The sequence below is a fragment of the Janthinobacterium sp. PSPC3-1 genome (assembly GCF_049896105.1).
In the GTDB taxonomy this organism is placed as follows: Bacteria; Pseudomonadota; Gammaproteobacteria; order Burkholderiales; family Burkholderiaceae_D; genus Janthinobacterium.
This window is the reverse complement of the sequence record NZ_JAFCTQ010000004.1, coordinates 136,250-193,920: the sequence shown is the minus strand read 5'-3', so window position 1 is coordinate 193,920 and position 57,671 is coordinate 136,250. Positions and strand designations below refer to the sequence as shown.

46 protein-coding genes and 4 tRNA genes (1 of these 50 cut by a window edge) are annotated in these 57,671 nt (G+C 64.2%); 30 read left to right on the top strand and 20 right to left on the bottom strand.

Features of this window, described 5'->3' with window-relative positions; all coding sequences use genetic code 11:
* On the top strand, window positions 1-81 hold the 3' end of the coding sequence (locus tag ACP7B7_RS07030) for a methyl-accepting chemotaxis protein (RefSeq protein WP_426076171.1). Its footprint begins 1,488 nt before the window's first position; only the last 81 of its 1,569 coding nucleotides appear in the window; its start codon lies off the left edge, out of view; its stop codon occupies window positions 79-81.
* Between the two features lie 41 nt (window positions 82-122).
* On the top strand, window positions 123-710 hold the full coding sequence (locus ACP7B7_RS07025) for a hypothetical protein (RefSeq protein WP_308922031.1): 588 nt from the start codon (window positions 123-125) through the stop codon (window positions 708-710).
* Between the two features lie 5 nt (window positions 711-715).
* Here the strand turns inward: ACP7B7_RS07025 and ACP7B7_RS07020 are convergent, their stop codons facing one another.
* The gene (locus ACP7B7_RS07020; protein ID WP_426076170.1) at window positions 716-1,405 is read right to left on the bottom strand and encodes a DUF2325 domain-containing protein; all 690 of its coding nucleotides are present in this window, start codon (window positions 1,403-1,405) and stop codon (window positions 716-718) included.
* Window positions 1,406-1,648: 243 nt separating this feature from the next.
* Here ACP7B7_RS07020 and ACP7B7_RS07015 point away from each other — a divergent pair, with 243 nt between their 5' ends.
* Window positions 1,649-1,831 carry a type II toxin-antitoxin system HicA family toxin gene (locus ACP7B7_RS07015; protein WP_426076169.1) on the top strand — a complete coding sequence of 61 codons (183 nt, stop codon included), beginning with the start codon at window positions 1,649-1,651 and terminating at the stop codon, window positions 1,829-1,831.
* An 8-nt stretch (window positions 1,832-1,839) separates the two neighbouring features.
* Complete coding sequence (locus ACP7B7_RS07010; RefSeq protein ID WP_308922034.1) at window positions 1,840-2,223, top strand: type II toxin-antitoxin system HicB family antitoxin; 384 nt, start codon at window positions 1,840-1,842, stop codon at window positions 2,221-2,223.
* A gap of 21 nt (window positions 2,224-2,244) precedes the next feature.
* Here the strand turns inward: ACP7B7_RS07010 and ACP7B7_RS07005 are convergent, their stop codons facing one another.
* Window positions 2,245-3,534, bottom strand: a complete 1,290-nt coding sequence (locus tag ACP7B7_RS07005; protein ID WP_426076168.1) for a glucoamylase family protein — start codon at window positions 3,532-3,534, stop codon at window positions 2,245-2,247.
* A gap of 135 nt (window positions 3,535-3,669) precedes the next feature.
* Here ACP7B7_RS07005 and ACP7B7_RS07000 point away from each other — a divergent pair, with 135 nt between their 5' ends.
* On the top strand, window positions 3,670-4,095 hold the full coding sequence (locus tag ACP7B7_RS07000) for a MarR family winged helix-turn-helix transcriptional regulator (RefSeq protein WP_426076167.1): 426 nt from the start codon (window positions 3,670-3,672) through the stop codon (window positions 4,093-4,095).
* Window positions 4,088-5,851 carry a chloride channel protein gene (locus ACP7B7_RS06995; RefSeq protein WP_426076166.1) on the top strand — a complete coding sequence of 588 codons (1,764 nt, stop codon included), beginning with the start codon at window positions 4,088-4,090 and terminating at the stop codon, window positions 5,849-5,851. Before ACP7B7_RS07000 ends, ACP7B7_RS06995 begins: the two co-directional genes overlap by 8 nt.
* A gap of 9 nt (window positions 5,852-5,860) precedes the next feature.
* Here ACP7B7_RS06995 and ACP7B7_RS06990 read toward each other — a convergent pair whose 3' ends face one another.
* The 7 genes from ACP7B7_RS06990 to cysS form a co-directional block, all read right to left on the bottom strand.
* The gene (locus ACP7B7_RS06990; RefSeq protein WP_426076165.1) at window positions 5,861-6,343 is read right to left on the bottom strand and encodes a VOC family protein; all 483 of its coding nucleotides are present in this window, start codon (window positions 6,341-6,343) and stop codon (window positions 5,861-5,863) included.
* 395 nt (window positions 6,344-6,738) lie between these two features.
* A tRNA-Ser gene (locus tag ACP7B7_RS06985) sits at window positions 6,739-6,831 on the bottom strand.
* 110 nt (window positions 6,832-6,941) lie between these two features.
* Window positions 6,942-8,189 (bottom strand): aspartate kinase, encoded by a 1,248-nt coding sequence (locus tag ACP7B7_RS06980; protein ID WP_426076164.1) that lies wholly within the window; start codon window positions 8,187-8,189, stop codon window positions 6,942-6,944.
* 164 nt (window positions 8,190-8,353) lie between these two features.
* Window positions 8,354-9,772 carry a tRNA lysidine(34) synthetase TilS gene (gene tilS / locus ACP7B7_RS06975; protein ID WP_426076163.1) on the bottom strand — a complete coding sequence of 473 codons (1,419 nt, stop codon included), beginning with the start codon at window positions 9,770-9,772 and terminating at the stop codon, window positions 8,354-8,356.
* A 161-nt stretch (window positions 9,773-9,933) separates the two neighbouring features.
* Window positions 9,934-10,908 carry an acetyl-CoA carboxylase carboxyltransferase subunit alpha gene (locus ACP7B7_RS06970; protein ID WP_308922041.1) on the bottom strand — a complete coding sequence of 325 codons (975 nt, stop codon included), beginning with the start codon at window positions 10,906-10,908 and terminating at the stop codon, window positions 9,934-9,936.
* 73 nt (window positions 10,909-10,981) lie between these two features.
* The gene (locus ACP7B7_RS06965; protein ID WP_308922042.1) at window positions 10,982-11,686 is read right to left on the bottom strand and encodes a DNA-3-methyladenine glycosylase family protein; all 705 of its coding nucleotides are present in this window, start codon (window positions 11,684-11,686) and stop codon (window positions 10,982-10,984) included.
* Entirely contained in the window at window positions 11,683-13,080 is a 1,398-nt protein-coding gene (gene cysS, locus ACP7B7_RS06960) for a cysteine--tRNA ligase (protein WP_426076162.1), read from the bottom strand. Before cysS ends, ACP7B7_RS06965 begins: the two co-directional genes overlap by 4 nt.
* A gap of 289 nt (window positions 13,081-13,369) precedes the next feature.
* Here cysS and ACP7B7_RS06955 point away from each other — a divergent pair, with 289 nt between their 5' ends.
* The 8 genes from ACP7B7_RS06955 (at window position 13,370) to ACP7B7_RS06920 (ending at window position 22,245) form a co-directional block, all read left to right on the top strand.
* Window positions 13,370-13,996, top strand: coding sequence for a peptidylprolyl isomerase (locus ACP7B7_RS06955; protein ID WP_426076161.1), 627 nt, complete (start codon window positions 13,370-13,372; stop codon window positions 13,994-13,996).
* Between the two features lie 78 nt (window positions 13,997-14,074).
* On the top strand, window positions 14,075-14,566 hold the full coding sequence (locus ACP7B7_RS06950) for a peptidylprolyl isomerase (RefSeq protein WP_308922045.1): 492 nt from the start codon (window positions 14,075-14,077) through the stop codon (window positions 14,564-14,566).
* A 90-nt stretch (window positions 14,567-14,656) separates the two neighbouring features.
* Entirely contained in the window at window positions 14,657-15,412 is a 756-nt protein-coding gene (locus ACP7B7_RS06945) for a UDP-2,3-diacylglucosamine diphosphatase (protein ID WP_426076160.1), read from the top strand.
* Between the two features lie 69 nt (window positions 15,413-15,481).
* A complete protein-coding gene (locus tag ACP7B7_RS06940) occupies window positions 15,482-16,201 on the top strand; it encodes a DUF72 domain-containing protein (protein WP_426076159.1) in 720 nt (239 codons plus the stop codon).
* Between the two features lie 265 nt (window positions 16,202-16,466).
* On the top strand, window positions 16,467-17,120 hold the full coding sequence (locus ACP7B7_RS06935) for a response regulator (RefSeq protein WP_426076158.1): 654 nt from the start codon (window positions 16,467-16,469) through the stop codon (window positions 17,118-17,120).
* A gap of 199 nt (window positions 17,121-17,319) precedes the next feature.
* A complete protein-coding gene (locus tag ACP7B7_RS06930; RefSeq protein WP_426076157.1) occupies window positions 17,320-18,063 on the top strand; it encodes a phosphatase PAP2 family protein in 744 nt (247 codons plus the stop codon).
* A 478-nt stretch (window positions 18,064-18,541) separates the two neighbouring features.
* Entirely contained in the window at window positions 18,542-20,713 is a 2,172-nt protein-coding gene (locus ACP7B7_RS06925) for a TonB-dependent receptor (protein ID WP_426076156.1), read from the top strand.
* Window positions 20,714-20,853: 140 nt separating this feature from the next.
* Window positions 20,854-22,245: a UDP-glucose dehydrogenase family protein gene (locus ACP7B7_RS06920; protein ID WP_426076155.1), complete on the top strand. Its 1,392-nt coding sequence runs from the start codon at window positions 20,854-20,856 to the stop codon at window positions 22,243-22,245.
* Here ACP7B7_RS06920 and ACP7B7_RS06915 read toward each other — a convergent pair.
* A complete protein-coding gene (locus ACP7B7_RS06915) occupies window positions 22,229-22,660 on the bottom strand; it encodes an EamA family transporter (RefSeq protein ID WP_426076154.1) in 432 nt (143 codons plus the stop codon). The genes ACP7B7_RS06920 and ACP7B7_RS06915 overlap by 17 nt on opposite strands.
* A gap of 312 nt (window positions 22,661-22,972) precedes the next feature.
* Here ACP7B7_RS06915 and ACP7B7_RS06910 point away from each other — a divergent pair, with 312 nt between their 5' ends.
* Window positions 22,973-23,107: a hypothetical protein gene (locus ACP7B7_RS06910; RefSeq protein WP_426076153.1), complete on the top strand. Its 135-nt coding sequence runs from the start codon at window positions 22,973-22,975 to the stop codon at window positions 23,105-23,107.
* 43 nt (window positions 23,108-23,150) lie between these two features.
* Here ACP7B7_RS06910 and ACP7B7_RS06905 read toward each other — a convergent pair whose 3' ends face one another.
* The 4 genes from ACP7B7_RS06905 to ACP7B7_RS06890 all read right to left on the bottom strand — a co-directional run bounded on the left by ACP7B7_RS06905 (window position 23,151) and on the right by ACP7B7_RS06890 (window position 27,801).
* Window positions 23,151-24,203, bottom strand: coding sequence for a bifunctional UDP-4-keto-pentose/UDP-xylose synthase (locus tag ACP7B7_RS06905; protein ID WP_426076152.1), 1,053 nt, complete (start codon window positions 24,201-24,203; stop codon window positions 23,151-23,153).
* Window positions 24,204-24,269: 66 nt separating this feature from the next.
* Complete coding sequence (locus tag ACP7B7_RS06900) at window positions 24,270-25,265, bottom strand: glycosyltransferase (protein WP_426076151.1); 996 nt, start codon at window positions 25,263-25,265, stop codon at window positions 24,270-24,272.
* The gene (locus tag ACP7B7_RS06895; protein ID WP_426076150.1) at window positions 25,262-26,929 is read right to left on the bottom strand and encodes a glycosyltransferase family 39 protein; all 1,668 of its coding nucleotides are present in this window, start codon (window positions 26,927-26,929) and stop codon (window positions 25,262-25,264) included. Before ACP7B7_RS06895 ends, ACP7B7_RS06900 begins: the two co-directional genes overlap by 4 nt.
* Before the next feature lie 452 nt (window positions 26,930-27,381).
* Complete coding sequence (locus ACP7B7_RS06890; RefSeq protein WP_426076149.1) at window positions 27,382-27,801, bottom strand: hypothetical protein; 420 nt, start codon at window positions 27,799-27,801, stop codon at window positions 27,382-27,384.
* Between the two features lie 3 nt (window positions 27,802-27,804).
* Between ACP7B7_RS06890 and ACP7B7_RS06885 the strand changes: the two genes are divergently transcribed.
* From ACP7B7_RS06885 to ACP7B7_RS06835, 11 genes are all read left to right on the top strand, one after another.
* Window positions 27,805-28,170, top strand: a complete 366-nt coding sequence (locus tag ACP7B7_RS06885) for a GntR family transcriptional regulator (RefSeq protein ID WP_426076148.1) — start codon at window positions 27,805-27,807, stop codon at window positions 28,168-28,170.
* Entirely contained in the window at window positions 28,167-29,042 is an 876-nt protein-coding gene (locus tag ACP7B7_RS06880; RefSeq protein ID WP_426076147.1) for an ABC transporter ATP-binding protein, read from the top strand. Before ACP7B7_RS06885 ends, ACP7B7_RS06880 begins: the two co-directional genes overlap by 4 nt.
* Window positions 29,039-30,031 carry a hypothetical protein gene (locus ACP7B7_RS06875; protein WP_426076146.1) on the top strand — a complete coding sequence of 331 codons (993 nt, stop codon included), beginning with the start codon at window positions 29,039-29,041 and terminating at the stop codon, window positions 30,029-30,031. The genes ACP7B7_RS06880 and ACP7B7_RS06875 overlap by 4 nt, the downstream gene beginning before the upstream one ends.
* A gap of 518 nt (window positions 30,032-30,549) precedes the next feature.
* On the top strand, window positions 30,550-30,759 hold the full coding sequence (locus tag ACP7B7_RS06870; protein ID WP_426076145.1) for a hypothetical protein: 210 nt from the start codon (window positions 30,550-30,552) through the stop codon (window positions 30,757-30,759).
* A 39-nt stretch (window positions 30,760-30,798) separates the two neighbouring features.
* Window positions 30,799-39,627 carry a hypothetical protein gene (locus tag ACP7B7_RS06865; RefSeq protein WP_426076144.1) on the top strand — a complete coding sequence of 2,943 codons (8,829 nt, stop codon included), beginning with the start codon at window positions 30,799-30,801 and terminating at the stop codon, window positions 39,625-39,627.
* Between the two features lie 87 nt (window positions 39,628-39,714).
* Window positions 39,715-41,016 carry a TolC family protein gene (locus ACP7B7_RS06860; protein WP_426076143.1) on the top strand — a complete coding sequence of 434 codons (1,302 nt, stop codon included), beginning with the start codon at window positions 39,715-39,717 and terminating at the stop codon, window positions 41,014-41,016.
* Window positions 41,017-41,038: 22 nt separating this feature from the next.
* On the top strand, window positions 41,039-43,177 hold the full coding sequence (locus tag ACP7B7_RS06855; RefSeq protein WP_426076142.1) for an ATP-binding cassette domain-containing protein: 2,139 nt from the start codon (window positions 41,039-41,041) through the stop codon (window positions 43,175-43,177).
* Complete coding sequence (locus tag ACP7B7_RS06850; protein ID WP_426076141.1) at window positions 43,174-44,355, top strand: HlyD family efflux transporter periplasmic adaptor subunit; 1,182 nt, start codon at window positions 43,174-43,176, stop codon at window positions 44,353-44,355. The genes ACP7B7_RS06855 and ACP7B7_RS06850 overlap by 4 nt, the downstream gene beginning before the upstream one ends.
* A 101-nt stretch (window positions 44,356-44,456) precedes the next feature.
* Window positions 44,457-46,793 carry a T6SS effector phospholipase Tle3 domain-containing protein gene (locus ACP7B7_RS06845; RefSeq protein ID WP_426076140.1) on the top strand — a complete coding sequence of 779 codons (2,337 nt, stop codon included), beginning with the start codon at window positions 44,457-44,459 and terminating at the stop codon, window positions 46,791-46,793.
* Complete coding sequence (locus tag ACP7B7_RS06840) at window positions 46,790-48,448, top strand: type VI lipase adapter Tla3 domain-containing protein (protein WP_426076139.1); 1,659 nt, start codon at window positions 46,790-46,792, stop codon at window positions 48,446-48,448. The genes ACP7B7_RS06845 and ACP7B7_RS06840 overlap by 4 nt, the downstream gene beginning before the upstream one ends.
* Window positions 48,449-48,658: 210 nt before the next feature.
* On the top strand, window positions 48,659-49,807 hold the full coding sequence (locus ACP7B7_RS06835) for a GGDEF domain-containing protein (RefSeq protein ID WP_308922059.1): 1,149 nt from the start codon (window positions 48,659-48,661) through the stop codon (window positions 49,805-49,807).
* 187 nt (window positions 49,808-49,994) lie between these two features.
* Here the strand turns inward: ACP7B7_RS06835 and ACP7B7_RS06830 are convergent, their stop codons facing one another.
* The 6 genes from ACP7B7_RS06830 to rnr form a co-directional block, all read right to left on the bottom strand.
* The gene (locus ACP7B7_RS06830; protein ID WP_308922060.1) at window positions 49,995-50,177 is read right to left on the bottom strand and encodes a type II toxin-antitoxin system YafQ family toxin; all 183 of its coding nucleotides are present in this window, start codon (window positions 50,175-50,177) and stop codon (window positions 49,995-49,997) included.
* Window positions 50,178-50,293: 116 nt separating this feature from the next.
* Complete coding sequence (locus ACP7B7_RS06825; RefSeq protein ID WP_308922061.1) at window positions 50,294-50,572, bottom strand: type II toxin-antitoxin system RelB/DinJ family antitoxin; 279 nt, start codon at window positions 50,570-50,572, stop codon at window positions 50,294-50,296.
* An 87-nt stretch (window positions 50,573-50,659) separates the two neighbouring features.
* Complete coding sequence (locus ACP7B7_RS06820) at window positions 50,660-51,352, bottom strand: YceH family protein (protein ID WP_308922062.1); 693 nt, start codon at window positions 51,350-51,352, stop codon at window positions 50,660-50,662.
* 16 nt (window positions 51,353-51,368) lie between these two features.
* A complete protein-coding gene (cysE, locus tag ACP7B7_RS06815; protein ID WP_426076138.1) occupies window positions 51,369-52,118 on the bottom strand; it encodes a serine O-acetyltransferase in 750 nt (249 codons plus the stop codon).
* 203 nt (window positions 52,119-52,321) lie between these two features.
* Window positions 52,322-53,065, bottom strand: coding sequence for a 23S rRNA (guanosine(2251)-2'-O)-methyltransferase RlmB (gene rlmB / locus ACP7B7_RS06810; protein ID WP_308922064.1), 744 nt, complete (start codon window positions 53,063-53,065; stop codon window positions 52,322-52,324).
* Window positions 53,066-53,080: 15 nt separating this feature from the next.
* A complete protein-coding gene (rnr, locus tag ACP7B7_RS06805; protein WP_426076137.1) occupies window positions 53,081-55,549 on the bottom strand; it encodes a ribonuclease R in 2,469 nt (822 codons plus the stop codon).
* 369 nt (window positions 55,550-55,918) lie between these two features.
* Between rnr and ACP7B7_RS06800 the strand changes: the two genes are divergently transcribed.
* The 4 genes from ACP7B7_RS06800 (at window position 55,919) to ACP7B7_RS06785 (ending at window position 57,671) form a co-directional block, all read left to right on the top strand.
* Window positions 55,919-56,003: transfer RNA gene (locus ACP7B7_RS06800), tRNA-Leu, on the top strand.
* A 196-nt stretch (window positions 56,004-56,199) separates the two neighbouring features.
* Window positions 56,200-57,285, top strand: a complete 1,086-nt coding sequence (locus tag ACP7B7_RS06795; RefSeq protein ID WP_426076136.1) for an NF038122 family metalloprotease — start codon at window positions 56,200-56,202, stop codon at window positions 57,283-57,285.
* Between the two features lie 144 nt (window positions 57,286-57,429).
* A tRNA-Leu gene (locus ACP7B7_RS06790) sits at window positions 57,430-57,514 on the top strand.
* A gap of 72 nt (window positions 57,515-57,586) precedes the next feature.
* A tRNA-Leu gene (locus tag ACP7B7_RS06785) sits at window positions 57,587-57,671 on the top strand.

Here is a 57,671-nt window from a genome sequence, read left to right as displayed (position 1 = left end):
TTGCAGGATGAAGCAAGCCGGCTGGCGCAGGTGGTCAGCCGCTTCCGGCTGGAGCGCGGCGCGGTGATGCTGCGCTCGTAAGGCCATGCGACAATGTGTTTTTAACTGATCAGAAAGCAAGCATGCCCAGCCTTTGCGTTGAACTCGATGGCGCCCGCGTTACCACCATCAGCCTGGCCGACGGGGACATCGTCAATGTTTCGGTGCGTGGCGCGCTGGACAGAAATCCGAAAGCGGCACTGGACGCGGCCGGCGGCAACTTCGGACAAGGCGGACGTGGCTACCTGACTTGGGCGGAACTTCCGGTGCCGGCCGGAGCAGTGCTGAAAGTGACCCTGCATGAGGCATGCGAAAACCCGGACGTGGGCAAGACCTTGCAGGAACTTTTCCCTGGGGAAGAGCTGTCCACGCAAACCGATTTCACGCTCAATAATGAGATGGTCGCGGAAATACGCGCCCGGCCACAGCTGCACCAGGCATTCTCGGTGCAGGCCGGCACGTCACGGGGCGAGCAGGCGATGGCGGCAAGTGACGCCCACAACACGAGTTTCACCTTCCACGTCGTCTGGGAATACACCCGCCCAGACCAGGCGCGCGTGCATCTGGCGACGCACTGCCTCGACGACATCGTGGCACGACGCCTTGGCACTTCCCACCTGCAAACCATGCTGTCATTGGGCGACAGCGCCTCGTTCGTGCTGACCGCCTGACAGCGTCATGCCTGGCTGGCCAGCGCTTCCTTGCGTATGAAATGCATGGCTTGCGGCTGGTCGACCAGCACGCACTGCTTGCCGGTGCGCTGGCAGTGGTCGTGCACGCGCCAGTAGGCGTCGTGGCTGACGCAGCCGGTCTGGCAGATCACCAGGTCGGCCGCCACCAGGCTCGCTTCGAGCGCCGCCACGTCGTCGACGCCATCATCGCCGCCCGCATGGTGCAGGAAGCGCCCGCCGGCCTGCTCGATGGCCTGCCGGGCGGCGTTGGCGCCGTCGATGGCCTGGCCCAAGTCCTGTCCGACGCAGAGCACGGATTTTTCACGCACGCCGGCCAGCAGGTCTGCTTGCAGCGCCGGCTTGTTCGACAACGAAGGCGCCGGCACCCATTGCAAGCGCAGCAGCTCGCGCATCAGGTCCTGCACCCGTACACTGAGCCACTCGACGCGGCGCGCCAGTTTGACCCGTGTCGGCAAGCCGGGTGCGGCCGCAGCCAGTTCCGCCAGTTCTTCACGCGCCAGCGCCAGCCTGGTATCGCGGATCACGATCTGCGCCTGCGCGCGCATCAGCTGCGCTTCCAGTTCGGCGATACGCGCCGCCTGTTCGGCCAGTTGGGCGCTGCAGCGCGCCTGCGCCCGTCCATACGCACTCAGCAGCACGCGGTGCTCTTGCGCGATCATGTCCCCGGTACTCACCAATTTCTCCATCATGCCTCCTTTGCCACTAGCCCCCGGCCACAGTCCATTGCATTATAAATGAGAATCATTACTATTCATGTATGAGCCGTGCTCGCGGTAGGGGTATGGTCCGGCATTGCCCCCACACCCTCGACCTCAATTGACAAACTGTCCATTTTCGATGGCTTTCAAGGCTGGCAAACCACACAAAACTTACACAAACTGTGAATACGTGTGTAGTTTTTGTGTATGATTTACACCATGGACAGCGCACACCTTATCAAACAACTCCAATCCGCTGGATGGGAACATGTGTCGACGCGCGGCAGCCATCACAAGTACCGCCATCCTGGAACCGGCAAATCCGTGATCGTTCCGCATCCAAAAAAAGACTTGCCGATAGGTACTGCCAATTCAATATTGAAACAAGCTGACTTGAAATGAGGCGATAAATGTTTTACCCACTCTATGTATGGAAGGATACCAACAGCGCCTACGGCGCTACTTTTCCCGATCTGCCAGGCGTCCATACCGCCGCCGACAAGCAAGGTGATCTTCAACATGCGGCGCAGGAGGCTGTCGAAACCATGTACGAAGACGAGGACAGTATTCCCGCCGCCTCGGCCATCGAGCAATGGACTGGCGATGCGCAGTATGCGGGGGGTTTCTGGATGCTGGTCGACATCGATTTGTCGAAGGTGAGGACGAAACCGGTACGTCTGAATATATCCCTGCCGGCAACCCTGCTGCGCGACATCGACGTGTTTGCGAAGTCACGCCACCTGAGCCGCTCGAGCTTTCTGGCGCAGGCAGCAATGAAAGCCATGGCGGAATAGCCAAGCTCGGCGCATGCGCGCTTATTGCTCCGCCAGCCACTCGCCCGCAAACCCCGCCTTCACCAGCCCATCGCGCAGATACGTGTTGCCGCGCATCAGCCGCCACGGAAAATCGTGCAGGTAGTTGTCCAGCATCAGCAGCACCGGCCCGTCGTTGATGCCGAAGCGGTAAGGCGAGACCCAGCGCGGGCCCTGCTGCGTGACGAACACGGTCGAGCGTGCATGGAATACATCATGCTGCTGCGCCAGGGCCGGCAGCACGAGTTCGGGCGCGAACGGCAGCGAGGCGGCCACCGCCCACGGCGCCAGGGTGCCGTCGTCAATACTGTACGGCGCCCCGCGGCCCGCATAGTCGCGAAAGCTGCGCCGCACGCCGTAGGACTGCTGGGTGGCGGGGCCGGGACCGTCGCTGGCGCTGATGCCCCAGCAGTGTTCGCCATAGCCGGGAAAACCGAGCGGATTGTCGATCGCGTAGCGCTGCTGCACCAGGGTCGCGCGGCGGCTGTTTTCCGCATAATCGAGACCGTGGGCGCGCATGAAATCATCCTGGATGCCGCGCAAATCGAGCCAGGCATGCGACATCTGGTGGATGAACAGCGAGCCCGCGTACAGGTAATCGATGCCGTAGACGGATTTCCATTCGAAGCTGTAGGTCCAGGCATCGTAGCTGGCCCGTTCGACGGGAAAGGTGGGCGAACCGAGCGCCAGCACGTACAGGATCAGCGCCTCGTCATAGCCGCGCCAGCATTTGCGCAAAAAACCCGTTTCCGGCTTCCAGCCATGGCGCAGCAACTGGCAGCGCGCGCGCATCCATTGCCAGTCGACCCGGCGGTACAGGAAATCGGCCAGCGCGCGGATCTCCAGTTCGTCCTTGCCGTCGCCATCGAAGTATGCGGCGGCGGCCAGCACGCCGGCGATCAACAGCGCCGTGTCGATGCTCGACAGCTCGCAATCCCAGGCGCGCCGGCCATTGTCCATGTCGAGGAAGTGATAATAAAAACCCTTGTGGCCGGTGGCGGCGGGCGAGTCGCCCTGCTCGCTCTTCGCAAAAAAACGCAAGGTGGTCAAGGTGAGTTCGACCGCGTCATCGCGTGCCAGCCAGCCGCGTTCGACGCCGACACAATAGCTGGTCAGTGCCAGGCCGACGGCGGCGATGCTGGCCGGCCAGCCCTGTTTGTCCTTGTCGCGCACCAGGCCATTGGCCGGGTTGACCTGCGTAATAAAATAGCCGAAGGCCTCGCGCTGCAGGGCCGCCAGCATGGCTTCTTCATCGATCAGGTCAGGCGGCAGGGGAAAGCTGGCCGGTTTCATGGGGGCGGGCGCGGGGCGCTTGGTGGCGACAAGGCACAGTATGGCAGTACAGGCCAGATATTGCCCACGGCCAGCCGGACCATTTATATCACGTTGTGATATATTTAGCGCCTTTCCTTTTGCCGGAACCCTGTCATGCCTCTCTCCCCTGCCGCCCTGGGCAAGTCCGATTTCACGATCCTGTCGGAATTTCGCTACCAGATGCGCCGCTTCGAGCGCTTCTCCGATGACGTGATCCAGACCCATGGCATCACGCCACTGCAATACCTGCTGCTGCTGCACATCAAGGGTTATCCCGGCCGCGACTGGGCCACCGTCGGCGAGCTGGCCGAACGCCTGCAGGCCAAGCCGCACGGCGTGGTGGCGCTGGTCACGCGCTGCGAAGCGGCCGGGCTGGTAGAGCGCCGCCACAGCAGTGCCGACCGGCGCCGGGTCGAAGTCCACTTGCTGCCCGAGGGCGAGGCCCTGCTGGCCAGGCTGGCGCAATTGCACCGCACCGAACTGCAGTCGCTGGCCGGCGTGTTTACCATTCCGACCGTGGCAGGACAACATCATGAGTAATACCGCCTACGACGCCCGGCGCGACTTCGACGGCCAGGCGCGGCTGATCCTGATTTCCAGCCTGGCCGCCGTGGTCGGCGCCCTCAGCACCGCGACCGCCTGGGTGCTGCTGCACGCCATCCATTTTTTCACCAATCTGTTTTTCTTCCAGAAATTCTCGACCGCCTTCATGTCGCCCGCCGGCCAAGGCTTGGGCGCCTGGGTGATCGCCATCCCGGTGCTGGGCGGACTGCTGATCGGCCTGATCGCGCGCTATGGCACCGAGCAGATACGCGGTCACGGCATTCCCGAGGCGATCGAGGCGATCCTGTTCAAGAAAAGCATGATGTCGCCCAAGGTGGCGGTGCTCAAGCCGCTCGCCTCGGCGATCGCCATCGGCAGCGGCGGCCCGTTCGGCGCCGAAGGCCCGATCATCATGACGGGCGGCGCGGTCGGCTCCTTGCTGGCCCAGCATTTCCACCTGAGCGCCGGCGAGCGCAAGACCTTGCTGGTGGCCGGCGCCGTGGCGGGCATGACTGCCGTGTTCGGCACGCCGGTGGCGGCGCTGCTGCTGGCGGTGGAACTGCTGCTGTTCGAACTGCGCCCGCGCAGCCTGGCGCCGGTGGCGATCGCCTGCGTGATCGCCGGCTTCCTGCGCCCCCTGCTGATCGACAGCGGTCCGCTGTTCCCGCTGCACACGGCCGTGCTGCCGCCGTCGGCGCTGCTGTCGTGCCTGGTCGCCGGCCTGCTGTGCGGCGCCATGGCGTGGCTGCTGTCGACCTCGCTGTACAAGGTGGAAGACCTGTTCCACCGCCTGCCTGTGCACTGGATGTGGTGGCCGGCCATCGGCGGCCTGGCCGTCGGCATCGGCGGCTACCTGCAGCCGCGCGCGCTGGGCGTGGGCTACGACGTGATCGCCGACCTGCTGAACAACCATCTCGCCGCCGGCGCACTGCTGGCGCTCTTGGGCGGGAAAGCCGTGATCTGGCTGCTGGCGCTGGGCTCGGGCACTTCGGGCGGCGTGCTGGCGCCGCTGCTGATGCTGGGCGCGGGCCTGGGCGCTTTGCTCGGGCCCTATTTGCCCGGCCACGAACCGGCCATCTGGCCGCTGGTGTTCATGGCCGCTACCCTGGGCGGCATGATGCGCGCGCCCATCATGGCGGTCGCCTTTGCGTTCGAGCTGACCCATGACGTCAACGCCCTGCTGCCCGTGATGGCCGCCTCGGCCGTGGCCTATGCGTTTACGGTGATCTTCATGCACCGCTCCATCCTGACCGAAAAAATCGCCCGCCGCGGTTATCATATTTATCGTGAATACGGCATCGATCCGCTGGAACGCCACAGCGTGGCCGAGGTGATGAGCCCGCAGCCAACCCGCATCAACGCCGATACCACTCTCGCCGTCGCCATGGCCAGCCACTTCGGCAGCACCCAGCGCCACCGCGCCTTTCCCGTCACGCGCGACGGCGCCCTGGTCGGCATGCTGGACCGCGCCACCCTGGAACAAGGTCTTGCGTCACACGCCGGCATGACGGTGGGCCAGTTGTTCGGCGCGAACATGCCGGTGGTGGCGCTGGCCGGTGAAACCTGCCGCACCCTGGCCACGCGCCTGGCCGTGCACGCGCTGGAACGGCTGCCGGTGGTCAGCGACGCGCACAGCCTGCGCCTGATCGGCATCGTCAGCCGCAGCGACCTGGTCAAGCCGGCGCTGGGGCTGCAGGCGGAGGAGTGGCAACGGCAGGCGGTGCGCACGGTGTGGCCGTTTGGCGCGCGCTGAAGCGGCGGCTCAGGACTGCGCGCCGCACTCGGGCTGCATGTTCTGCATCGCCGCCTTCATCTCTTCCGGCGTCACGTCCTTGACGTGGGTGGCCAGCGACCAGCTGTGGCCGAAGGGATCGGTGACGATGCCATAGCGGTCGCCCCAGAACTGGTTTTCCAGCGGCATCTTGACGGTGGCGCCGGCGGCGACCGCCTGCGCGAAGGCACGGTCCACGTCCTGCACGTACATATGCAGGGTGACAGGCGTGCCCTTGAGCTTGTTGGGACCGATGCTGCCGTAGTCGGGAAACTCGTCGACCAGCATCACGTGCGAGTCGCCGATCATGATCATGGCGTGCATGATCTTGCCGTCCGGCGTCTGCATGCGCGCAGCCTCGACGGCGTTGAAGGCTTTTTTATAGAATGCGATGGCCTCGGCGGCGCCGTCGCAGACCAGGTGCGGGGTGATGGTGTGCATGTCTTGGGGTATGGCTTGCACTTGTGCTGTCATGATGGGCTCCTAGGGTTGGGGTTGAAACGGGTGGGTTGTTTCACTCTAGCGCCGTGGAGCGGCAAGACAAGGAGAATTGGGGGGATTTTTTTGGGGTGGGTGGTGGGCGCCTGGTGCGTGCTGGCTGCCAGTGCCTGAAGTGAGGGGGAGGCGTGGGGGGGGGGGGGGGGCCCCCCCCCCCCCCGGGGGGGGGGGGGCCCGGGGGGGGGGCGGGCGGCCTGGGCCTTCCTGGGGGGGGCGGCGTGGGCCGCGGCGCGGCCAACGTCGCCGCGCGGGGCGCGGCAGATGGGCGATTCGGAGAGGGCTGGGCCGGCACGGCCCAGCCCTTCGAATCCCACCGTTCCGTCCAGACAAATAAAAAAGCCTCCCGCAGGGGAGGCTTTTTTATTTGATTCTGGCGGAGACGGTGGGATTCGAACCCACGATACAGGTATAAGCCGTATGCATCCTTAGCAGGGATGTGCCTTCGGCCACTCGGCCACGTCTCCTAGCTGATTACTCAACTATGTCGTTTCAGCTGACTGCGCTGCAGCGACGAACGTCATAATATCGATTGCACCCCCTTTGGTCAAGGGCGTGGGGCGATATTTTTACTTGTTTAGGCTTTTTCCAGCTCGAACGCCTTGTGCAGGGCGCGCACGGCCAGTTCCATGTACTTTTCGTCGATCAGGACCGAGATCTTGATTTCCGAGGTCGAGATCATCATGATGTTGATGCTCTCTTCCGACAGGGTGCGGAACATTTGCGAGGCGACGCCGACGTGGCTGCGCATGCCGACGCCGACCACCGACAATTTCGACACCTTGGCGTCGCCGGTGATGCTGGCCGCGCCCAGTTGTTCGCGGTTCGCTTCCAGCACGGCCAGGGCGCGTGCGTATTCGCCGCGCGAGACGGTGAAGGTGAAGTCCGTTTTACCGTCGACCGACTGATTCTGTATGATCATGTCGACTTCGATATTGGCGTCGGCCACCGGTCCCAGGATGTGGTAGGCCACGCCCGGACGGTCAGGCACGCCGAGCACGGTGATTTTGGCTTCGTCGCGGTTGAAGGCGATGCCGGAGATAACTGCTTGTTCCATGTTGGTGTCTTCCTCAAACGAAATCAGGGTGCCCGAATTGGCTTCTACTTCCAAAGGCAGCATCGGGTCGGTCAGCGACGACAATACGCGCGTCGGAACGCGGTAGTTGCCGGCAAATTCCACCGAACGGGTTTGCAGCACTTTGGAGCCCAGCGAAGCCAGTTCCAGCATTTCTTCAAAGGTGATGGTCTTCAGGCGGCGTGCCTCGGAGACCACGCGCGGATCGGTCGTGTAGACGCCGTCCACATCGGTAAAGATCAGGCATTCGGCCGCCTTCATGGCGGCGGCGATCGCCACGGCCGAGGTGTCGGAACCGCCGCGGCCCAGGGTCGCGATATTGTCGTTCTCGTCGACGCCCTGGAAACCGGTAATGATGACAATCTTGCCGGCATCGAGGTCGCGTTTGACTTTTTCGTCATCGATCGACTGGATGCGGGCCTTGGTAAAGGCGGAATCGGTTTTGATCGCGACTTGCCAGCCAGCATAGGATACGGCTTGTTTGCCGATCGCCAGCAGTGCCATCGACAATAGGCCGACGGACACTTGTTCGCCTGTCGAGGCGATCATGTCAAGTTCACGCGGATCGGGTTGATCCATGATTTCCCTGGCCAGTCCAATCAGGCGGTTGGTCTCGCCCGACATGGCGGATGGCACCACCACGATTTGATGCCCAGCGTCGTGCCACTTGGCAACGCGCTTGGCGACATTCTTGATACGGTCAGTCGAGCCCATCGACGTACCGCCATATTTGTGGACGATTAAAGCCATAAGAGTGAAGTTTCCGCTCAAGAAGAATAAAAAAGAGGGCTTTACTCTACATGCCGCAATGCAAAATAACAAGCTATTAAGCGCATTAGCTCATACCGATTACGCATATGGAAATAACCGATCCATGCAGTGCGCGCGCCAGCCCACACCGCATGGCAGGCCGCTCAGACGGCGGCCCAGCGCAAGCTCACGCGTGAGGCGTCCGGCAAACCGAGGCAATGGCAATCGAGGCCGATGCCGGCCGCAAACAACAATTGTTGCGCCGCACAGACAAGCGGCAGGCGCTCGCGCTCCCAGGCCGGCACGTCAAATGCCTGGTAGTGGTATTTCAGGCTCTTGGTCGGGCGGTTGTGCGCCAGCTTCAGGCGCTCGCCGCCCTGGCGGAAATCGATGGTCAACAGCTGCGCCTTGAGCCAGGCGATATCGATGCCCTGCCCGTCTTCCTCTACCGGGTCGAAATGCAGCACGCCGCCATACGCGGGAAACGCCAAGCTGGCTTCACCCTGCCAGTGAAAATCCTGGCCGGCTTTTTCCAGGCCCGGGATATTCGCGTCATCACGCTCGCGCATGCCGGCCAGGTCACCCAGTTTGGGCGTCAGGTACAGGCGGTCGCGGTGGCGCCGCACATGGCATTCCGGATGCGTCACCAGCAACTGCGCGTCGGGCCGCGCTTCGAGCAGCTGCGCCAGCATTTCCGCCAGCCATGCCGTCGACGGCATGCGCAAGTTGCGCGTGCCGAACCAGTGGCGCAGCAGGTTGTAGCAGCGGTCCTGGCTCAGTTCGCGCAATTTGCCCAGCTCGATGCAATCGCCATCGAGGCAGTTGGCCAAGTCCTGCGTGGCCAGTTCCGTCAGCAGGCGCTGCGCCGACTGCGCATGCTGGGCACTGCGCGCAAAACGTTCCTGGAAGCCGGGAAAGGCCTGCGCCAGCACCGGCATCACCTGGTGCCGCAAGGCATTCCTGGCAAAGCGCGCATCGTCGTTCGATTCGTCATGGATATGAGGAATCGCATGTTTCTCCACATACGCTTCCAGCTGCTTGCGCGATACCGGCAGCAGCGGGCGCGCCATCACCAGATCCGGATTGGCCAGCAATTCCGGTGCGCTGTTGGCGCCATCCATGCCCGACAGACCGGCCGTACCCGAACCGCGCAGCAGCTGCAGCAGCACGGTTTCGGCCTGGTCGTCCTGGTGGTGGGCCGTCAGCAGCAGGCGCACGCCGTATTGCGCGCACAAGGCGCCCAGGGCGGCGTAGCGGCGCTTGCGGGCCGCTTCTTCCGTACCTGTCTTGGGATTGATCTCGATGCTGACGCGGGCGGCCTCGAACGGCACGTTCATGCTGTCGCAAAGTTGCTCGCAATGGGCCAGCCAGGCGTCGGCGTTCGGGCTCAGGCCGTGGTGCACGTGGAAGGCACGCAGCGCCACGCCCTGCTCTTGCACCCAGGCATGGGCCAGGTGCAGCAGAGCCGAGGAATCGAGGCCGCCGCTGAGGGCAATGGCAATCGTTTCACCGTTCCTGGGCGCACAGGCGTCGAGTGCGCGGGCGAAGATATCGGCGACGCTGGCGGTTTGTTGCTTTTTCATATGGGTTCCGGGAATGCAAAGAGGGACAGGCAGGTAGTCGAAGATGTTCGGCTACCTGCCTGTCCCTGGTGTTTTTTTTACTGTCATGTCAGGTTGCGTCATGTCGGATTACGCTGCGCTAATCCGACCTACCCGACCTGCTCCGACCTACGCGGGTTGGATTACTCGCTCGGCGTAGTTTCCTTGAACTTGCCATAGCTCAGCAGCTTTTCATGGCGCGCTTGCAGCAGGTCCTTGGTTTTCATGCCGTGGAACTGGCGCAGGGTGTCGGCCAGCGCGCGTTTCAGCAGGGTCGCCATCTGTTTCGGATCGCGGTGGGCGCCGCCCAGCGGTTCGTTGATGATCTTGTCGATCAGGCCCATGGCTTTCAGGCGGTGCGCGGTCAGGCCCAGCGCTTCGGCCGCGTCGGCGGCGCGCTCGGCGCTCTTCCACAGGATGGAGGCGCAGCCTTCCGGCGAGATCACGGCGTAGGTCGAGTACTGCAGCATCAGCACGGCGTCGCCGACGGCGATCGCCAGCGCGCCGCCGGAACCGCCTTCACCGATAATGGTGGCGATCAGCGGCACTTTCAGTTCGGCCATCACGTACAGATTGTGGCCGATGGCTTCGGACTGGCCGCGCTCTTCGGCGTCGATGCCGGGGAAGGCGCCCGGGGTGTCGACAAAGGTGAAGATCGGCAGGTTGAATTTTTCGGCGACCTTCATCAGGCGCATGGCCTTGCGGTAGCCTTCCGGTTTCGGCATGCCGAAGTTGCGCATGGCGCGCTCTTTCGTGTCGCGGCCCTTCTGGTGGCCGATGACCATGCAGGGCTGGCCGTTGAAGCGGGCCAGGCCGCCGACGACGGACAGGTCGTCGGCATAGCTGCGGTCGCCATGCAGTTCGTGGAAATCGGTAAAGATCTCGTTCACATAATCCATGGTGTAGGGGCGCTGCGGGTGGCGCGCGATCTGCGCCACCTGCCAGGGCGTCAGCTTGGCGTAGATATCCTTGGTCAGCTGCTGGCTCTTCTTGGCCAGGCGGTCGATCTCTTCCGAGATGTCGACGGCCGAATCGTCTTGCACGAAGCGCAACTCTTCGATCTTGGAATCGAGTTCCGCGATCGGCTGTTCAAAATTGAGGAAAGTCGTTTTAGTCATTGTACCTCCAGGGTTTTACCAGCCGCGTCACCAGGGCGCGCGGCGTTATTGATGGTTATTTTACCGTACCAGCTCAGGCGCGGGGGCCTGTATCGCTGGCAGAAGCAGCCGCAGCAGGGTCGAGACTGCGCCATAAATACCAGGTTGCCACGGTGCGCCACGGTTCCCAATTGGCGGACACCTCGCGCGCATCGCTGCGTGAAACAGGTTCGCCGGAAAAGTAATTGACGCTGATGCCCTGGATCAAGCCGGGGTCATCGAGCGGCAGCACATTCGGGCGCAACAAATTAAAAATCAGGAACATCTCGGCGGTCCAGCGGCCGATGCCGCGGATTTGCACCAGTTCGGCGATGACGGCTTCGTCATCCATTTCGCCCCACTGGCTGGCGTGCACGCGCTTGGCCTTGAAGTGGTCGGCCAGGTCCAGCAGGTATTCGGTCTTGCGCTTGGACAAGCCACAGGCAGACAATTGCTCGGCGCCCGCCTTCAGCACTTGCGAGGGCGTGCATTTCGGGCAAGCCAGCAGCAGCTTTTTCCAGGCCAGGTCGGCGGCCTTGGGCGTGATCTGCTGGCCCACCAGCGAGCGGGCCAGGGTGGTAAACGGGTCGCTATGGCCGACCAGATGCAGGTCGCCAAATTGCGGGATCAGCTTTTTCATGATGCGGTCGCGCTTCATCAGCTCGATCTTCGCCTCTTCCCAGTAGGATGGCACCTGAATCACAGTCGCCGACGCCGCCGCGCTGGGAGTTTCCCCGTTTTCCCTGGTGTTGGACATCATGCGCGGCGCCAGTTGGTCGAGCCGTCAGGCTTGTCTTCCAGGATGATGCCGGCCTGCAACAGCTCGGCGCGGATCTTGTCGGACTCGGCAAAGTCGCGCGCTTTCTTGGCGGCGCTGCGCGCGGCAATCGCGTGCTCGATGGTGGCAGCCTCGTCATTGCCGCCGGCGGCGCTGCCCACGGTCGCTTGCAGGAATTGCTGCGGCGTGCGCTCCAGCAAGCCCAGCACGCCGGCCAGGCCCTTCAATTGACGCGCCAGCACCGGCGACTTGCTCTTGTTCACTTCCGTGGCCAGGTCGAACAGCGCGGCCACCGCCAGCGGCGTATTGAAGTCGTCGTCCATCGCCTCGGCAAAACGCACGGCATGGGCTTCGCTCCAGTCGATCGCGCCTGCTTCCACCGTCACCTCGGCCAGCGCCGTGTACAGGCGCGTCAGCGCCAGGCGCGCGTCGTCCAGGTGCACGTCGGAATAATTCAGGGGGCTGCGGTAGTGCGCGCGCAGGATGAAGAAGCGGATCACTTCGGCATCGAATTTTTGCAGCACTTCGCGGATGGTAAAGAAATTGCCCAGGGATTTGGACATTTTTTCATTGTCCAGGCGCACGAAGCCGTTGTGTATCCAGTAGTTGACGCTGGTGTGGCCAAACGCGCCTTCGGACTGGGCGATCTCGTTTTCATGGTGCGGGAACTGCAGATCGGCGCCGCCGCCATGGATGTCGAACTGTTCGCCCAGCAAGGCGCAGGCCATGGCCGAGCACTCGATATGCCAGCCCGGGCGACCCTTGCCCCATTTCGAATCCCATTTGACTTCGTCGGGTTCCGACTCTTTGGATGACTTCCACAGCACGAAGTCGAGCGGATCGCGCTTGCCCGTATTCACATCGACGCGCTCGCCGGCGCGCAGGTCGTCGAGCGACTTGCCCGACAGTTTGCCGTAGCCGGGGAAATTGCGCACCGCGTAATTGACGTCGCCATCCTCGCCCTGGTAGGCCAGGTGATTGCTTTCCAGGCGCTCGATCAGGCTCAGCATCTGTGGCACGTACTCGGTGGCGCGCGGCACGTGATCGGGCGTCAAAATACCCAGCGCCGCCGTGTCCTCGTCCATGTACTGCGTGAAACGGGTGGTCAGCTGCGAAATGGTTTCGCCGTTTTCCACCGCGCGGCGGATGATCTTGTCGTCGATATCCGTAATGTTGCGCACATAGGTCACGTCCAGGCCGGAGGCTTTCAGCCAGCGGTAGATCACGTCGAACGCCATCATCATGCGCGCATGGCCGATATGGCAGTAATCGTAGATGGTCATGCCGCACACATACATGCGGACCTTGCCCGCTTCCATCGGGACAAAGACCTGCTTTTCGCGTGCCAGGGTGTTGTAAATCTTTAGATTGCTCATCGTACTTTACTGGTGGAGCGGCAGCCAGCCCGGGGAAAACGACAGACAGGCGCGGACACCGTTGGTGCCGCGCCACTGAACCGCCGTGTGCGCCGAGACTGAGCTACCCGCTGTATTGTTGTTCTTGTTTGTTAGAATTAGGCGTTAGCGGGCAAGTATAACATTGATAAAAACCATACTGGCCCGATATGAATCAGGTTTTTACGAAGTTCAACCGAAGTTCAACACTTCTTTCACTTCTTTACATTTTGAACAAGCTTAAAGAAAAATAACGCTCAAGGACATTCTTATGCAAGAGACAAAATCCCCGCGCCTGCCCTTTCTGGCGCGCTTTTTCACGCTGTTCGCCGGCCTGGCCCTGGGTGGCGCGGTGGTGGCAGCCAACCCTGCTACGCTGGACCCGACTCCGCATGTGGCCCTGAAAACCAGCATGGGCGAAATCGTGCTGGAACTGGATCAGCAAAAAGCGCCGAAAAGCGTGGCGAACTTTCTGCAGTATGTCAAAAGCGGCTACTACAAGGGCACCGTGTTTCACCGCGTTATCGACGGCTTCATGATACAGGGTGGCGGCTTCGACAAGAACATGAAGCAGAAAGCCACCAAGCCGGCGATCCAGAACGAAGCGCAGAACGGCTTGCAGAACGTCACCTACAGCATCGCCATGGCGCGCACCGGCGACCCGCATTCGGCCACCTCGCAATTCTTTATCAATGTCGGCAATAACGGCGCACTCGACTACCCGGGCCGCGATGGTTACGGCTACACCGTGTTCGGCAAGGTTATCAAAGGCATGGACGTGGTCGACAAGATCAAGGCGGTGCCGGTGGCCGACAAGGGGCCGCACCAGAACGTGCCCGTCACGCCGGTGGTGATCGAATCGGCCACCTTGCTCAAACAAGCGCCCGCAAAACTGTAAAATAGCGTTTTTGCCGCCCCGGCTTGCCGACACAGCCTGCCAGGGCACGAAATATTTCACCCAAACAAAAGGACTATCATGACTTCCGTAATCATCACCACCAACCTGGGCAAGATCACCGCTGAGCTGGACGCTGAAAAAGCGCCGAAAACGGTTGCCAACTTCCTGGCCTATATGGAAGCCGGCCACTACAACAACACGATTTTCCACCGCGTGATCGACGGCTTCATGATCCAGGGCGGCGGCTTCGAGCCAGGCATGAAACAAAAGCCAGCCGACACCACCGTCGAAAACGAAGCCAAGAACGGCCTGAAAAACGATACCTACACCCTGGCCATGGCCCGCACCTCGGACCCGCACTCGGCATCGGCCCAGTTCTTCATCAATATCAAGAACAACAGCTTCCTCGACTATCCAGGCCAGGACGGCTGGGGCTACGCCGTGTTCGGTAAAGTTACCGAAGGCAAGGAAGTGGTCGACGCCATCCGCGCCGTGAAAACCACGCGCGCCGGCATGTTTGCCGACGTGCCGACCACCGATGTCATCATCGAAAAAGTCGAAGCCGCGTAATTTCGGCGCACGCAACATGAATCACAGGCATTGCCACGTTCTTCTTGTTTCCATGAACCATCTTGATCAGGGGAGCGTTGAACGATGATAATGCCTGCCGCACTCTTCATTTCCGACCTGCACCTGCAGCGCTCGCACCCGCGCACCAGCGCCGCTTTTCTTTCCTTTCTTGAACACCATGCGCAACACGCGCACGCCCTGTATTTATTGGGCGACCTGTTCGAATACTGGGCCGGCGACGACGACCTGGAAGACCCGTTCAATGCGCGCATGACAGCGGCGATACGCGCCGTCAGCGATGCGGGCGTGCACGTCTACTGGATCGCCGGCAACCGCGATTTCCTGGTCGGCTCCGGCTTTGCCGCGGCCGCCGGCGCCACCCTGCTGAGCGAACCGCACGTCACCACGATTGCCGGCCAGCGCATCGTGCTGCTGCATGGCGACGCCGAATGCACCAGGGATGCGGCGTATATGGAATTTCGCGCCATGGTGCGCCAGCCGGCCTGGCAACGGCAATTCCTGGCCATGCCCCTGGCGCAGCGCAAGGCCATCATCGACGGCTTGCGCAAGAACAGCCGCGAGCAGAACGGCGAAAAGGCGATGGACATCATGGACGTCAGCCCCGATGCGGTGGCGCAGGTATTTGCCGAACAGGCCAGCACGATCATGATCCACGGCCACACGCACCGCCCGGCCCTGCATGAAGTCGACGGCAACTTGCGCTATGTGCTGCCGGACTGGGAATGCGATGTGCAACCCGGCCAGCCAGTCCGCGGCGGCTGGATCGCCGTCGATGGCCACGGCGCCATCACGCGCCACGCGCTGGACGGCGCCATGATCGACTAGCCTTTTACCGACGCCGCCACGGGATGGCGTCCGACAAGCCTGCCTGCCCGCCTCTGCTGTAATGGCGGCATGTCCACACTGTATATCGGCACGGCCGGCTGGGGTATTTCCAGCGCGGCCTCCAGTCACTTTCCCGGCGAAGGCAGCCATCTGCAGCGCTATGGCCGGGTGCTCGACTGCGCCGAAATCAATACCTCGTTCTACTGGCCGCACCAGCCGACGACCTATGCGCGCTGGGCCGACAGCGTGCCCGAACACTTTCGCTTCAGCGTCAAGCTGCCGCGCAGCATCACGCACGAGCTGCGCCTGAAACATTACACGGCGGAGCTGGAACGGTTTGCCGGCGAAGTGGCGCACCTGGAAGACAAGCTGGGCTGCGTGCTGGTGCAACTGCCGCCCAGCCTGCGTTTCGACGCCAGCGTGGCCGCCAGCTTTTTCGATGACTTGCGCGGGCATTTCCAGGGCATGCTGGCCTTCGAAGCACGCCACCCCAGCTGGTTCGGCGAGGCGGCCACCGCCCTGCTGCGCGCACGCCGCATCACCCGCGTGCGCGCCGATCCGCCCGCCGGCCAGCCGGGTCCGCATGTGCCGACCACCGAGGTCGCGTATATCCGCCTGCACGGCAGCCCGAAGATCTATTACTCGGATTACTCGCCTGACTTTCTTGCCGCATTGTCCACCGAGCTGCGCACGCAGACGGCAAACGGCAGCTGGTGCATCTTCGACAATACGGCGTCCGGCGCGGCGCTGCTCAATGCGCTGGACTTGCAACGACTGCACAAAAGCTAGCCTCGTGCCACTCAAGCTTGCAGTGCAGCGCCGTCGCGGTGCTGGTCCTCCCATTGCTTCATGATCCGTTCATCTTCACTGAGTAAATTATGGTCTGCATGGCAAAGGATGGCCAGTTTCGGTCTCCGCGCAGGCCAGGCAGATGCGCGCCACAAGAAGGTTGCTCAAAACACCATGACCATCAAGGCAACTTGGGGAGATGAGACAGCCGGCGCACGACATGCCTGCTTTTTTTTGATGAGTTGAACGCTACGAGGGAGACGCCGTGCGTTTGTTGCTGGTGGAAGACGATCCCATGATCGGCGAGAGCATGGTGGACGGCCTGCGCGGCGAGTGCTATGCCGTGGACTGGGTGCGCAATGGCGCTGACGTGGCATTCGCCATGAAGGAACATGCTTATGATCTGCTGCTACTGGATCTGAATCTGCCCGGCAAGAATGGCATGGACATCTTGCGAAGCACGCGCGCGGCTGGTGCAGATCTGCCGGTGCTGATTATTTCGGCCCGGGAAGGAACGATGGCACGCGTGGCAGGCCTGGATGCGGGCGCCGACGACTATCTGGCCAAGCCCTTTGATCTTGACGAGCTGTTGGCGCGCATCCGCGCCTTGCTCCGCCGGCGCAGCGCCCATGCCGGCACGATGCTGGTCTTTGGAGACCTGGCACTGGACCTGGCCAGTCGCGAGGTCACTTTTCATGGCGAATCTGTCAAGCTTGGCCGCAGAGAATTTACCGTGTTGCATGCCTTGCTGGATAAACCCGGCACGGTTGTGTCAAAGCGCCAATTTGAAGACAAGTTGTATAGCTGGGATCAGGCAATAGAAAGCAACACCGTCGATGTCTACATCTATCAACTGCGTAAGAAATTTGGCACTGATTTTATTCAAACGGTACGTGGCGTGGGTTACAGGCTGCGCTGATGCACGAGCATGTCCCCATGCCGAACCTGGCCGGGAAAAGCGGCCAACTGCGCATGAAGACATAATCCCGCGCATCTGAACGGCTACGCCAGCAATCATCCTGGCCATTTCATCGCCACTTCATCTTTGACAAGTAGCATGAGCGAAAAGGTTGCCAGTGCCGCAGCTGATTGATTGTTATATTACGAAGAGGAACATCATGCGAGACAATTTCCGATGCTTCAAAAGCCTGAAAAGTATCGACTGTCTCCTCATCGGATCCGGTATTCTGATATTACTGATCGGCAATTTCAGCCATATCGACCTCCTGATGGCCGACACGATGTTTGACCAGGCCCGGGGACAATTTGCCTGGCAAGTCCATCGCTTGACAGAGGCATCGGCTTATCTGGCCTTCCAGTATCTCTTGATGGCGTCGGCGATTGCCGCCATGGCACTGGCGCTCCTGGATGGATTGAGGCCATGCAGTTGGCTTGCGCCACATCGCACGGGCTTGCGCGTTTTCGCGGGTTCGGCAGTTCTGATACCCCCAGCGATCACCTTGTTTTCCCTGTTGAGCGAGGCGATTTGCCCGGTGGATCTGCAGCGCTACGGTGGTGTCGAAGCTTACACGCGGCTGATTGAAACGGCGCCGGAAAGAGTCGCCGGGACCAATTGCCTTCCTGCGAGCGAATCCGGCCATGTCTGGTGGCTATTGGCGCTGATGGCATTCTGGATACCCAGGCACCCCCGCATTGCCACGGCGATCGGCGCCCTGCTGTTGCTCGGTGGCCTTCTGCTGGGCTATATGCTGCAACTGCAGGGGACACAATTTTTTACGCAGACCTTATGGTCGGCCTGGATCGCCTGCTACCTTGTCTATTTTCTCTATCATTTCTTCCGTACCGACGAAACGCCACAAGCACGCAACGGCCGGCAGACCCTGCATTCCATGAAATGCTAACGGTCAGATTCCCGGCCGCTCCACTCGTTTGACATCCCCACTGCGGTACTGAAGTGCTCGCGGACATTACGGCCATGTCAATCGCCACGCGCTTGGTCAATCTGGTCGGGACCAGGCGACCTGTCGATCGGTTTGCCTGGCTGGCGCCTCCTTAGCAGACCGAACATGAAGGAAATATGAAGCCGTCGTACATTTACTACATTTGTGAAATATATTGCATTCGCTCTTCCGGTCATGTCGTCCGCAAATGATAATGCGGTTCATTCTCATTTACAGAAACAAGTTGAGATGTAACCCGTGTCATGTGAGCCGCTCTATATGCGTACTTCGATCCGCGAGGCGCGGGCGGCTCATGATTCCATCATCCGGACCGGCAATGCCGGCCCTGCCCTGACGGCATCATCGTATTGATGCCGCCGGTTTTCAGGAGATTTTCAGTATGCAATCAAACAAGACTGTCGTGTTGCGAGCGACTCCCATGGCGCATGCCATACGCACCCTGTTCATGGTCGCGCCCTTGCTGGCGCCGATGGCCGCTCATGCGAACGACATCCCTGCTGCTGCAGAGAACACCATGCCGACCATCACCATCACCGGGCAGGCTGAAAACAGTCTGCAGGTGAAGGCGTCGGCATCGAACAAATTTACGGCGCCGCTGATCGATACCCCGCGCACGGTGACCGTGATCCCGGCGGAACTGCTCAAGGAAACCCAGGCGGCCACCCTGAACGATGCCTTGCGCTCCGTCCCCGGCATTTCCTTCAAGGGTGGCGACGCCTTCGGTGCGCCAGGCGGCGATCACCCCAGCATGCGCGGCTTCGATTCGAGCAGCTCGCTGTTCATCGACGGCATGCGCAGCGCGGGCGCGCAAAGCCGTGAAACGTTTGCCATCGAACAAATCGAAGTGGTCAAGGGGCCAAGTTCGGTCTACACTGGCCGCGGATCGGTGGGCGGCAGCATCAATATCGTCAGCAAGGTGGCCAAGGTGGGCGACTTCACCAATACCGCGATCGGTGTCGGCAGCGACGGTTACGCGCGCGGCACCCTGGACGCGAATCGGGCACTGGGCGACGGCACGGCAGGCCGCCTCAATCTGATGTGGCATGAGGCGAACATGCCCGGCCGCAATACCGTGGATTACAGCCGCTGGGGCATCGCACCGTCCGTCACGTTCGGCCTCGGCGGTCCGACCCAGGTCATGCTGAGCTACTACCACATGCAATCCGATGACATGCCCGACTATGCCGTGCCTTACGCACGCACGGGCGGGCAACCGCTCGATGTGCCGCGCAGCCGCTTCTTTGGCCTGACCAGCCGCGACTTCATCAAGAATACGGCCGACATCGCCCAGGCCGAAGTACGGCATGATCTTGGCGGCGGCTTCAAGCTGCGCAATGTGACGCAGTTTTCCAGGACCAGGCTCGATTACATCGCCACCAATCCGCAGTGGTCCGGCACCACCGGCGACACGCTGCTGCTGGAAGCGAAGAGCGGTATCTTCGGCATGAAATCGCTGACCAACCAGACCGAATTGACGGGCCAGCTGCAACTGGGCGGCCTGCGGCACAGCCTGGTGACTGGACTGGAACTGAGCCGTGAAAAGAGCCAGCGCGACAATTACTATGTGCTCGACAGCGCAGGCGGCAACCTGCGCCCCGGCGCCTCGTGCAAGGTGGCCTACAACTGCACCTCGGCCAGCGACTGGAATCCGCGCAACCCCTGGACCGGTTCCTACACCCGGACGGAACCGGCCTACCCCGTGCTCGACACCACCACCACCACCGCCTCGGCCTATGTGTTCGACACGGTCACCTTCAATCCGCAGTGGTTGCTGAACGCCGGCGCGCGTTTTGACAGCTATCGCACCAGGGCCACCACCGATGCCAGCGCCACCGTCAAGGCGACCTCGCTGCAGAACGATACGAATTTCGCCAACTACCAGTTGGGCCTGGTCTACAAGCCGGTCGCCAATGGCAGCGTGTATGCCTCGTGGGGCACGTCGTCCAATCCGGTCGGCGTCGATGGCGGCCAGGGCGGCGACGCGATCGCCGCGGCGACCGCCGACCTGTCGCCGGAGCGCAGCCGCAATATCGAACTGGGCACAAAGTGGGAAGTGCTGGACCAGCGCCTGTCGCTGACGGCCGCCGTGTTCCAGGCGGTCAAGAGCAATGCCCGCATTTCGGACGGCATGGGCCACACCATCAATGCCGGCAGGCAGAATGTGGAAGGCGTGGAACTGGGCGTGGCCGGCAAGCTGGGGGCGCAATGGGACATGTTTGCCGGCTACACTTACCTGGACAGCGAAGTCAGGGACGGCGGGCCGACCGGCGCCAACCTGGGCAAGCAGTTCCCCCTGACGCCGCGCAACAGCTATACCTTGTGGACCACCTACCGCCTGCTGCCGCAACTGAAAATCGGCGGCGGCGTGACCTCGGTCGACAAGCAGTATGCCAATGCGGCGAACACGGTCGGCGTGCCTGCCTATACCAAGTTCGACATGATGGCCTCCTACACGGTGAGCAAGCAATTGTCCCTGCAGCTCAATCTGTACAACGTGGGCGATAAAAAGTACTACGACAAGGCATACGGCAATTACGCTTCCGTGGCAGCCGGACGCTCGGCGGTCGTGACAGCCAGTTTCTCGTACTAAACATGATTGGCCCGCGCTGTTGCAACAGTGTGGGCCATGGCAACGGGAGCGCGTGGCCTTGATGGATGCGCAACGCCAGGCGCCCGCAATATGGCGCCGCCACGCTCTTTTCTCCGATTCACTCTTGATCTGGCATCACTATGAACATCACCATTATCGGCACCGGCTATGTAGGCCTGGTGACAGGCGCCTGCCTGGCCGAACTGGGCAATAATGTCTTTTGCCTGGACCTCGACGCGAAAAAAGTCGCGCTGCTCAACAACGGCGGCATCCCCATCCACGAACCTGGCCTGGAAGAAGTCGTGTCGCGCAACCGCGCCGCCGGCCGCCTGACCTTTTCCACTGACGTGGCAGCGGCTGCCCATCACGGCGTGCTGCAGTTTATCGCCGTCGGCACGCCGCCCGACGAGGACGGCTCGGCCGACCTGCAATACGTGCTGGCCGCGGCGCGCGGCATCGGCAAGTACATGAACGACTACAAGGTCATTGTCGACAAGTCGACGGTGCCGGTCGGCACGGCCGAAAAAGTGCGCGCCGCCATCCAGGCCGAACTGGACCTGCGCGCCGCCAACGCCACCTTCTCGGTGGCCTCGAACCCCGAGTTCCTCAAGGAAGGCGCGGCCGTCGAAGACTTCATGCGGCCCGACCGCATCGTCATCGGCGTCGATGCCACGCCTGACGGCGAACGCGCGCGCGACCTGCTGCGCCGCCTGTATGCGCCGTTCAACCGCAACCACGAACGCACCTACTGGATGGACGTGCGTTCGGCCGAATTCACCAAGTACGCGGCCAATGCCATGCTGGCCACGCGCATCTCGTTCATGAATGAACTGGCCAACCTGGCCGACAAGGTCGGCGTCGATATCGAAGCGGTGCGCCGCGGCGTCGGCTCCGATCCGCGCATCGGCTACAGCTTTTTGTACGCCGGCTGCGGCTATGGCGGCTCGTGCTTCCCGAAAGATGTGCAGGCGCTGGAGCGCACGGCCAGCCAGCATGGCCAGGAACTGCTGATACTGCGCGCCGTCGAAGCCGTGAACGACAGGCAAAAGCATATCCTCGGCGACAAGATCGTGAAACGCTTCGGCAATGACCTGGCCGGGCGTCACTTCGCCATCTGGGGCCTGGCCTTCAAGCCGAACACGGACGACATGCGCGAAGCGTCGGCGCGGGTGCTGCTGGCCGACTTGCTGGCGCGCGGCGCCACGGTGGCGGTGCATGACCCGGTGGCGATGGCGGAGGCGCAGCGCGTGCTGCCGCTGGACCTGGCGCCGGAGCAACTGGCCCATGTCCGCTATGCCACCACTCCGGCCGACGCGCTGGTCGACGCCGATGCGCTGGTGATCGTCACGGAATGGAAGGCCTTCCGCAGCCCCAACTTCGAGCAGATCAAACAATCCCTGAAGCAGCCGGTGATCTTCGACGGGCGCAACCTGTTCGAGCCCGATACCATGCTGGCTACCGGCATCGAATACCACGGCATCGGCCGCCCGGTCCTGACACGCACATTGACCCGGTCTAGAACACCACCATGATGATGGAACCGGCGACAATCAGGGCGGCGCCCAGCGCGGCCGGCCAGGTCAGGGTTTCACCAAGGAACAACACACCGAGAATGATCGCCAGCGCCACGCTGAGCTTGTCCAGTGGCGCGACCTTGCTGACCGGGCCCAGCTGCAAGGCGCGGTAGTAACACAGCCAGGACAGGCCGGTGGCGATCGCGGACAGTACCAGGAATATCCAGCTGCGCAGGCCGATACCCGCCGGGCTGCGCCATTCGCCGCGCAGCGTGACGATGCCGGCAATCACCGCCAGGATGACGACGGTACGGATAAACGTCGCCAGGTTGGAATTGAGGCCGATCACGCCCAACTTGCCAAAAATCGCCGTCAGCGCGGCGAATACGGCCGAGGCAAGCGCAAAGGCGATCCAGTTCAAAGCAGGTGTCATGGCACGGCTTTCCATTGCTGAGATGATAGGACGGTACGGTCATGCCCGCCATGGCATGAGCGATGCATGAAGCGCACACATCGGGTAACGATCGACATGCCACCAGCATGTGGCCAGCGGCCTGACTTGCTTGCAATTGCATAGCCGCCGGCGGCGCAATTGCAGGGCGCCGCCGCCCTGCCGTACCCTTGCAAACCGCTTGTTTCAAGCCTGTGCACCTGGCGTGCGTTCTGCCAGCAACAGCAGCAACGAAACCCGCTTGCAGGCACTTTGCCGATGCTAGACTGGCACAACAACATCAAGGAGAGAACAGTGCTCAGATTCCAGGAATTGTTGCTGCAGTGGCTGTTGCTCAGCGTGTTATTGCTGATCGTATGGGACGTCATGTCGTACTGGCTCCCGCATGCCGAAGGCCTGCGCCTGGCGATCGACAACATGCTGGCATAACGCCGGTAGCCGGCTGGCGGCTAGACCAGCAAGCAATTCCATATCAGTTGACCAGTTCCCTGGCGCTGGCCACCTGGCTACGGTAGGCGTCGAAAATATGGCGCAGCGCGTCGCTCATGGAGGTGGTCGGTGCCCAGCCCAGTTCTTCGCAGGTGTTGGTAATCTTCGGCACGCGGTTCTGCACGTCCTGGTAGCCGGCGCCATAGTAGGCGCCCGAGGTGGTTTCCACGATTTTCACATGCTGCGCGCCGTCGGCGTATTCCGGGTAGTCGGCGGCCAGGGCCAGCATCATGCCGGCCAGCTCGCGGATCGAATAGTTATTGCCCGGATTGCCGATATTGTAGATCTTGCCGCTGGCAACGCCGTTCTGGTTGGCGATAATGTGCATCAGCGCATCGATGCCGTCGTCGATATACGTGAATGCGCGTTTTTGCGCGCCGCCGTCGACCAGCGAAATGTTTTCACCGCGCACGATATGGCCGAAGAACTGCGTCACCACCCGCGACGAGCCTTCCTTCGGCGTATGGATGGAATCGAGGCCGGCGCCGATCCAGTTGAACGGGCGGAACAGGGTGAAGTTCAGGCCTTCCATGCCGTAGCCCCAGATCACGCGGTCCATCAGCTGCTTGGCGTTCGAATAGATCCAGCGCGGCTTGTTGATCGGGCCGCAGATCAGTTCCGAGTTTTCCGGATCGAATTCCTCGTCGTGGCACATGCCATACACTTCCGAGGTCGACGGAAACACCAGGTGCTTGCCGTACTTGGCGGCCGAGCGCACGATCGGCAAATTGGCTTCGAAGTCCAGTTCGAACACGCGCAGCGGCTGCTTGACATAGGTCGACGGCGTGGCAATCGCCACCAGCGGCAGGATCACGTCGCATTTCTTGACGTGGTACTCGACCCAGTCCTTGTTGATGGTGATGTCGCCCTCGAAGAAATGCATGCGCGAGGCGTATGCCGGATTCTCCAGCACATCGGTGATGCGGTCCGAATTCATGTCCATGCCGTACACATGCCAGTCGGTGGTTTCCAGGATGCGCTTGGACAGGTGGTGGCCGATAAAACCGTTGATGCCGAGGATAAGGACTTTTTTCATGGATATTTCTCTCTGTGATGTCACAGGCGCCGGCGCCCGTGACGGAGGTTCGATGGACAAGCGGTATCAGTTCTGGCGGCGCACGCTGCGCTGCTCCGCCGGCAGCGTGCGGATCGTGCCGCCCGGCGCCAAGGCTTCCTGCAGGATGGTCTGCACCACGTAGCGGGGCCGTGCACGCACCTGCTGGTAAATGCGGCCCACGTATTCACCCAGCAGCCCGATGCCGAACAGGATCACGCCCATCAGGAAGAAGATGACGGCAAACAGGGTAAACACGCCCTCGACCTCGGCGCCGACCAGCAATCGCCGCGCCAGCAACAGCAGCACCAGCAGGCCGGAAGCGCCGGACAGCGCGATGCCCAGCATGGAAAACATCTGCAGCGGTATCAGCGAAAAACCCGTCACCAGGTCGAAGTTCAGGCGGATCAGGCTGTACAGCGAGTACTTCGACTCGCCAGCCGCCCGTTCCTCGTGCTCGACCAGGATCTCGGTCGGCTTGCGGGCAAAGGTGTAGGCCAGCGCCGGCACGAAGGTATTCACCTCGCCGCACTGGTTGACCAGGTCGATCACATTGCGGCCATAGGCGCGCAGCATGTTGCCCTGGTCGCTGATCCTGATATTGGTAATGCGCTCGCGCAGGCGGTTCATCATCTTCGAGGCCACCGTGCGCCAGGCTGAATCTTGCCGCTTGCGGCGGATCGAGCCCACGTAATCGTAGCCTTCGCGCATCTTGGCCACCAGCCTGCCGATTTCCTCGGGCGGGTTCTGCAGGTCGGCGTCGAGCGTGATCATGATCTGGCCGCGCGCGGCCTCGAAGCCGGCCAGGATGGCCATGTGCTGGCCGTAGTTGCCATTGAACAGCACCACCCGCGTCACTTCCGGGCGCTGGCGAAATTGCTCCGCCAGCAGCGAGACAGAATTGTCGCGGCTGCCGTCGTTCACAAAAATGATTTCGTAGCTGGTCTGCAGCGCATCGAGCGCCGGATACAGCCGGGCGAACAAGGTGGCCAGGCCTTCCTGCTCGTTGTAGACAGGAATGATGATCGACAGTTCAGGTTTCATCGCCGCTCCATTTTCTCGGTTGCCGCGCCGGCTTGCGCCCGGTTGGAAATCACCATGCGCCGCAGGTCCTGCGCCACTATCCGCATCGGCACGCCGCGCTGCCGCAGTTGCGCATGCTGCGCCAGGCTGATGATGGCCATGTCATGGATGCCGCTGCCGGCATCGCGTGTCCATTGCGTGACGAAATCATCCACCCTGGGCAGCGACAAATGCGGCTCCTGCTGCAAGCCAAACGCGAATTCATCCCGGTAGTCGACGAGAATGACGGGCCGGCGCAGGTAGTAGGTCAGCGACTGCTCGTAAATCCCGACCGAATACAGCTTGGTCCCGGGCGTCAGTTCGGCCTGCAGTGCCGGCAGCAGCCCGGTACCGGCGCGATCCTTGCCAACCACCTCGAATCCGGCCAGGATGGCGTGCGTGGCAAAGAAACCTGCCAGTGCGATGACCAGCACCGTCATGTCGCGCCGGGCCTTCCATGCCAGTTCCATCGCCAGCAGGCCGCCGGCGAGCAGCATGGCCGCGGCAGCCATCAGCCAGGGCTGGTACTGCTGCAGGCGCAGCAGTTCGGCATCATGGCGTGCCGAGCTCTTCAAGAGATACGGCACCGCCACCAGTGTTGCCGCACCCAGCACGGCCAGCAGCGATGCGGCCAGCAGATGCTGGCGGCGCGGCGCCGCTTCCAGGTACAGCGCCGCCAGCATCGCCAATGCCGGAAAGATCGGCACGATATAGCCAGGCAGCTTGGAGCTGGAGTAGCTGAAAAATACCAGGATGAAGACCGCCCACGTCAGCAGCAGCAAGCGCGGCTGGAAGCTGCCGGCCTGGCGTTTGATGCCGGCAGCCAGGCTTTGCGGCAGCACGGCAATCCAGGGCAGGAAACCAGGCAACAGCAGCACCAGGAAGTAATACCAGGCGCCCTTGCGCTGGTGGCCGGTATTCAGGAAGCGCTCAAAATGTTCGTAGATAAAGAAAAAGCGCGGCTGCTCGGGATTGCGCAGTGCGACGGCGATAAACCAGGGCGTGGCGATGGCAAAAAACAGCAGCAATCCCTTGCCGGCATGCAGCCGGGTCCAGATGCGCCAGTCGCGCGACACCAGCGTGTACAGCACCAGCACGGCGCCCGGCAAGACCACGCCAATCAGGCCTTTCGCCAGTACCGCCAGGGCCATGCCGGCCCAGCACGCCAGCATCCAGTTGCGGCGCGCAGGCGCGCTCGCTTCGTCGCGTTGCGCGATCAGGAGGCTGGCCAGGCAAATCGTCATCATGCCGGACAAGCTCATGTCCAGCGAATTGATCTGTCCCGACGCCAGCCAGAACAGGCTAGATGCCAGCACCAGTCCGGCGTAAAAACCTGCGCGCGGGCCGAATACCAGCCGGCCGGCCCAGGCCGTCATCAGGACGCCGACCATGCCGCACAGGCCGGTCCACAGGCGCGCCTGCCAGTCGCCCAGGCCAAAGACGGTAAACGTCAGCGCATTCATCCACGCCTGCAAGGGCGGCTTTTCGAAATATTTGATGCCATTGAGGCGGGTGGTGATCCAGTCGCCGCTGGCAAACATCTCGCGGGCGATTTCAGCATAGCGTCCCTCATCGGGCGGCACCAGCGTGCGCAAGCCCAGCGCATACAGGGTCAGCAGGATAAAACCGGCCAGCAAGGACCACATCAACGCCTTGGATCGATATAACCCGGCTGCCGCGACAGGATCGGCGGCGCGGCAAGCCCGTGAGGCGAGGTCGGATCGCACCAGTACCGCGGCGGGTTGGCTTTCGTCGACATGCTTCGGAACGAGGCGTAACGGTGTTGGTTTCATTGGTAAGCCATGTAATCGGTCTGGTCAGGGGTGCTGCCGGCAACACCGCGTTCGTGCCTGTGTTTGTTGCAAAACAGTGTAGCCCGCGCCACCGGCCGCAGGAATGGCAATTGGCGCGGTTCAACAAACCATGCCTGGATGCGGGTTCCGGCATGGCGCGGCCCGTGGGAAACACGAAAATCCGGCTATCGTTACGGAAGCAACCGCGCTGCGCAGTCATCAACACCGCGATCCTAACCGGGCGATCATGAACGGAACATTAAGAGCCTATCCCAGTAGATGAATACGCCCCCTGCTGGCGCCCCTCAGAAGCGGGGACTGTGTTGATCGTCGTTGCATGGCTCGCCATGCCGCCTCCTCACGCCTTGTCCGCGCTCCTGATGAGCTGCAAGCAGAAGACGCTCACTACTGGGATAGGCTCTAAGGAATGCCGGCGGGACCGTGTTGATCCCCATGCGGCGTGCGCAGGCCAGGAAGTAGCCGGACTTCGCCTTGACGTCCAAGGTATCGATTTCACGCAGCACGATGCCGTGATGTTCAAGGTGCGGCCCGACCTCGAAAACCTGACACCCAGAAGTCCTGCCTGCATGCCAATCGGCGACTTGACACAGCAACTGCTTGCCATTTTTATTTTTACTGTTATAGTTCACTACAACACCATGTATGCATTTCACCTGATGACAAGGAGCGTTGATGCTTTCATCCCTACCTTTGCCGGAGCGCATCCCATGAGCGCCTCCTGGCACGACAACAGTCCGATCTACCGCCAGCTCAAGGCGAAGGTGGTCGGCATGATGCTCGATGGCGCGCTGCAGTCCGGCGACGCCCTGCCTTCGGTGCGCCAGGTGGCGGCCGATTATCAACTCAATCCCATTACCGTCTCGCGCGCCTACCAGGAACTGGTGGACGAGGCGCTGGTGGAAAAACGCAGAGGACTCGGCATGTATGTACTCGATGGCGCCCGCGACAAACTGCTGGCAAGCGAACGCGAACGCTTCATGCGCGAAGAATGGCCGGCCATGCTGGAACGCATCACGCGCCTGGGCCTCGACGTGGAACAACTGCTGCTGGCCCATAAAGGAGCGACCCCATGAACGCGCAACTCGACAAGGCTAGCGTGATCAGCGCGCGCGGCTTGCGCAAGCAATACGGCAAGCAGGCGGCGCTCGACAACCTCAGCTTCGATATCGCTGCCGGGCGCATCGTCGGCCTGATCGGACCGAATGGCTCGGGCAAGACCACCACCCTGAAAGCCATCCTGGGCCTGACCGGCTTCGAGGGCGAACTGTCGGTGCTGGGGCGCGATCCCCGGCTTGCGCGCGATGCGCTGATGGAAGACGTGTGCTTTATCGCCGACGTGGCGATCCTGCCGGGCTGGCTGCGCGTCGCCGATGCGGTCGACTTCGTGGCGGGCGTGCATCCGCGCTTCGACCGCAGCAAGGCCGAGCGCTACCTGGCGCTGACCAGGCTATCGCCGAAGATGAAGGTGAAAGCCATGTCGAAGGGCATGGTGGTGCAGCTGCACCTGGCGCTGGTGATGGCGATCGACGCGAAGCTGCTGGTGCTCGACGAACCGACCCTGGGCCTGGACATTCTGTACCGCAAGCAGTTCTACCAGAACCTGCTGGAAGACTATTTTGACGAAAACAAGACCATCGTCATCACCACCCACCAGATCGAGGAAGTCGAGCACATCCTCAGTGACCTGATGTTCATCCGCGATGGCAGGATCGTGCTGGCCGCCACCATGGAGGAAGTGGGCGAACGCTATATCGAGGTAATGGTGGGGCCGCAGCAGGTCAACGCGGCGCGCGCCCTGCAGCCGATCAGCGAACGCAGCGTATTCGGCAAGTCGGTGATGCTGTTCGATGGCGTCGCCCGCGAGCAACTGGCGCTGCTGGGAGAACTGCATACGCCCAGCCTGGCCGACCTGTTTGTCGCCACCATGAAAGGAGCGCAGCAATGAGCATTTCCCCTGTCGACAAGATGAAATGGCTGGTCCGGCGCGAGCTGTGGGAGCACAAGGGCATGCTGCTGTGGACGCCCGCCGTGATCGGCATCGTGCTGACGGTGCTCGGTACGCTGCTGACCATGACCACCATCGCCAGGACCAAAACGCGCACCGCGCTGACGGTCAATGGCGAGGACGTGCCCTGGAGCGCCATCTTCAATGCGCCGTCCTTCGCGCGGCAAAAGAACGAGTTTATCGATGCCGTCGCCAACAACTACGCCTACCTGGCCGCGCCGCTGTTCCTGGCGCTGGGCTTCCTGGTGTTTTTCTATTGCCTGAGCGCCCTGCACGATGACCGCCGCGACCGCAGCATCCTGTTCTGGAAGTCGCTGCCCGTGTCGGACCTGCAGACGGTGCTGTCGAAGGCCGCCATCGCGCTGCTGGTGGCGCCCGTCATCGTGCTGGCCACAGCCTGCCTGAGTTCGCTGGCATTGTTGCTGGGCCTGGCGACCGTGATGGAAATGAACGGCATCCACGTATTTGGCGAACTGGCCACCAGGCCTGGCCTGTACCTGGGTCCGCTGCGCCTGTTCGGCTTGCTGCCCGTGTATTGCCTGTGGGCGTTGCCAACCGTCGGCTGGCTGCTGATGGTGTCGAGCTGGGCCCGCAGCAAGGTCTTCCTCTGGGCCGTCGGCGTGCCGCTGCTGCTGGCCGTGCTGCTGGTATGGGGCGGCGAACTGGCGCAGCTGCAAGCGCAGGCTAACTGGATACAGTCGAAGGTGATCGCGCGCACCCTGCTCGGCACCTTGCCGGGCAACTGGTATCTGTTCGAACCTGGACTGCTGCCGCAGTTGCACGCCGGTGGCGCGCGCATGGCGCAGATCGACGTATTCGGCAATTCCTGGTCCAGCCTGGGCCTGCCGGCCGCCTGGCTGGGCGCGGCGGCGGGCGCGGCCATGATCTGGGCCGCGATCCGTTTGCGCCGCTGGCGCGAGGAAGGCTGACCGAGGGCCGACAGAGCGCCGAGCCTGTCCATTTTTGCATTAGCCGACGCCCCGCCAGCCGGGGCGTTTTTCATGGAACGATGTTTTTATTTTCACTTCCAGATAATAACTATTTTCTTGATAGTTATTCATCCCAGACCATTCCTTCGATCAGGCTATTAAATCAATACCCTGAATTGCATATCAAAATAATAAATAATTATTTCTATCGCACAGCCACTGCAATTAAATTAATCAATAACAAGACTGAAAAGCCACAACTACATTTTCGATAGTCGAATAATTTCTCACGAAAATACACGGAAATAGCGCGATTCAGAGAAAAACCCGTGCCAGCTTATCCATTTGGTGAGTATTGGTGATTATTTCCGTGAAAAAACTTTGTCAGAATATAGTTATCGACTGTGATTAAAATGAAATTGAAAGTTTCGAAATTGAAACTACCATCATAGGGAAGACAGCGAGTTCAAGCGTGCAAAACAGCGGCTCTCCCTCCGCATGCGGCCCAAACAACGCCCATGCCTGCCGAAAAAAACCGGCACAAGAATAAACAAGGAAGGGCAGCGACCTTATTGAATGCACGCCTGATTCTTTTCAATCAGCAACGCTTAAATAAATATGCTTTACTTGCACCATCCACAGCAGGGATGCATCAACACAACAACACGGCCCAAGCCACGCCGGAGAAACCAGGGATGACGACTTACTCATCCTTCAATGAATTCTGAGAAACAAGCGGCACTCACAACCTATTCGGAGATCTTCAAATGGCCACCACCCCAACCCCAGCCCAAGTTCCTGCCAGCACCAGTGGTGCAGCAAGCATAATCGCCGCGCAAGCAGGCAATCCAGCTGCGGTGCCGCCTGCCCAAGCCGCCGCCAAAGCGCAAAGCAATCAGCGCAAGCTGCTCGACGAAGACGAGCTGGAGCAAGGTGCGGATGCGGGCCAATCGATGCCACCGGAAAACGTGGTCGAAGTGATCGGCGAAGCGGGCATGGGCATGTCCGGTGCCGCGCTGGCAGGCACGGCTGCCGCCATCGCGGCCGCAGCGGCCGCCGGTGGCAGCGGTGCCGGCGAAGCGGCTGGCCAGGCAGGCGGCGATGGCACGGGCAATAGCGGTGGCGCGGCAGCCATCCCCAGCGGAAACGTGGTCGACGTCGCCGGCAGCAGCACCCTGACCGGCGCCGGCACAGGCGGTTTTGGCTCCATCAGCGGCCTGGGCGCCTTGGGTGCGCTGGGCGGCATCGGTTTGATCGCCGCCGCGGCAACCGGTGGCAGCAGCGCCGCGGCAGCAGGCATTGGCGGCGGCACCGGCGGTGGCACCGGAGGTACTGGCGGCGGCACCGGAGGTACCGGTGGCACGGGTGGTACCGGCGGTACCGGTGGCAACACCGGCGGCGGTGTCGGCGGCCAGGGCGATGGCAGCTCCACCTTTATCGTCACCGGCGCCGCCATCGCCGCCGCCACGGCGGCACTGGCCGCCGCCAACACCGCGCAAGCCGCGGACGCCGCTGCGGCAACCGCCGCCAGCAATGCGGCGGCAACACAGGCGGTCGCCAATGCGGCCGTGCTGGCCGACCAGCAAGCTGCGCAGGCACAAGCCGCCGCAACGCAGGCGCAAGCGGCCGCCACGGCAGCAGCGGCCGCCGACGCGGCAGCGCCCGTCACCGCCGCCACCGCCGCCGCCTCGCAAGCGGCCGCACAAAACGCGGTCGCCGCCGACAATGCGGCAGCTGCCGCCAACAATACTGCCGCCGCATCCCAAGCAACCGCCAATGCCGCACAAAATGCCGATGCGGCGGTCGGCACCACCACCCAGGCGGCGAACGCCGCAGCAGCCGCACAGGCGGCCGCCGCCGCGCAAGCCAACCTCAGCGATGCGCAAGCGCTGCAGGCAGCGTCCAACAGCGCCGCCGCGGCGGCCGCCGCCGCCAACCAGCAAGCCAGCCTCAGCGATGCACAGGCGCTGGCCGTGAATGCCAACGATGACGCCGCCAACGCCGCCAACACGGCCGCGCTGGCCAATGCCTCCGACGCCAATGCGCTGGCCACGGCGGCCGCCGCTGCCGCCGCACAAGCCGACAACGCCGCCGCCATTGCCGGCCAGACCGATGCCGCCGCCCTGAGTGCAAACGCCGACACGGCCACCGCGCAAGCGGGCGCGGCCCAGGCGCAAGCCAACGCCACCGATGCCGGCGCGCTGCAGCAAGCGGCCAACGCCGCGCAAGCCAACGCCCAAGCGGCAGCCACGCAAGCGGCCGCCACCGATGCCGCCGCCCTGAACGCAGCGGCGGCCGCCGCCGCACAAAACGCCGCCAGCGCCACCGCTGTGGCCAACCAGACCGATGCCGCCGCGCTGGGGCAAGCCTCGAACAACGCCGCCGCGCAAGCGGCCGCCGCCCAGGCGCAAGCCGATGCCACCGATGCGCCGGCACTGGCCGTGGCGGCCAACGCCGCCGCCAATGCCGCCATCGCCGCCAATGTTGCGGCACAGACGGATGCCGACGCCCTCGGCGCCGCCGCCGCGGCGGCCGCCGCGCAAGCGGCCAGCGCCAATGCCATTGCCAACCAGACCGACGCCGCCGCGCTGCAAATCGCTTCCGACGCCGCCCAGGCCGCTGCCGCAGCGGCCGCAGCGCAAGCGGCCGCCACCGATGCCACCGTGCTGGGCCAGGCCGCCACCGCCGCCAATGCGGCCGCCCAGGCCGCCGCCGCCCTGGCCAACCAGACCGACGCCGCCGCACTGGGCGCCGCGTCAAACGCCGCCACGCAAGCGGCCAACAACGCGGCCACCCTGGCCAATCAGACCGATGCGGCCGCACTGCAAGCCGCCTCCGACGCCGCCCAGGCCGCTGCCGCAGCGGCCGCCACGCAGGCGGCCGCCACCGACGCCACCGTGCTGGGCCAGGCATCGAATGTTGCCGCCGCCGCCGCGCTGGCCGCCGCCACCCTGGCCAATGCCACCGACGCCGCCGTGCTGACCGGCATCTCGACCGCCGACGACCAGCTGGCCGCCGCCGCCCTGGCGCTGGCCAACGCCACCGATGCGGCCGCCTTGCAGCTTGCCTACGACGCCGCCCAGCTCGCAGCGACCAACGCCGCGACGGTGGCCGCCGCCACCGACACCGACGCCCTCAACCAGGCCGCCAACGCCGCCAATGCGCTGTCCGCCAACGCCGTCACCCTGGCCAACGCCACCGATGCAGGCCTGCTGGCCGCTGCCGCCGCCACCACCGCGCAAACGGCCAGCAACGCCGCCACCCTGGCCGGCGCCACCGACGCCACCGCGCTGGGCCTGGTGTCCGATGCGGCCGCCGCCACTGCCGCCAACGCACAGACGCTGGCCGACGCCACCGACGCCGCCGCCCTGGCGCTGGCGTCCGGCGCGGCGGCCGTCACCGCCGCCAACGCACAGACACTGGCCGACGCCACCGACGCCGCCGTGCTGGCCACGGCCGCCGCCACCGCCGCCAATGCGGCCGCCACCGCGCAAAAGCTGGCCGACGCCACCAATGCGGCCGCCCTGCAAATCACCTCCGATGCGGCCGCCGCCGTGGCGCAAGGCGCCGCCACCCAGGCCGGCCTGACCGACGCCGCCGCGCTGGCCATCGTCTCGGGCAACGACGCCGCCGCCGCGCTGGCCGCGCAGACGCTGGCCGACGCCACCGACGCCAACGCGCTGCAAGCCGCCTCGAACACGGCCGCTTCCGTCGCGGCCAACGCGCAGACGGTGGCCGACATGACCGATGTCCCCACGTTGCAGGCTGCCTATGATGCGGCCGCCGCCAATGCCGCCACCGCCAATGCGAATGCCGCCGGCATCAACCTGAATGCGGACATCAGCGCCGCCAACGCCAGCTCCCTGGCCGCGATTGCCGCCCAACTGACGGCCAGCCAGGCCAATGTCGCCGACCTGACCGTCATCGTCAACAATCTGCAGGTGCTGGCCGATGCGGCCGACGCCCTGGCTGACGCCACCGACGCCAATGTGCTGGGCCTGGTCTCGGCCGCCGACGCCATCACCGCGCAAAACCTGCAGGCAATCGCCGACGCGACCGACGCCGCGGCGCTGGCCGCCATTGCGGCACAGGCGGTCAGCGATGCCGAAACCGCCGCCCTGCTGGCCGGGGTCGACCTGAGCGCGGTGAGCGCCGCCGCCGCCGCCGCCGCATCGGCCGTCGCCGCCGCCGATGCGCTGGGCGTGATTTCCACCGCCGACGCCGTGGCCGCCGCCGCCGCCGTGGTGCTGGCCGGGCAAACCGACGCCACGCTGCTGGGCGCGACGTCGGCCACGCTGGCCGCCGCCGCGCAAGCCACCGCCAACCTGACCGACGCCGTGACGCTGGGCACGGCCTACACCGCCGCAGCAGCTGCGGCCACGGCCGCCCAGGCTGCCGCCGACGCCAGCGACGCCGTCGCGCTCGGGTTGATTTCGACGGCCGACGCCGCCACCGCCAATGCGCTGGAGACCATCGCCAACCTGACCGACGCCACCGCGCTGGGCGTGACCTCGACCACCGATGCCGCGCTGGCCGCCACCGCCCAGGCCACCGCCAGCCTGACCGACGCCGTCGCGCTGGGCGTGATCTCGACCGCCGCCGCCACCGCGTCCACCGCCGCCACCAACCTGGCCAACCTGACCGACGCTGTTGCGCTGGGCACGGTCTCGACCGCCGCCACGGCCGCAGCCAATGCCGCGCAGGCGACCGCCAACCTGACCGACGCCGCCGCGCTGGGCCTGATCGCCACCGCCGATGCGGCGCTGGCCGCCACGGCCCAGGCCACCGCCAACCTGACCGACGCCGTCGCCCTGAACCTGGTCTCGACAGCCGCCAATACGGCCGCCGCCGCCGCCCAGGCGACGGCCAACCTGACCGATGCCGTCGCACTGGGCACGATCTCGACCGCCGCCACGCAGGCGGCCAATGCGGCCGCCGCCACCGCCAACCTGACCGACGCCGTCGCGTTGGGCCTGGTGTCGACGGTCAACGCGGCCACGGCGGCGACCTTGCAGAACACGGCCAACCTGACCGACGCCGCCGCGCTGCAACTGATTGCGACCGCCGACGCGGCCGCCGTCACCACCACCAATGCGCTGGCCGCGGTGCTCGATGCCGTGGTGCTGGGCACCGCGCACACGCTGGACGCCACCGCAGCCCTGCTGGCGACCACGGTGGCCGCCCTGACCGACGCCGCCGCCTTGACCGTCACCGCCAACAATGACGCTGCCGCCGCTGCCGCCGCTGCCGCCTACTCGGCCTCGCGGCCGCTCGACGTGGTCGCTGCCCTGGCCGCCACGGTGGCCGCCACCACCGCCACTTTGTCGCGCGCCGCCGCCGATGGGGCCATTGCCGACGACGCCAATGCCGCGACCGCGGTCGCCAGGTCGGCCGCCTCGCTGGCGCTGCTCAACCAGGCGATAGCGGCCGATAACGCCGCCACTGCCGCCGCTGCGCAAGCGGCGCTGTCGCAGGCCGCCGCACAAACCGCGCTGGCCGACGACGCCGCCGCCGCCGCCGCCGCCACCGTGGCGGCCACTTCGCTGGCCGCCACCCAGGCCGCGCAGGCCGCCGATGCGGCGGCCGCATCGACCGCCGCCACCGCCGCCAATGCGCTGAGCGCCTTGAATGCCGCCCTGGCCGCCGACGCCGCCGCCGTCTCGACCGCCGCCAACGCCGTGCTGGCCAATGCCGCCACCGCCGCCGCCGTGGCCGATGACGCCGCCGCCGCACTGGCCGCCACCACGGCCGCCGCCTCGCAGGCGGCCGCCAGCGCCGCCCAGCAGGCCGATGCGGCCGCCGCCAGCGCGGTGACCATCGCCAACAATGCCATCGCCGCCCTGAACAGCGCGCTGGCCGACGATGCCGCCGCAGCGAACGCCGCAATCAACGCCGCCAACACGCTGGCCGCCACCAATGCCGCCATCGCCGCCGATACGGCCGCCGCCGTCGCCGCGAATGTCGCCGCGCTGTCGGCCGCCGCCACGGCAGCGGCCCAGGCCGACGACCTGGCCGCCGCCACCGCCGCCACGGTAGCCGGCCTGTCGCTGGCCGTCACGCAGGCGGCGCAGGCGCTGGACGCCACCGCCGCCGCCGCCGTGGTCACCGCCAACAACGCGCTGGCGGCCCTGAACGCGGCCCTCGCCGCCGATGCCGCCGTCGCCACCACCGCCGCCACGGCGGCGGCCTCGCTGCTGGCCACCACCAATGCCCAGGCGGACGACGCCGCAGCTGCCGCCGCGGCGACAGCCGCCGTGCTTGCGCAAAACGCCGCCGACGCCGCACTGCTGCTTGATGGCGCCGCCGCCTTCATCGCCGCCGCTGCCGCCACGGCGCTGGCGCAAGCCAATGCGGCGCTCAATGACGACAATGCCGCCGCCACGGCGCTGGCGCAAGCCAATGCGGCGCTCAATGACGACAATGCCGCCGCCAATGCCGCACACGTCGCAGGTATCTCGCTGGCCGCCACGCTGGCGGCGCTGAACGACGACGCCGCCGCCGTCGTCGCCAACACGGCGCTGAATGCGGCGATCGGCGACCTGAACATTGCCGTCGCCGCCGACGCCAATGCCCTCAGCCTGCAAAGCGTGGCCGACGCCGACGCGCTGGTGGTGATCAATTCGCGCTCCGCCGTCGACGCCGCCAACCAGGCCAATGCCGATGCCGCCGCCGCGCTGGCCGCCTTGAACGCCGCGCAGGCCGACGATGCCGCCGCTGCTGCAGCCGCCACCGCCGCCGCAGCAGCGCTGGTGGCCGCCAATGCGGCGCAAGCGGACGACCTGGCAGCGGCAGCCGCCGCCGCCCAGGCCGCCATTTCGGCCGCCGCCACCGCCGCCGCGCAAAGCGACGATGCGGCCGCCGCCACCGCCGCCACGGCCGCCGCCGCCGCGCTGGCCGCGCTGAACACGGCCCTGGCCGACGACGCCGCCGCCGTCACCGCGCAGGCGGCCGCCGTGGCCGCGCAAGCGGCTGCGACCAACGCACAGAACGACGACGCGGCGGCGCTGGCCGCCGCCGCACTGGCGCTGGCCGCCACTACCGCCGCCAACGCCGCCGCCGCCCTCACCGCCTACAACAATGCGCTGGCCAACGACGCAGCGGCAGCCACTGCAGCCGCCGCCGACGCCGTGGCCCAGGCGGCGCTGCAGGCGGCGCTGGCCGACGACGCAGCGGCAAGTGCGGCACAAGCCGCCGCCGCCATCGCGCAGGCCGCGGCAACGGCGGCGCAAAACGACGATGCGGCCGCCGCCGCCGCTGCCGCCAGCGCAGGCGCCGCCCTGGTCGCGCTGAACGCCGCGCTGGCCGATGACGCGGCCGCCGCCAACGCCGCGGCGATTGCCGCCACGGCTGCCACCGCCGCAGCCGCTGCCACCGCCGACGACGTGGCTGCCGCTGCCGCCGCTGCCGCTGCCGCAGTGGCGCTGGCCGCCGCCACCGCCGCGCAAAACGACGATGCCGCCGCCGCCCAGGCTGCGGCAGACGCCGCCGCCGCGCTCACCGCGCTCAACGCCGCCCTGGCGGCTGACGCGGCCGCCGTCAGCACGGCCACTGCCGCCGTGGCCGCCGCCGCCGCGCAAGCGGCCTTGAATGACGATGCCGCCGCACTCACAGCCGCCACACTGGCAGCCAATGCGCTGGCCGCCGCCACCGGTGCGCAAAACGATGACGCCGCGGCCGCCCAGGCCGCACTGGCCGCCGCCGCCGCGCTGGCCGCGCTCAATGCCGCCTTGGCCGACGACGCCATCGCCGCCACCGCCGCCACCAATGCGGCGCTGGCCGCCGCCGCCGCCCAGGCGGCGCAAGCCGACGACACGGCCGCCCTGGCCGCTGCCGCCAACGCCGCTGCGGCAGTCGCCGCCGCCACCGCCGCGCAAAACGACGACGCTGCCGCGCAAGCGGCCGCCGCCAACGCCGCCGCCGCCCTGGCCGCCCTGAATGCGGCGCTGGCCGACGACGCCACCGCCGCGCAGGCAACCGCTGTCGCCGCCGTGGCCGCCGCCGCCGCACAAGCGGCGCAAAACGACGATGCGGCCGCCCTGGCCGCCGCCGCAGCAGCGGCCAATGCCGTCGCTGCCGCCGCGGCTGCGCAAAACGACGATGCCGCCGCCGCCCAGGCCGCCGCCAACGCCGCCGCCGCCCTGGCCGCCCTGAACGCGGCGCTGGCCGCCGATACAGCCGCCGCCAATGCGGCCCAGGCAGCGCTGGTGGCAGCCAGCGCGGCACAGGCGGCGCAAGCCGCCGATACGGCCGCCCTGGCCGCTGCCGCCCAAGCGGCGCAGGCCGCCGCCACGCTCGCCGCCGCGCAAAACGACGACGCCGCCGCGCAAGCGGCCGCCGCCAATGCCGCCGCCGCCCTGGCCGCCTACAATGCGGCCTTGGCCGACGACGCCAGCGCCGCCGCCGCCGTGCAATTCGCCGCACAGGCCCAGGCCAGCGCCCAGGCCGCGCAAGCGGACGATGACGCCGCCGCGCAAGCGGCCGCACAGGCCGTCATTGCGCAGGCCGCCGCCACCGCGGCGCAAAACGATGACGCCGCCGTGGCCGCGCGCGACGCCGCCCTGGCCGATGACGCCAATGCGGCAGCCACCGCCAATGCCGCCAGCGCCGCGCTGGCCGCTGCCAGCGCCGCACAGACGGCCGATGCCGCCGCAGCGGCGGCCGCGATCCAGGCCGCCAACTCGCAGGCGGCGCTGCAAGCCGCGCTGGCCGACGATGCGGCAGCCGCCGTCGCCAGCCAGAATGCCGCCGCCGCCCTGGCGGCGTATAACGCGGCCCAAGCCGATGATGCCGCCGCCGTGCAGGCGCTGGCGGCCTACGACGCGGCGCAAGCGGCGATGCTGCAGGCGATCACCGTGGCGGCGCAAACCGACGCCGGCGCGCTGGGCGCCATCGCCGCCAGCGATGCGCAAACGGCGGCCGGCCTGCAATCGATCGCCGACCAGACCGACGCCAGTGCCCTGACCCTGCAAGCGCAGGCTGACGCGGCAGCGGCCACCGCCGCCGCCAACGCGGCGCAAGCGACCGACGCGCAAGCCCTGAGCGTGGCGGCCGATGCGGCCATCGCCAGCGCACTGCAAGTGCAGGCAACGGCCGACCTGACGGACGCCGCATCGCTGACAGTGGCCGCCAATGCCAGTGCGGCGACGGCGGCTGCGGCGCAAGCCCAGGCCGACCTGACCGACGCGGCGCAGCTGTTCACCTTGAGCCAGCTGGCACAGCACAGCCCGCAGATCCTGTCCGACTTCCAGGGCGGCCTGCCGGCCGCCGGCGGCGACGTGATCGACATGTCGGCGATTGCCGACCTGACGGCGTCGGTGGCGGTCGGCGTGTCGCTGGGCACCGACTTCGGCAACGACAACATCTTCATTTTCAATGAAACGGCGGTGTCGATCGGTGCGGCGGCCAGCGCGATTGCGGCCGACAACAGCGTGCTGTCGGGCCAGGGTTATATCGTGATCCGCGATATCGACAATGGCGGCGCGGTGACGGTCTACCACTCGAGCGACCTGAGTTCGGCGCAGTCGCTCGATACGGCGCTGGTATTGCTCAGCAACGTCAATATCACGCAACTGACGGCGGCCAACTTCATCGTCTGATCGCGGCGATCGGCAGTCGCAGGCGGGGGCGCCGGCAGCCCCCGCCATCTCTTGAATCCGCAGGCACCCAAGGGCCAGAAAGACGCAATGAGATTACCTGTTTTACCAGTTTCGACCACAGGCCGCGCCTCCCCGCGCGGCTTCCCGACCTGTCTCGTGGCCGTGCTGGCCGCCGCGAGCCTGGCCTTCACCTCCCCTTGCGCGCAGGCGCAAAGCGCCACCGCCTGGAGCTTCGACCAGGTGCTGCGGCAAGCGCTGCAAAGCCACCCCGCGATCCAGGGCAAACGCTCCGTGCAGGCCGCCGCGCGGGCCGACCTCGATGGCGCGCAGTGGCAGCGCTTTCCCAGCCTGTCGGCCGAAGTGCCGACCGGCTCGCAGGAAACCGGCGGCGTGGTGCGCATCGACCAGCCGCTGTGGAGCGGCGGACGGATCGACGCCGGTATCGATGCGGCGGGCAGCCGGGTCGACGCGGCCGGCGCCGGCATCGAGGAAGAACGCCTGACCTTGTCACTGCGCGTGATCGCGGCCTACACCGAAGCGCTGCGCCAGACGGCGCGCGTGCAGGTGGCCCAGACCGGCATGGCCGAACACGACCGCCTGCTCGACATGATACGGCGCCGCGTGGAGCAGTCGGTCAGCTCGCAAACCGACCAGCGCCTGGCCGAATCGCGCGCCTATCAGGCCGCCAATGACGTGTCGAACGCGCGCCAGGCGCTGGCCAATGCGCTGGCGCAGCTGTCGCAGCTGGCCGGCAAACCGGTGCGCATCGTCACCCCGGCCGGCATCGGCGTGGGCGAGCCGCTGCCGGACGCCAACCTGGAACGCGTGATGCGCCAGGCCGTGGCCTATTCGCCGACCCTGCGCCGGCTCGACTTCGAGGCGCAGGCGGCCGACTCCGAGATCGCCCTGCAGCGTTCGGCCTACATGCCGAAGGTGCTGCTGCGCGTGGAAAAACCCACCGGCGGCATCAACGCCGACAACCGCACGCGCGCCATGCTGGTGCTGCAGGCGCAGCCGGGCGCGGGCCTGTCGGCCAAGGCCGGCGTCGACGCCGCCGTGGCGCGGCGCGAAGGCGCCCGCTCGGCCCACGACGCGGCCGAACGCGACGTGCGCGAACGCTTCACCATCGACTGGAACGAGGCCGAATCCAGCCGCGAGCGCCTGGGCAATGCGGGCGAATCGAGCACCACCTCGACCCAGGTGTTCGAATCGTATGCGCGCCAGTACGTGATCGGCCGCAAGAGCTGGAACGACGTGCTCAACGCCGTGCGCGAAGCCACGCAGGCGCAGTTCGTGCTGGAAGACACGCGCGCCCAGGCGATCGCCGCCAGCCTGCGCCTGGCGGCGCAAACCGGCACCCTGGCCGGCCGCACCGCGCCATCCAACTGAACACATGCATCAAGGAGACAGCATGGACACTTCCATCAAACACGGCCTGCTGCCACTGGTCGACCAGGCGGCGCGGCTTACCGGCCAGCACCTGGCCGCCGCCCGCCTGGCCGACCTGCAGCGCCAGCTGGACCACCTGGACGAAGACGGCGGCGCCGCGGCGGTATTGAGCCAGGTCTGGCAGGCGGCCGGCCTGGAAGGCGCGGCGCGCCTGCTGCACGATCCGACGCCGGGCGAGCTGCCCTTCGCCATCCATAGCGACAGTACCGGCTGGGGCCTGCTGCAGGCGCGCGCCGGCGACGGCGCCTGGCGCGGCGAAGGCATGGATGGCCGCCCTTTGCTGCTGGCGTCGCTGGCCGGCCTGGCCTGCGTGGGCCTGCCAAGGCGCAACGCCCAGGGCGCCGGCAAGCTCGGCGCCCTGGACCTGGTGCGGCGCGCGCTGTGGCTGAAAAAAAGCGTGTTTGTCGACGCCGTGCTGGCGACCGCCATCGTCACCCTGCTGACCATGGCCACTTCCCTGTTTTCGATGCAGGTCTACGACCGCGTGATTCCGAACCAGAGCTTTTCCACCTTGTGGGTGCTGGTGGTGGGCGTGGCGCTGTCGATCGGCCTGGAATTCATCCTCAAGCAGGTGCGCAGCCGCATCGTCGACCACTCGTGCAACGAGGTCGATCATGAATTGTCGGAGTGGTTTTTCCAGCGCATGCTGGGCATCCGCATGGAAGTGCGTCCAGCCTCGGTGGGCACCCTGGCGGCGCAGGTGAAAGGCTTTGAAATGGTGCGCGGCGTGCTGACCTCCACCTCGCTGTTCGTGCTGACCGACGTGCCGTTCGCGCTGCTGTTTTTGATCATGATCACCATCATCGGCGGCTGGCTGGTGGTGGTGCCGCTGGTGGCGCTGCCGCTGGCCCTGGTGTGCGGACTGATGTTCCAGCGCGCCATCCAGGCGCATACGCGCAACAACCTCAATGCCAGCAACCGCAAGGCCGGCCTGCTGGTCGAAGCGGTCGACGGCGTCGAAACCCTCAAGGGCAGCAGCGCCGAATGGATGATGCAGGCGCGCTGGGGCGAACTGGTGGCCGAGACCAGCCACGCGGAGCAGAATATCCGCGACTACGCGGCCCTGTCGCAAAACATCACGGCCGGCTTCCAGCAGCTGACGAACGTGGCCCTGATCTCGATGGGCGCCTGGTTCGTGGCCGAAAACCAGATGACCATGGGCGCGCTGATGGCCTGCACCATCATCAGCAACCGCGCCCTGATGCCGATCGTGCAGCTGCCCGCCGTGATGGTGCAATGGGCGCATGCGCGCGCCGCCATCGACGGCCTGGAACAGGTGATCAGCCTGCCCAATGAAGCGGACAACGCGGCCCATGCGCTGACGCCGCGCGGCCTGGACAAGGGCCTGCGCTTCGAACGCATCCGCTTTTCCTACGGCGGCGCGCAGAAGGTGGCGCTGGAGATCGATGCGCTGGCGATACGCCCCGGCGAAAAAGTCGGCCTGGTGGGCGCCATCGGTTCCGGCAAGAGCACCCTGCTCAAACTCGCTTCGGGCCTGTTCCAGCCGTCCGAAGGCAAAGTGTACCTGGGCGATGTCGACATGGCCCTGCTGGCGCCGCCGGTGGTACGTGAAATGATCGGCTACCTGCCGCAGGATACGCGGCTGTTCAGCGGTACCCTGCGCGACAATCTATTATTGGGCCTGGCCGATCCTGGCGAGGAAGCTATTTTGGCGGCCGCCCGGCGCACGGGCCTGATCGACCTGATCACCGGCCAGCCGCGCGGCCTGGCGTTGGCCATTACCGAAGGGGGGCGCGGCGTGTCGGGCGGCCAGCGCCAGCTGATCGCGGTCACGCGCATGCTGCTGGCGAAACCGAAGATCTGGCTGCTGGACGAGCCGACCGGCGCGATGGACGCCAAGACCGAAGCGCGCATCGTGGCCCTGCTCGGTGAATTGTCGGCCGAAGGCGTGACGATGGTCGCCACCACCCACAAGAACGCCCTGCTGCCCTTGCTGGACCGGCTGGTGGTGCTGCAGGCCGGCCGCGTGCTGCTGGACGGCCCGCGCGACGCGGTGCTGGCCAAACTGTCGGGAAAACCGCAGGTGGTACCGGCTTCCCCGGCGCCCGCCCCCGTCGTTGTACAAGGAGCCGTGGCATGAACAACCTGAATCGGGTCACGAAAATCGAGGTCAAGAAAGAGGCCAGGCGGGGCCGCACGCTGATCTGGACCTGCAGCATCGCCCTGCTGGGCGTGATCGGCTGGGCCTCGTGGGCGGAACTGGACCAGGTAACGCGCGCCAACGGCCAGGTGATCGCCAGCTCGCGCAACCAGATCATCCAGGTGGCCGACGGCGGCGTGCTGGCCGAATTGCGCGTGCACGAGGGCAGCATCGTCAAGCGCGGCGCCCTGCTGGCACGATTCGACCGCACGCGGGCCGAATCGAGCTACCTGGAAAGCACGGCCAAGGCGGCCGGCCTGAAGGCGGCCGTGGCGCGCCTGCAGGCCGAAGTATTTGGCGGCACGCCGAAGTTCCCGCCGGAACTGCAGGATTTTCCCGAGTTCCGCGCCAACCAGCTGGCCCTGTTCGGCAAGCGCCAGGGAGCGGTACAGGCGGAAGTGAGCGCTTTAGGCAGCAGCATGCAGTTGATCAAGGAAGAGCTGGAAATGAACTTGCCGCTGCTGGAAACGGGCGACGTGAGCCGTGCCGAAATATTGAAACTCAAGCGCCAGGTGGTCGACATCCAGGCGCAGATCACGAACCGCCGCAACAAGTATCTGCAAGAATCCCAGACCGACCTGGTGAAAGCCCAGGAAGACCTGGCCAGCGTGCTGCAGACGGTCACCCAGCGCAAGGAGCAGCTCGGTTCGACCGATATCTACGCGCCTACCGGCGGCATCGTGCGCAACGTCAGGCTCACCACCCTGGGCGGCGTGGCCAAGCCCGGCGAAGAGATCCTGCAGATCGTGGCCACCGACGACGACCTGATCATCGAGGCGAAGGTGAAGCCGGCCGATATCGCCTTTATCAAGCCGGGCCTGCCCACCGCCGTGAAACTGGACGCCTACGACTACGCCATCTACGGCCGCCTGCGCGGCACCGTCAGCTATATCAGCGCCGATACCCTCAGCGAAGACAACAAGGGCAACGAACAACCCTACTATCGCGTGCAGATCAAGACCAGCGGGCGCAATCTGATGGGCAAGAACGGCGAACCGATCCTGATCCAGCCCGGCATGACGGCCACGGTGGAAATCAACACGGGCCGCAAGACGGTGCTGCGTTATCTGACGAAACCGATCACCAAGACGTTTTCGGAGTCGCTGGGGGAACGCTAGTCCCACTTGCGCCACCGCAAACAAGCACTAACTGAGCCACTGCAAGCAGCCGCCATCGCCCTACACTGTGTTTCCCAGCAGCATGGAACACAGGCGCGGCGATGGCATATCCGAAGATTCCCTATGTGACCGGCAGCGAACAGGCGCTGCTGCAGTGTGGACGTCCACCGCAGCAACTGGCGCATGTACGCGTGCGGCGCGAGCTGCCCGGCAATGTGATCGTGATCCACGGCGTCAACGATGTGGGCACCAGCTTCGAGGCGATTGAAAAGGGACTGTGCCAGGGGCTCGATGCGCGCCTGTATGGCATGCGTGAAGGCGGGCCGGCGATCTTGCGCCCCGCAGTCTGGCGCATGCCGCAGCCAGGCGACAAGGACAAGCTGGAGCCGGACCCGGATGCGATCTACTTCAGGCGCCATCTGGTCGATACCACCAACAGCCCGGTGATCCCGTTTTACTGGGGCTTCCGGGAGCGCAGCAATGCGGCCAAGGTCGTCAATGGCCAGAACACCGACCGCCACGGCAACCGGCTCGACAAGGACATGTCGAAAAATGGCGGCCCCTTCGGCAACGCCACCAATACCCTGCCCGACATGTGGAACAAGGGTCTGTATTCGCCGCTCGACGTGGGCGGCGATCCGGTGCGGCCATTGATGACGGCGCCGGGACGCATGTACATGGTGCTGGCCGCCAGGCGCCTGGCGGCCCTGATCGCCATGATCCGCGACTACGACAGCAACGAAGTGGTCTCCATCGTCGCGCACAGCCAGGGCTGCCTGATTTCGCTGCTGGCGCAAGCATTTTTGCTGGACGAAGGCAAGCGGCCGGCCGATACCCTGATCCTCACGCATCCGCCCTACAGCCTGGTGGAAGAGACCACCATGTTTTTCGGCACCATCGAAACAAGCCGAATCTTTGGCGGCGGCCAGGACCCGGCGATGGAAGGCAAATATGACGCCATCAACAACCGCCAGACTTTCCATGCCCGCCTGCAGACCTTGGTGAATATCGTGCAGGGCGTGGTCGCGAAAAAGCACGCCACGCCCGCCTTCGGCCAGATCAAGGACGATACGCTGTGCCACGGCATGGCAGGCGCACCGTGGAAAGCCGAGGCGGACCGCGACAACCGCGGCAAGGTGTATCTGTACTTCTGCCCGGAAGACATGACGGTCGCGCTGGACAATATGCAGGGCATCGGCTGGCAGGGCGTGCCCGATCACTTGGGCGGCAACCGCCTGTCGACGACAAAAGGCAAGAAGGAAAAAAGCATCTGGGGCGACGGCCCCACCTACTGGGAAAAGGAATATCAGCGCCGCCAGCCTTTGCGGGAGCTGGGCGCGGGATTTTACCAGCGCGTGTTTACCGCCAAACGGCGCCTCGATCCGGCAAAGAAAACCACCGGCCCGGTGCTGGTCGGCCTGCCGCCGCACGATTTCGCCCTGCGCCTCGATGGCGAGGACGACCACGCCCATGTGGCCGGCGCCAACCGGGGTCATCGCGCCAGCCACGACGAGGCCCGGTGGCCGCCCGTCCCGCCCGGCAAATGGAATATCTTTTCGACCGAAGCGGGCCGGCGTGAAGGCCTGCGCACCATCAACGGCGAAGCGCTGAACGTGCCCACGGCCGCCGTGCTCGATGGCGGAGAACTGCGTCCCGGCCAGTTCCCCGCCGACTCAAGCCAGACCACGCTGCCGCGCAAGGAGCAAGGCCCGTGCGAAGAAGTCGACCCGATCGACGCCGCCATCGCCGTGACCAGCGGCCAGGGCTTGCGCAAGCTTCCGAGAGAAGTCGTCACGGATCCTCGTGCCGAGCCTGACCGGAAAGCAGTACATGACTATGGCCCTTTCAGCCCGGCTGCGCACAAACAGGTGGAGCAAGCACTCAATCTGGGCAAGACGCCAGGAGACTGGCGCAAGCTCGAACGTGTCGCGCGCTACCCGTACGGCGGCGACCAGCTGTATATCGATCCCCTGGAAACGCCCAATGCGGCGCGCAAGCGCTGGCAGCATGAAATCAGCCCCAAGTCCTTCCACGGCGCGATTATCGGCAACGCGGAAAATCATTGCCATGTGACCGCGTATGACGTGGCGATTGGCGGCGGCAAAGCAAGCAGTGATCCCAAGTTTTACCGGTATTTGTGTGCGGTGGCGGATTGGCGGTTGCAAAAAAATATCAAAGTACTTGAACGTCCATCGATATTGAGATGGAAAGTTTTTCTCGCGCAATTTGCCCCCTATTGGGCCACAGAGCCTTCGGCACGCAAAGAACTTATTGAGGGGAATGCTCACTACTATAGCTCTGGAGAATTACCTACGTGCATTCCGGCTCTGCAAGCGGGTTTGCCGTCCACAGTAGTGTGCGAAACGGTCAATGGGCGACGCACAGAATCTGTGCTCCCTCCTCTCGGCCGACGGGCCATCAACGATAGTCCAAAATGAAAAACATGCCATCCATCCCCATGCCGTTCTTAGAGGACCATACGATGACCAGCCGGACAGGGAAGTACCTTCAATCGCTCTTGCTGATACCGCCTATTGTTGCCGCAAGCTTGCTCGGCACGCGCTGGTTCAATCAGCAGAGCCCGGCCCCAGCAGCCAAGCCGATCACCCAAGCAGCACCCGTCAGCGAGCAATCCCGGCGCGAGTATGTACTGGAGGTAATCGGCATGGGCGTGACGCTGGATAAATATCGTCAGGGCAAACTATGGGAAGCCCTGCAAAAGGGAAACCCGCATGCCAGCATACGCGAGCAGGATATTCAAAAATATACATGGGATGAAATGGAAAGATCGGGCATTGCTGGTGGCCGTGGTGGCGACACGCTGGAAAATGGTGCACGGGAGACCCCCATGTATTTTGGCGTGCCCGTGTTTAATGCCGAGCCGTCCATTCATGATACGGACATGCTGGATACACCCGATTCTCCCACAATAGGCCTGGCTGCTGGCGCCGCCCCCTCCGGCCTGCACTGGCATCTGTTTCTCGCGGGCGCACGCCGCTTTGGCGAATATCCTGACCGTATCCTTGGAGATGTATTTGCCTTTTTCGATGCCAACCCCGATGTGCCTTACATCGTGCTCAATTCCGAGGACAGCATGTCCACGCGCGACTTGTACCGTCCTGATGGATCACCATCGCTGGTCAGGAACGGCTATTACATCCCCGAAATGCCAGATGCCTCTGCCCTGTTCGTGCTGGCCCGGCGCGAGCGCATCGATGCCGTGCGCAAGTTTGCGTTTGACGATGCGCCGCCCGAGGACAGTGTCGACGACCTCAACAACTACGGCGTGGCGCGGCGACTGTATCTTGCTTATGATGAATTGACACGTAAAGTCCCGGTATCGAACGCCGGTTCATCCGTTGGACGCGTACCCACCATCGAAGAATGGCTGCCCGTCGCCGCCCAGTTCGCCCGCCGTACCGATATTCGCGGCACCGGCAGCTTCAGCCGGCTCGACAAGCTGCATGGCCGCAATTACCACCCGCCGAAGGACTGGCAGCCGACGCCCTGGTTTCCGATGCCTTTCAACCGTGAACAGCTGGCCCAGCTGGACCGCCTGCCCACCCTGGGCTTTATCCACCGCCCCACCTTCGTGACAATGGTCGACGCGGACGGCAAGCTCCTGACGCGCCGCGACCAGCGCGAACAGGCTTTGCAGGCGGGCTGGCGGGAAGCGCTGCGCAGCCTGCCCGAGACAGAACGGCCGGCGGCGCCGGCACGCCTGGTGGCCGCCACCGGCGGCGACACGCAACAGTTAATCACGCTGCACAGGACCTTGATGAAGCACGCAGAAGATGGCGGCACCGAACTCGACAGCGGCAACCCCGCACAGTGGATCGACACCGACCGGCGTCTCGGCAACACGGGTGCGGCTACCTGGTTCGTGCAAATCGCCATCGGCTTGATGGGCAGCTACCGCGATGGCGGCGTCAGCGCGGCGGTCAACCTGCGCAACCCTCGGGAAGCGTCCATCGTGCTGGTCAGTCCGCCGCCGGAGGAAAAACGCCGCACACAACAGCACCCGAACGGCGGCGACGTGTTTGGCCACCATGGCACGCCGGCCATCGATCCGGCGAATTATCCGGCGAATTAGTCAGTTTCAGAAGGTGACGCAACAGCCGCTGTAGCAAAACGGGCACATCGCGTGCCTGCAATCTCATAAGCTTCAGCCAGCGGGTGAGACATCGCCTCCAGCTTGATACTTGTGGTCGATAAAGATGGGCTACACTTGTCGTGAAGAACGCTAAAATAGCGTCCCTCACTTCATCGGTTAATCCGAGGATACTCACGTCCCTCCTGATACATGGCACTCGATCCCTCCACCATCCTTATCCTCTCGACCGCGCTGGCCGCTGCCGCCGCGCTTTACCTGGCCGTGGAGTGGCGCAGCGTGCGCGAAAAATCGCTGCTGTTCTGGAGCGCGGGGTTCGCCGTCATCACCGTCGGCTGCACCCTGGCCCTGCTGCGCACCAGCGGCTACTTGCTGATCGGTATCTGGTTTGCCAACGGCTTGCTGATCGCCGCCCACTGGCTGTTCCTGGCTGGCGTCGCCAGGTTCACGGACACGCGCCTGTCGCGCGCGTGGTACCTGCTTGCCCTTGCCTGGCTGGCCGTGCTGCTGCTGCCCGACGCGGCGTGGTGGTCCAGGGTCATGTTCGTCATCCAGTCGCTGCTCATTGCAGGCGTCAGCCTGCGCGCCAGCTTCCTGCTGCGCCCCCATGGCGTTTCACTGAGTGTGGGCGCGGTGCAGCTGCGCTACGTCCTGCTGCTGCATGGCCTGTTTTACTTTGCCAAGGCCGCATCGATCGTTGCGCTCGATGCCTTCGTCGACCTGGCCGCCTTCCATGGCGAGGTGATCCGGATTTCGCTGGTGGAGGGCGCCATGGCGATCATGCTGATCGCCTTGTCCATGACCGGCACGGAGCGCCACCGCCGCGAAGAACGCATCGGGCAGCTGGCCGCGCGCGACCCGCTCACGGCGCTGTACAACCGCCGCGCCCTGGACCAGCGCGCGCCCGGCCTGCTGGCACAGGCCACGCCGCACAGTCCCGGTGCCTTGCTGCTGATCGATATCGACAACTTCAAGCAGGTCAACGACCTGCACGGCCACAGTGCCGGCGACAGATTGCTGGTGGCGCTGAGCGAAATGATCTGCAATACCTTGCCGCAGAGCGCCCTGGCCGCCAGGCTGGGTGGGGATGAGTTCGTGATCCTGCTGCGCGGCGCCAGCAGCGACAGCGTGGTCACGCTGGGGAATGCCTTGCGCGGCATGTTCGGACAGATGGCGCAGCAGGCGTTTGCCACGCCCAAGGCGGTGACCCTGAGCGTGGGCGCCACGCTGTTCGAGCAGCCGCCGGCAAGTTTATCCGCGCTGCTCGAACTGGGTGACGCCGCCTTGTACGCGTCCAAGCGCGAGGGGCGTGACAGCGTGCGAGTGGTGCGGGCCGCCTGATACCGGCCGGCGCCGCGAAATCAGGTAGACGCTGAAAAAGCGAAAGAACTGGCGCCAGCTGAAAGCAAGATAAATATCCTGCCAGAGGAAAAGCGCCGCACACAAAAGCACCCGAACGGCGGCGACGTGTTTGGCCACCATGGCACGCCGGCCATCGATCCGGCCAATTATCAGGCGAATTAGTCAGTTACTCGAAGAGATCGGCATGTGAGCCGGCACGTACAAAGATGATCAAACCAGGTTTTGCGGTGTCGTCCAGCTTGTAGAGCAGCAGATAGTCGCCCCCGATATGACATTCCCGGTGGCCCGCCCAGTTGCCAATGAGCGGATGATCGAGCCATTCCGCGCCGAGAGCGATATCATTTGCCACGAGCAGACATCGCTTCTTTCAAACGATGCATGTCATAGCGCCCAGCACGAGACAGACGTTCCCAGTCCTTCAGGAAAGACTTGGCATAGTCCGCCGCTCTTGGAAAAGGAGCTCGCTTACTGGCTGCTGGCTTTTTCGAGGTCATCAAACAGTTCAGAAGCAGTCGCAAAACGGGCACGCCGCGTGCCTGCAATCTCATCCGCTTCAGCCATGGCCGCACGTGTTTCCTCGTTCGGTACCTTGAGCGTGAATGGCATCTGTTTTTCTGCCACCACACGCATCAAAAAAACACGTACCGCATCTGAAACGGACAGACCCATGGCGTTCAATGCCTCGGTAGCATCTGCCTTGAGCTGCTCGTCCACGCGAACGTGGACCATTGTTGTCGTAGCCATCCTGGGTCTCCATTGCATGATTGAGATACCTTGTATCTCAAATTTTATATGCCGCAGTGATGGCGCGCCTCTGGCTCCAAGCCAGACTTATTCAAACTGCTTTCTGAACGCCTCGAACTGCGCCGCCAGGCCATCGAAATCGCTGCGCAGCTGCAGCACTTCCTGTTCCAGCTGGGCCACCCTGCTGCCCTGCTGCGGCGCGCTGACGGCGCCGGCGTAGCCTGCCGCCGTTTCGATCTGCGCCAGCGCTTCGGCGCCACCCAACAGGTGGCCGTAGCGCGGCTCTTTCGCGCCGGGGGCGACGGCCAGCTTGGCCACCAGCGGCGGGTATTTGTCGATCAGGAACTGCAGGCCGGATTCCACTTCGGCCACGGATTTGAACTCATGCACGCGGCCGCTGCGGCTGCGGATTTCGCCGGCCGTCTGCAGGCCGCGCAGCATCAGGATGGTGAGGATGGCAAGCTTGTCCTGTTCCAGCGACCATTTGATGCGCATGCGGTGTTCGTACTTGGCGACGCGCGCGCCGGCCTGGGTGATGCCGTTGACGAACTTGCGCTGCATCAGGCGCTGCAGCACGTCGTACACGGTTTCTTCGGACAGGGCCATCACGGGATCGCGGCTGGACAGCTGGTTGCAGCCGTTGGTCAGGGCGTTGAGCGACAGCGGATAGCTGTCCGGCGTCAGTGCTTCCTTTTCGGCCAGCACGGCCAGTACGCGGATCTCGAACGGGTCGAGCAGGTTGGGATTATCGGTGTTTGCTGCGCTTGCTTCAGTACTCATGCGTCATCCTCTTTCACTAGTCCACCAGCTTGTTCATCTGTTCCGTATCCAATTTATCACACTCGGGCACACCCTGGCAGCAAATGCCGGCCCGCTTCAGGGTCGCCAGGATGGTTTCGATGCGCTGCTCCTGCGCCACGGCGTGCGTGATCAGGCCCTGCAGCGCTTTCGACAGCGGATCGTCGCCGTTCGGCGTGACGCCATAGGCGGCGAACAGATGGGCGGTACTGCCTTCGCGCAGGGCGTTGAGGTCCTTCTGCACGATATGCGCCGGGTTGCCGACGGCCGTGGCGCCGGACGGCACGGGTTTGAGCAGCACCGCGTTCGAGCCGACCTTGGCGTAGGCGCCCACGGTGAAGCTGCCCAGCACCTGGGCGCCGGCGCCGACGATCACGCCGCGCTCCAGGGTGGGATGGCGCTTGCTGCCCGTGTGCAGCGAAGTGCCGCCCAGGGTCACGCCCTGGTAGATGGTGCAGTCGTCGCCGACCACCGCCGTCTCGCCGATCACCACGCCGAAGCCATGGTCGATAAAGACGCGCCGGCCGATCACGGCGCCGGGATGGATTTCGATGCCGGTGATGATGCGCGCGACATACGAGATAAAGCGGCCCAGCCACTTCATGCGCCGCAGCCAGCACCAGTGCGCCCAGCCGTGCATGACGATGGCGTGCAGGCCGGCATAACAGGTCAGCACCTCCCAGCCATTGCGGGCGGCCGGGTCACGTTCGATGATGCTGTTGATGTCTTCGCGCAGGTGGTGGAACATGGGACGTGGTTCTTAATCGGTGACAGGATGCAAATGGTAGCGTATTCGGCGGCGTGCTGCCGGAGAGGCAGATAAACAACCGCCGCCTCTAGGGCGGCGGCTGATCTTTTTTGGAAGCGCTACAAAACGTTCAGGGCAAGGCGCATTGCCGAAGACAGTACGAATAGTACGGCGAGGCAATGCAACGCCGCCATGGACGTTTTTCAGGCTTCCAGCGCGATACGCTGGCGACGTGCCTCGTAGAGACACACACCGGAGGCGACCGACACGTTCAAACTCTCGACCGAGCCGAACATCGGAATATTGACGAGGATGTCGCAAGTGTCGCGCGTCAAACGGCGCATGCCTTCGCCTTCGGAACCCATCACCAGCGCGGTCGGGCCGGTGAAGTCGGCTTCGTACAGGCCTTTTTCGCCATCGTCCGAGGTGCCGATCAGCCAGATGCCGCGCTCTTTCAGCTCGCGCATGGTGCGCGCCAGGTTCGTCACGGTGATATACGGAACGGTCTCGGCGGCGCCGCTGGCGACCTTGGCGGCGGTGGCGTTCAGGCCCACGGCGCGGTCTTTCGGCACGATCACGGCATGTGCGCCGACACCGTCGGCCACGCGCAAGCAGGCACCCAGGTTGTGCGGGTCGGTGATGCCGTCGAGGATCAACAGCAGCGGCGGGCCGTCGACGGCGTCCAGCAGTTCGTCCAAGTTACGCGCCAGCGACAGTTGCGAGGCAAACGCGATCACGCCCTGGTGGCGGCGGGTGCCGACGATCTTGTCCAGGCGCGCCGAATCGACGGGCATGACGCGCACGCCGGCTGCCTTGGCGGCGGCGATCATGTCCTTCATGCGGCCGTCGACGCGGCTGGCGTCGACAAAAATTTCTTCCACCGACGACGCTTCATGACGCAGGCGCGAGGTCACGGCGTGGAAGCCGAAAATCATTTTATTCTTCATGGTGTATCGTTTCTTCTATCGCTTCTTCTTGCTTGTTTTCGAACCAGTTCTTGCTGCGCGTGGCGCCGCCGCGGCAGGTGCCGCGACTGGGGTGTTGCTGGCGGACTTGCCGCGTTTCGGCTTGGCTGCGCCATTGCTGCCATTGGCGCCGCCGGCCTTGATTTCATGGCGCTGCTCGGTCGCGGGACCGGGCTTGACCATGGATTTCTTGTTACGCTTGCCACCGGCCAGCTTGTCCGACACTTCTTCGCCAGCCACTTCGCCTTCCGTCACCAGGCGCAGATCGATCTTGCGCGTTTCCAGGTCGACACGGGCGACCTGCACCGTCAGGCGGTCGGTCAATTGATAGCGCTTGCCGGTGCGTTCGCCGCGCAGTTCATGGCGCGCATCGTCGTACTGGAAGTAATCGGTACCCAGCTCGGTGACGTGCACCAGGCCTTCGACAAACAGGGTGTCCAGCTGCACGAACACGCCGAAGGTGGTCACGCCGGTGATGGTACCGGTAAATTCCTCGCCGAGCTTGTCTTGCATGAAATAGCACTTGAGCCAGGCTTCCACGTCGCGCGACGCTTCGTCGGCGCGGCGTTCGTTGGCGGAACAGTGCACACCCAAAGCATCCCAGATGGTCAGATCGGTCTTCTTCGGCTTGCCTTCGGCCTTGTCTTTCGCCTGCTGCTTGCGCGTGGCGTTCGACACGTTGGTGTTGAGCACGGTCTTGTCGGACAGTTTCGGCTCGTACTTCTTGCCTTGCAAGATAGCCTTGATGGCGCGGTGCGTCAGCAGGTCGGGATAGCGGCGGATCGGGCTGGTGAAGTGGGCATACGCTTCGTACGCCAGGCCGAAGTGGCCGATATTGTCCGGGCTGTAGACGGCCTGCTGCATCGAGCGCAGCAGCATGGTCTGCAGCAGAGCCGCGTCGGGACGCAGCTTGATCTGCCGCATCAGGGTCTGGTAATCGGTGGCTGTCGGCGTGTCGCCGCCGGTCAGGTTCAGGCCGACCTGCTTGAGGAAGGTGCGCACTTGCGTGAGCTTTTCCTTGGTCGGGCTGGCGTGGATGCGGTAGGTGCCCGGATGCTTGTGGCGCAGCAGCAAGTCCGCCGCACACACGTTGGCCGCCAGCATGCACTCTTCGATGATCTTGTGCGCCTCGTTGCGGGTGCGCGGGATGATCTTTTCGATCTTGCCGGCGCTGTTGCAGACGATATAGGTTTCGCTGGTCTCGAAATCGATGGCGCCACGCTCGCTGCGCGCTTTCAACAAGGCGCGGTAAACCAGTTCCAGGTTTTGCAGGTGCGGCAGGATATCGGCGCGGCGCGCGGCTTCGGGACCCTTGGTGTTGCCCAGTACGGCGGCCACTTCGTCATACGTCAGGCGCGCGGCGGAATGGATCACGGCCGGGTAGAACTGGTAGGCTTTCAGCTCGCCCTTCTCGCTGACGACGGCGTCGCACACCAGGGTCAAACGGTCGACCGCCGGGTTCAGCGAGCACAGGCCATTCGACAGTTTTTCCGGCAGCATCGGGATCACGCGGCGCGGGAAATAGACGGAGGTGCTGCGTTCGAGCGCGTCGGTGTCGAGCGCGTCGTTCGGTTTCACGTAATGGCTGACGTCGGCGATCGCCACGATCAGGCGGAAGCATTTGGTGCGGCCGATCTTGACCGGCTCGCAGTACACGGCATCGTCGAAGTCGCGTGCGTCTTCGCCATCGATGGTGACCAGCGGCACGTCGCGCAGGTCGACACGCTCTTTCAGGTCGGCGGCGCGCACTTCGAACGGCAGCTTTTCAGCTTGTTTGAGGGCAGCGGCGGAAAAGATATGCGGCACATTGAACTTGCGCACGGCGATTTCGATTTCCATGCCGGGGTCGTCCAGCGCGCCCAGCACTTCGACGATCTTGCCGACCGGCTGCTTGAAGCGCATCGGCTGCTCGGTCAGTTCAACGCTGACGATCTGGCCGGCTTTCGCCTTGCCGACCGAACCGGTGACCAGGATGTCCTGGCCGATGCGCTGGTCTTCCGGCGCCACCACCCAGGTGCCGTTTTCCTGGATCAGACGGCCGATCACATGGGTATTGGCGCGGTAGGTGACTTCCACGATCGTGCCTTCCGGGCGGCCGCGGCGGTCGGTGCCGACGATGCGGGCCATGACCTTGTCGCCATGCAGCACTTTCTGCATTTCCTTTTCAGGCAGGAACAGGTCGGCGCTGGCGTCGTCGGGTATCACGAAACCGAAACCGTCGCGGTGGCTGGTCACGCGACCGGCCACCAGCGCGCTCTGGTCGGCCAGGCTGAAGATGCCGCTGGCGTCAGACTTGAGCTGGCCGTCGCGCTCCATCGCCTTCAGGCGACGAACCAGGACATCCATGGAATCGGCATGCACTTGCAGCGTTTTCCCGAGTGACTGCGGATCGAGAGGCGCGTTGACGCTGCGGAATATGCCGAGAATGTCCTCCCGGCTGGGGATGGTGTGGGTATTTTGGCTCAAAAGTATTTCTATAGTTGTATTGACAGTGATCAAACGGAAAACAGGCCGATGACATCACCGTCAATTGACACGGTGATAGGCCGTAGTGTACCGGACGACGCCTTGGTTTGCCTAACAGACAGCGTACTGGAAACAGGCCTGCTCGCTCCTTGATGAAAATTTGTGGAAAAGCGCGCCAGGCATTTGACATCGGCAAATATTGCTCTATAATCCTTGTCTCTTGCAGCGAATCACCTTCAACGGTGGGGCGTTACAGGAAAGCGGTACAGGGTTGATGTGCAGTATGGAGCGAAAGCTCATCTGGCGCAAAACTCTTCAAGTCGCTATAATAGCAGAATTGGCAGGTATTACTTGTCAAGCAGCATCAGTGCCCACGTGGCGGAATTGGTAGACGCGCATGGTTCAGGTCCATGTGCCTTTGGGTGTGGGGGTTCGAGTCCCTCCGTGGGCACCATTACCGGATTCGCAAAAAGCCGCAAACTTTCACGAGTTTGCGGCTTTTTTCATTTCTTGCCGGCATATCCTGGCTGTCGGACTTTCTGACAATCCACGGCGTCGATCACCCTGTCCTCAACGCAAGTCCCTGATTATTAAAGACGAGCACGCTTTTTGCGTGGTGGTGGCATACCCCCTCACTCCGTGGAGCCACCATGAAAGCCCGTTCATTTTTCCTGTGCCTGGCCGCCAGCCTGCCCCTGACCTGCCTGGCCGCCCCCATCTTCAACCTGCAATACGTTCCCGGCACCTCGCTGCAGGCGCAGCAGGGCTTCCAGGCCGCCGCCGCGCAATGGTCGCGCGTGCTGAAAGACAACGTCACGATCGAACTGACGGTCGGCTTCAATTCGCTGGGCAACAGCATCCTGGGCCAGACCGGCTCCAGCGAAGCGTTCTACCGCTACGGCGACGTGCGCAACGCCTTGGCGCAGGACGTCACCTCGGCCTACGACAATCAGGCACTGGCGCATCTGCCCGGCGGCGGCGATTTCGGCGTACTGATCAACAATACGGCCAACAATCCGAACGGTCCCGGCAGCGCGGTGCCGTATATCGACAACAACGGCGACGACAATAATCAGTACCTGTACATGAGCAACGCGGAAGCCAAGGCGCTGGGCCTGGCACCACCGGGCCAGTCACTGCCCGGCTGCCTGGGCGACTGCGACGGCTTTATCCAGTTCAATAGCGACTTTACCTTCGATTTCGATCCCGGCAACGGCATCGCCGCCAACGCGATCGACTTTATCGGCGTCGCCATGCACGAGATCGGCCACGCGCTGGGATTCCTGAGCGGCGTCGATATTCTCGATTACAACTCGCCGCCGCTGGGCGGGCCATATGACGACATCGAATTTACCTATGTCTCGCCGCTGGACCTGTTCCGCTATTCCGATGACAGCACCGCGGCCGGCGTGATCGACTGGACGGCCGACAACCGCGACAAGTATTTTTCGCTCGATGGCGGCCTCACGCGCGGACCGCTGTTTGCCAACGGCGCCTACCACGGCGACGGCCGCCAGGCCAGCCACTGGCGCGACCAGCTCGGTCTGGGCATCATGGACCCGACCGTCGCCTATGGCGAACGGCTGGTGCTGAGCGCCAGCGACCTGATCGCCCTGGACGCCATCGGCTGGGACGTCAGCCTGTTCGCCGTGCCCGTGCCGGGCACCCTGCCCCTGCTGGGCCTGGGACTGGCGCTGATGGCCTTGCTGCGCCATAAAAACAGGCAGTTTTCATAGGGAAGGCGCTTTTTTCACGTGAAAACAGTCTTTCTTGAAGAAAACAGCAAATGTTGATTGACCGAATGCGCGCCAACCCTTATGATTTTGTCCGTCGCTGCAGAACACGCAGCGATGAGCAAGAAAGCAGCAAAGCAGCACAATGCCCACGTGGCGGAATTGGTAGACGCGCATGGTTCAGGTCCATGTGCCTTCGGGTGTGGGGGTTCGAGTCCCTCCGTGGGCACCAGCAACGGGCAGTTTTCGTTGTTATCCGCAGTAAAGCAGCAGAAGTAAGGTAATAGTAGTCGGTAGCACATATGCCCACGTGGCGGAATTGGTAGACGCGCATGGTTCAGGTCCATGTGCCTTCGGGTGTAGGGGTTCGAGTCCCTTCGTGGGCACCA

Coding starts and splice junctions, on each gene's coding strand:
- ACP7B7_RS07025 (WP_308922031.1), top strand. CDS start 123: ATGCCCAGCCTTTGCGTTGAACTCGATGGCGCCCGCGTTACCACCATC.
- ACP7B7_RS07015 (WP_426076169.1), top strand. CDS start 1,649: ATGGACAGCGCACACCTTATCAAACAACTCCAATCCGCTGGATGGGAA.
- ACP7B7_RS07010 (WP_308922034.1), top strand. CDS start 1,840: ATGTTTTACCCACTCTATGTATGGAAGGATACCAACAGCGCCTACGGC.
- ACP7B7_RS07005 (WP_426076168.1), bottom strand. CDS start 3,534: ATGAAACCGGCCAGCTTTCCCCTGCCGCCTGACCTGATCGATGAAGAA.
- ACP7B7_RS07000 (WP_426076167.1), top strand. CDS start 3,670: ATGCCTCTCTCCCCTGCCGCCCTGGGCAAGTCCGATTTCACGATCCTG.
- ACP7B7_RS06995 (WP_426076166.1), top strand. CDS start 4,088: ATGAGTAATACCGCCTACGACGCCCGGCGCGACTTCGACGGCCAGGCG.
- ACP7B7_RS06990 (WP_426076165.1), bottom strand. CDS start 6,343: ATGACAGCACAAGTGCAAGCCATACCCCAAGACATGCACACCATCACC.
- ACP7B7_RS06980 (WP_426076164.1), bottom strand. CDS start 8,189: ATGGCTTTAATCGTCCACAAATATGGCGGTACGTCGATGGGCTCGACT.
- tilS (WP_426076163.1), bottom strand. CDS start 9,772: ATGAAAAAGCAACAAACCGCCAGCGTCGCCGATATCTTCGCCCGCGCA.
- ACP7B7_RS06970 (WP_308922041.1), bottom strand. CDS start 10,908: ATGACTAAAACGACTTTCCTCAATTTTGAACAGCCGATCGCGGAACTC.
- ACP7B7_RS06965 (WP_308922042.1), bottom strand. CDS start 11,686: ATGATGTCCAACACCAGGGAAAACGGGGAAACTCCCAGCGCGGCGGCG.
- cysS (WP_426076162.1), bottom strand. CDS start 13,080: ATGAGCAATCTAAAGATTTACAACACCCTGGCACGCGAAAAGCAGGTC.
- ACP7B7_RS06955 (WP_426076161.1), top strand. CDS start 13,370: ATGCAAGAGACAAAATCCCCGCGCCTGCCCTTTCTGGCGCGCTTTTTC.
- ACP7B7_RS06950 (WP_308922045.1), top strand. CDS start 14,075: ATGACTTCCGTAATCATCACCACCAACCTGGGCAAGATCACCGCTGAG.
- ACP7B7_RS06945 (WP_426076160.1), top strand. CDS start 14,657: ATGCCTGCCGCACTCTTCATTTCCGACCTGCACCTGCAGCGCTCGCAC.
- ACP7B7_RS06940 (WP_426076159.1), top strand. CDS start 15,482: ATGTCCACACTGTATATCGGCACGGCCGGCTGGGGTATTTCCAGCGCG.
- ACP7B7_RS06930 (WP_426076157.1), top strand. CDS start 17,320: ATGCGAGACAATTTCCGATGCTTCAAAAGCCTGAAAAGTATCGACTGT.
- ACP7B7_RS06925 (WP_426076156.1), top strand. CDS start 18,542: ATGGCGCATGCCATACGCACCCTGTTCATGGTCGCGCCCTTGCTGGCG.
- ACP7B7_RS06920 (WP_426076155.1), top strand. CDS start 20,854: ATGAACATCACCATTATCGGCACCGGCTATGTAGGCCTGGTGACAGGC.
- ACP7B7_RS06915 (WP_426076154.1), bottom strand. CDS start 22,660: ATGACACCTGCTTTGAACTGGATCGCCTTTGCGCTTGCCTCGGCCGTA.
- ACP7B7_RS06905 (WP_426076152.1), bottom strand. CDS start 24,203: ATGAAAAAAGTCCTTATCCTCGGCATCAACGGTTTTATCGGCCACCAC.
- ACP7B7_RS06900 (WP_426076151.1), bottom strand. CDS start 25,265: ATGAAACCTGAACTGTCGATCATCATTCCTGTCTACAACGAGCAGGAA.
- ACP7B7_RS06895 (WP_426076150.1), bottom strand. CDS start 26,929: ATGTGGTCCTTGCTGGCCGGTTTTATCCTGCTGACCCTGTATGCGCTG.
- ACP7B7_RS06890 (WP_426076149.1), bottom strand. CDS start 27,801: ATGCGCTCCGGCAAAGGTAGGGATGAAAGCATCAACGCTCCTTGTCAT.
- ACP7B7_RS06885 (WP_426076148.1), top strand. CDS start 27,805: ATGAGCGCCTCCTGGCACGACAACAGTCCGATCTACCGCCAGCTCAAG.
- ACP7B7_RS06880 (WP_426076147.1), top strand. CDS start 28,167: ATGAACGCGCAACTCGACAAGGCTAGCGTGATCAGCGCGCGCGGCTTG.
- ACP7B7_RS06875 (WP_426076146.1), top strand. CDS start 29,039: ATGAGCATTTCCCCTGTCGACAAGATGAAATGGCTGGTCCGGCGCGAG.
- ACP7B7_RS06870 (WP_426076145.1), top strand. CDS start 30,550: ATGCCTGCCGAAAAAAACCGGCACAAGAATAAACAAGGAAGGGCAGCG.
- ACP7B7_RS06865 (WP_426076144.1), top strand. CDS start 30,799: ATGGCCACCACCCCAACCCCAGCCCAAGTTCCTGCCAGCACCAGTGGT.
- ACP7B7_RS06860 (WP_426076143.1), top strand. CDS start 39,715: ATGAGATTACCTGTTTTACCAGTTTCGACCACAGGCCGCGCCTCCCCG.
- ACP7B7_RS06855 (WP_426076142.1), top strand. CDS start 41,039: ATGGACACTTCCATCAAACACGGCCTGCTGCCACTGGTCGACCAGGCG.
- ACP7B7_RS06850 (WP_426076141.1), top strand. CDS start 43,174: ATGAACAACCTGAATCGGGTCACGAAAATCGAGGTCAAGAAAGAGGCC.
- ACP7B7_RS06845 (WP_426076140.1), top strand. CDS start 44,457: ATGGCATATCCGAAGATTCCCTATGTGACCGGCAGCGAACAGGCGCTG.
- ACP7B7_RS06840 (WP_426076139.1), top strand. CDS start 46,790: ATGAAAAACATGCCATCCATCCCCATGCCGTTCTTAGAGGACCATACG.
- ACP7B7_RS06835 (WP_308922059.1), top strand. CDS start 48,659: ATGGCACTCGATCCCTCCACCATCCTTATCCTCTCGACCGCGCTGGCC.
- ACP7B7_RS06825 (WP_308922061.1), bottom strand. CDS start 50,572: ATGGCTACGACAACAATGGTCCACGTTCGCGTGGACGAGCAGCTCAAG.
- ACP7B7_RS06820 (WP_308922062.1), bottom strand. CDS start 51,352: ATGAGTACTGAAGCAAGCGCAGCAAACACCGATAATCCCAACCTGCTC.
- cysE (WP_426076138.1), bottom strand. CDS start 52,118: ATGTTCCACCACCTGCGCGAAGACATCAACAGCATCATCGAACGTGAC.
- rlmB (WP_308922064.1), bottom strand. CDS start 53,065: ATGAAGAATAAAATGATTTTCGGCTTCCACGCCGTGACCTCGCGCCTG.
- ACP7B7_RS06795 (WP_426076136.1), top strand. CDS start 56,200: ATGAAAGCCCGTTCATTTTTCCTGTGCCTGGCCGCCAGCCTGCCCCTG.